The sequence below is a fragment of the Huintestinicola butyrica genome (assembly GCF_025567215.1).
In the GTDB taxonomy this organism is placed as follows: domain Bacteria; phylum Bacillota; class Clostridia; order Oscillospirales; family Ruminococcaceae; genus Huintestinicola; species Huintestinicola butyrica.
Genome location: NZ_JAOQKB010000002.1, coordinates 328,831 through 386,501, shown reverse-complemented (window position 1 = coordinate 386,501; position 57,671 = coordinate 328,831). Strand labels below are relative to the sequence as shown.

General features: G+C 46.6%; 55 protein-coding genes, 1 tRNA gene, 1 other RNA gene, 1 pseudogene and 1 riboswitch (2 of these 59 only partly in view). Of the genes and pseudogenes, 37 read left to right on the top strand and 21 right to left on the bottom strand.

The window, feature by feature from the left end:
• From OCV68_RS04000 to OCV68_RS03980, 5 genes are all read right to left on the bottom strand, one after another.
• Positions 1-59 carry the 5' end (the start) of an ATP-binding protein gene (locus tag OCV68_RS04000; RefSeq protein ID WP_022474887.1) on the bottom strand. The gene continues 1,072 nt to the left of window position 1, outside the view, so only the first 59 of its 1,131 coding nucleotides appear in the window; it begins with the start codon at positions 57-59; the stop codon falls past the left edge of the window.
• Between the two features lie 112 nt (positions 60-171).
• The gene (locus OCV68_RS03995) at positions 172-2,409 is read right to left on the bottom strand and encodes a DNA gyrase/topoisomerase IV subunit A (RefSeq protein ID WP_262570893.1); all 2,238 of its coding nucleotides are present in this window, start codon (positions 2,407-2,409) and stop codon (positions 172-174) included.
• A gap of 19 nt (positions 2,410-2,428) precedes the next feature.
• On the bottom strand, positions 2,429-3,805 hold the full coding sequence (gene scfB, locus OCV68_RS03990) for a thioether cross-link-forming SCIFF peptide maturase (RefSeq protein ID WP_022474885.1): 1,377 nt from the start codon (positions 3,803-3,805) through the stop codon (positions 2,429-2,431).
• 126 nt (positions 3,806-3,931) lie between these two features.
• On the bottom strand, positions 3,932-4,075 hold the full coding sequence (gene scfA, locus OCV68_RS03985) for a six-cysteine ranthipeptide SCIFF (protein WP_022474884.1): 144 nt from the start codon (positions 4,073-4,075) through the stop codon (positions 3,932-3,934).
• Positions 4,076-4,199: 124 nt separating this feature from the next.
• Positions 4,200-4,604 (bottom strand): TIGR04086 family membrane protein, encoded by a 405-nt coding sequence (locus OCV68_RS03980; protein ID WP_022474883.1) that lies wholly within the window; start codon positions 4,602-4,604, stop codon positions 4,200-4,202.
• Between the two features lie 159 nt (positions 4,605-4,763).
• Between OCV68_RS03980 and OCV68_RS03975 the strand changes: the two genes are divergently transcribed.
• The 6 genes from OCV68_RS03975 (at position 4,764) to OCV68_RS03950 (ending at position 10,715) form a co-directional block, all read left to right on the top strand.
• Positions 4,764-4,848, top strand: a tRNA-Leu gene (locus OCV68_RS03975).
• A gap of 425 nt (positions 4,849-5,273) precedes the next feature.
• A complete protein-coding gene (locus OCV68_RS03970) occupies positions 5,274-5,651 on the top strand; it encodes a hypothetical protein (RefSeq protein ID WP_262570889.1) in 378 nt (125 codons plus the stop codon).
• A 101-nt stretch (positions 5,652-5,752) separates the two neighbouring features.
• Positions 5,753-6,700: an ADP-ribosylglycohydrolase family protein gene (locus tag OCV68_RS03965; RefSeq protein WP_022474881.1), complete on the top strand. Its 948-nt coding sequence runs from the start codon at positions 5,753-5,755 to the stop codon at positions 6,698-6,700.
• 104 nt (positions 6,701-6,804) lie between these two features.
• Positions 6,805-7,587, top strand: coding sequence for an RNA polymerase sporulation sigma factor SigG (gene sigG / locus OCV68_RS03960; RefSeq protein WP_022474880.1), 783 nt, complete (start codon positions 6,805-6,807; stop codon positions 7,585-7,587).
• 303 nt (positions 7,588-7,890) lie between these two features.
• On the top strand, positions 7,891-9,075 hold the full coding sequence (locus tag OCV68_RS03955) for an iron-containing alcohol dehydrogenase (RefSeq protein ID WP_262570887.1): 1,185 nt from the start codon (positions 7,891-7,893) through the stop codon (positions 9,073-9,075).
• 374 nt (positions 9,076-9,449) lie between these two features.
• Positions 9,450-10,715, top strand: coding sequence for a hemolysin family protein (locus OCV68_RS03950; protein ID WP_022474878.1), 1,266 nt, complete (start codon positions 9,450-9,452; stop codon positions 10,713-10,715).
• A gap of 43 nt (positions 10,716-10,758) precedes the next feature.
• Here the strand turns inward: OCV68_RS03950 and OCV68_RS03945 are convergent, their stop codons facing one another.
• A complete protein-coding gene (locus OCV68_RS03945; protein WP_262570884.1) occupies positions 10,759-11,088 on the bottom strand; it encodes a hypothetical protein in 330 nt (109 codons plus the stop codon).
• A 58-nt stretch (positions 11,089-11,146) separates the two neighbouring features.
• A complete protein-coding gene (locus tag OCV68_RS14675) occupies positions 11,147-11,620 on the bottom strand; it encodes a prepilin-type N-terminal cleavage/methylation domain-containing protein (protein WP_317259198.1) in 474 nt (157 codons plus the stop codon).
• 333 nt (positions 11,621-11,953) lie between these two features.
• On the opposite strand from OCV68_RS14675, the gene OCV68_RS03935 reads away from it, so the two are divergent.
• The 14 genes and pseudogenes from OCV68_RS03935 (at position 11,954) to rnpB (ending at position 21,871) form a co-directional block, all read left to right on the top strand.
• Entirely contained in the window at positions 11,954-13,240 is a 1,287-nt protein-coding gene (locus OCV68_RS03935) for a GDSL-type esterase/lipase family protein (RefSeq protein WP_262570882.1), read from the top strand.
• A 23-nt stretch (positions 13,241-13,263) separates the two neighbouring features.
• Positions 13,264-13,899 (top strand): epoxyqueuosine reductase QueH, encoded by a 636-nt coding sequence (locus OCV68_RS03930; RefSeq protein ID WP_147621092.1) that lies wholly within the window; start codon positions 13,264-13,266, stop codon positions 13,897-13,899.
• The gene (locus tag OCV68_RS14725) at positions 13,884-14,060 is read left to right on the top strand and encodes a GNAT family N-acetyltransferase (RefSeq protein WP_394803494.1); all 177 of its coding nucleotides are present in this window, start codon (positions 13,884-13,886) and stop codon (positions 14,058-14,060) included. Before OCV68_RS03930 ends, OCV68_RS14725 begins: the two co-directional genes overlap by 16 nt.
• An 18-nt stretch (positions 14,061-14,078) precedes the next feature.
• A pseudogene (locus tag OCV68_RS14720) lies at positions 14,079-14,420 on the top strand (GNAT family N-acetyltransferase); the annotation flags it as partial.
• 4 nt (positions 14,421-14,424) lie between these two features.
• Complete coding sequence (gene yhbY, locus OCV68_RS03920; RefSeq protein WP_147621094.1) at positions 14,425-14,733, top strand: ribosome assembly RNA-binding protein YhbY; 309 nt, start codon at positions 14,425-14,427, stop codon at positions 14,731-14,733.
• Positions 14,730-15,368 carry a nicotinate (nicotinamide) nucleotide adenylyltransferase gene (nadD, locus tag OCV68_RS03915; RefSeq protein ID WP_022474871.1) on the top strand — a complete coding sequence of 213 codons (639 nt, stop codon included), beginning with the start codon at positions 14,730-14,732 and terminating at the stop codon, positions 15,366-15,368. Before yhbY ends, nadD begins: the two co-directional genes overlap by 4 nt.
• Positions 15,355-15,939 carry a bis(5'-nucleosyl)-tetraphosphatase (symmetrical) YqeK gene (gene yqeK, locus OCV68_RS03910; protein WP_262570879.1) on the top strand — a complete coding sequence of 195 codons (585 nt, stop codon included), beginning with the start codon at positions 15,355-15,357 and terminating at the stop codon, positions 15,937-15,939. The genes nadD and yqeK overlap by 14 nt, the downstream gene beginning before the upstream one ends.
• A gap of 14 nt (positions 15,940-15,953) precedes the next feature.
• Positions 15,954-16,307, top strand: coding sequence for a ribosome silencing factor (rsfS, locus tag OCV68_RS03905; RefSeq protein ID WP_022474869.1), 354 nt, complete (start codon positions 15,954-15,956; stop codon positions 16,305-16,307).
• 18 nt (positions 16,308-16,325) lie between these two features.
• Positions 16,326-16,859, top strand: a complete 534-nt coding sequence (locus tag OCV68_RS03900; RefSeq protein ID WP_262570877.1) for a hypothetical protein — start codon at positions 16,326-16,328, stop codon at positions 16,857-16,859.
• A gap of 14 nt (positions 16,860-16,873) precedes the next feature.
• Positions 16,874-17,875 carry a hypothetical protein gene (locus tag OCV68_RS03895; RefSeq protein WP_147621097.1) on the top strand — a complete coding sequence of 334 codons (1,002 nt, stop codon included), beginning with the start codon at positions 16,874-16,876 and terminating at the stop codon, positions 17,873-17,875.
• Between the two features lie 5 nt (positions 17,876-17,880).
• Positions 17,881-18,627 carry a hypothetical protein gene (locus tag OCV68_RS03890; RefSeq protein WP_262570875.1) on the top strand — a complete coding sequence of 249 codons (747 nt, stop codon included), beginning with the start codon at positions 17,881-17,883 and terminating at the stop codon, positions 18,625-18,627.
• Between the two features lie 49 nt (positions 18,628-18,676).
• A complete protein-coding gene (gene leuS / locus OCV68_RS03885; RefSeq protein ID WP_147621099.1) occupies positions 18,677-21,115 on the top strand; it encodes a leucine--tRNA ligase in 2,439 nt (812 codons plus the stop codon).
• A gap of 139 nt (positions 21,116-21,254) precedes the next feature.
• A complete protein-coding gene (rpsU, locus tag OCV68_RS03880) occupies positions 21,255-21,428 on the top strand; it encodes a 30S ribosomal protein S21 (protein WP_022474864.1) in 174 nt (57 codons plus the stop codon).
• A gap of 104 nt (positions 21,429-21,532) precedes the next feature.
• Positions 21,533-21,871, top strand: an RNA gene (gene rnpB, locus OCV68_RS03875) — RNase P RNA component class A.
• Positions 21,872-21,943: 72 nt separating this feature from the next.
• Here rnpB and hcp read toward each other — a convergent pair.
• Complete coding sequence (hcp, locus tag OCV68_RS03870; protein ID WP_262570873.1) at positions 21,944-23,509, bottom strand: hydroxylamine reductase; 1,566 nt, start codon at positions 23,507-23,509, stop codon at positions 21,944-21,946.
• Between the two features lie 203 nt (positions 23,510-23,712).
• Here hcp and OCV68_RS03865 point away from each other — a divergent pair, with 203 nt between their 5' ends.
• From OCV68_RS03865 to yajC, 6 genes are all read left to right on the top strand, one after another.
• Positions 23,713-24,615 carry a carbohydrate ABC transporter permease gene (locus tag OCV68_RS03865; RefSeq protein ID WP_147621101.1) on the top strand — a complete coding sequence of 301 codons (903 nt, stop codon included), beginning with the start codon at positions 23,713-23,715 and terminating at the stop codon, positions 24,613-24,615.
• A complete protein-coding gene (locus OCV68_RS03860) occupies positions 24,612-25,520 on the top strand; it encodes a carbohydrate ABC transporter permease (protein WP_022474861.1) in 909 nt (302 codons plus the stop codon). The genes OCV68_RS03865 and OCV68_RS03860 overlap by 4 nt, the downstream gene beginning before the upstream one ends.
• A 29-nt stretch (positions 25,521-25,549) precedes the next feature.
• A complete protein-coding gene (locus OCV68_RS03855) occupies positions 25,550-27,484 on the top strand; it encodes a biotin/lipoyl-binding protein (protein ID WP_262570870.1) in 1,935 nt (644 codons plus the stop codon).
• A 14-nt stretch (positions 27,485-27,498) separates the two neighbouring features.
• The gene (locus tag OCV68_RS03850; protein WP_262570868.1) at positions 27,499-28,575 is read left to right on the top strand and encodes an ABC transporter permease; all 1,077 of its coding nucleotides are present in this window, start codon (positions 27,499-27,501) and stop codon (positions 28,573-28,575) included.
• Between the two features lie 10 nt (positions 28,576-28,585).
• Entirely contained in the window at positions 28,586-29,308 is a 723-nt protein-coding gene (locus OCV68_RS03845) for a phage Gp37/Gp68 family protein (protein ID WP_262570866.1), read from the top strand.
• 110 nt (positions 29,309-29,418) lie between these two features.
• Positions 29,419-29,787 carry a preprotein translocase subunit YajC gene (gene yajC, locus OCV68_RS03840; protein WP_022474857.1) on the top strand — a complete coding sequence of 123 codons (369 nt, stop codon included), beginning with the start codon at positions 29,419-29,421 and terminating at the stop codon, positions 29,785-29,787.
• A gap of 141 nt (positions 29,788-29,928) precedes the next feature.
• On the opposite strand, the gene OCV68_RS03835 is transcribed toward yajC, so the two are convergent.
• Positions 29,929-30,885 (bottom strand): NAD-dependent epimerase/dehydratase family protein, encoded by a 957-nt coding sequence (locus OCV68_RS03835; RefSeq protein ID WP_022474856.1) that lies wholly within the window; start codon positions 30,883-30,885, stop codon positions 29,929-29,931.
• Between the two features lie 292 nt (positions 30,886-31,177).
• On the opposite strand from OCV68_RS03835, the gene OCV68_RS03830 reads away from it, so the two are divergent.
• From OCV68_RS03830 to OCV68_RS03800, 7 genes are all read left to right on the top strand, one after another.
• Positions 31,178-32,119: a TIGR01212 family radical SAM protein gene (locus OCV68_RS03830; RefSeq protein ID WP_262570863.1), complete on the top strand. Its 942-nt coding sequence runs from the start codon at positions 31,178-31,180 to the stop codon at positions 32,117-32,119.
• An 86-nt stretch (positions 32,120-32,205) separates the two neighbouring features.
• Entirely contained in the window at positions 32,206-32,313 is a 108-nt protein-coding gene (locus OCV68_RS03825) for a MerR family DNA-binding transcriptional regulator (RefSeq protein ID WP_262570861.1), read from the top strand.
• A gap of 198 nt (positions 32,314-32,511) precedes the next feature.
• The gene (locus tag OCV68_RS03820) at positions 32,512-33,054 is read left to right on the top strand and encodes an RNA polymerase sigma factor (RefSeq protein WP_262570858.1); all 543 of its coding nucleotides are present in this window, start codon (positions 32,512-32,514) and stop codon (positions 33,052-33,054) included.
• Positions 33,044-33,742, top strand: coding sequence for a DUF4367 domain-containing protein (locus OCV68_RS03815; RefSeq protein WP_147621106.1), 699 nt, complete (start codon positions 33,044-33,046; stop codon positions 33,740-33,742). The genes OCV68_RS03820 and OCV68_RS03815 overlap by 11 nt, the downstream gene beginning before the upstream one ends.
• 73 nt (positions 33,743-33,815) lie before the next feature.
• The gene (locus OCV68_RS03810; protein ID WP_147621107.1) at positions 33,816-34,217 is read left to right on the top strand and encodes a hypothetical protein; all 402 of its coding nucleotides are present in this window, start codon (positions 33,816-33,818) and stop codon (positions 34,215-34,217) included.
• A gap of 241 nt (positions 34,218-34,458) precedes the next feature.
• On the top strand, positions 34,459-35,304 hold the full coding sequence (locus OCV68_RS03805) for a M23 family metallopeptidase (protein WP_147621108.1): 846 nt from the start codon (positions 34,459-34,461) through the stop codon (positions 35,302-35,304).
• 25 nt (positions 35,305-35,329) lie between these two features.
• Positions 35,330-36,235: a hypothetical protein gene (locus tag OCV68_RS03800; RefSeq protein WP_262570855.1), complete on the top strand. Its 906-nt coding sequence runs from the start codon at positions 35,330-35,332 to the stop codon at positions 36,233-36,235.
• A 94-nt stretch (positions 36,236-36,329) separates the two neighbouring features.
• Here OCV68_RS03800 and OCV68_RS03795 read toward each other — a convergent pair whose 3' ends face one another.
• From OCV68_RS03795 to OCV68_RS03785, 3 genes are all read right to left on the bottom strand, one after another.
• A complete protein-coding gene (locus tag OCV68_RS03795; RefSeq protein ID WP_262570853.1) occupies positions 36,330-38,051 on the bottom strand; it encodes a sensor histidine kinase in 1,722 nt (573 codons plus the stop codon).
• A gap of 18 nt (positions 38,052-38,069) precedes the next feature.
• Positions 38,070-38,753, bottom strand: a complete 684-nt coding sequence (locus tag OCV68_RS03790) for a winged helix-turn-helix domain-containing protein (RefSeq protein ID WP_022474851.1) — start codon at positions 38,751-38,753, stop codon at positions 38,070-38,072.
• A gap of 132 nt (positions 38,754-38,885) precedes the next feature.
• Positions 38,886-40,655: a Na/Pi cotransporter family protein gene (locus OCV68_RS03785; protein ID WP_262570848.1), complete on the bottom strand. Its 1,770-nt coding sequence runs from the start codon at positions 40,653-40,655 to the stop codon at positions 38,886-38,888.
• 390 nt (positions 40,656-41,045) lie between these two features.
• Between OCV68_RS03785 and OCV68_RS03780 the strand changes: the two genes are divergently transcribed.
• From OCV68_RS03780 to OCV68_RS03770, 3 genes are all read left to right on the top strand, one after another.
• The gene (locus OCV68_RS03780) at positions 41,046-43,400 is read left to right on the top strand and encodes a glycogen/starch/alpha-glucan phosphorylase (protein WP_262570847.1); all 2,355 of its coding nucleotides are present in this window, start codon (positions 41,046-41,048) and stop codon (positions 43,398-43,400) included.
• Positions 43,401-43,487: 87 nt separating this feature from the next.
• The gene (locus OCV68_RS03775) at positions 43,488-44,189 is read left to right on the top strand and encodes an AzlC family ABC transporter permease (RefSeq protein ID WP_022474848.1); all 702 of its coding nucleotides are present in this window, start codon (positions 43,488-43,490) and stop codon (positions 44,187-44,189) included.
• Positions 44,186-44,491 (top strand): AzlD domain-containing protein, encoded by a 306-nt coding sequence (locus OCV68_RS03770; protein WP_022474847.1) that lies wholly within the window; start codon positions 44,186-44,188, stop codon positions 44,489-44,491. The genes OCV68_RS03775 and OCV68_RS03770 overlap by 4 nt, the downstream gene beginning before the upstream one ends.
• A gap of 247 nt (positions 44,492-44,738) precedes the next feature.
• Here the strand turns inward: OCV68_RS03770 and OCV68_RS03765 are convergent, their stop codons facing one another.
• The 3 genes from OCV68_RS03765 to OCV68_RS03755 all read right to left on the bottom strand — a co-directional run bounded on the left by OCV68_RS03765 (position 44,739) and on the right by OCV68_RS03755 (position 52,275).
• Positions 44,739-46,703, bottom strand: a complete 1,965-nt coding sequence (locus OCV68_RS03765) for a protein kinase domain-containing protein (protein WP_262570842.1) — start codon at positions 46,701-46,703, stop codon at positions 44,739-44,741.
• 276 nt (positions 46,704-46,979) lie between these two features.
• On the bottom strand, positions 46,980-50,048 hold the full coding sequence (locus OCV68_RS03760; RefSeq protein ID WP_262570839.1) for a VWA domain-containing protein: 3,069 nt from the start codon (positions 50,046-50,048) through the stop codon (positions 46,980-46,982).
• A 199-nt stretch (positions 50,049-50,247) separates the two neighbouring features.
• Positions 50,248-52,275 carry a methionine--tRNA ligase gene (locus OCV68_RS03755; RefSeq protein ID WP_262570837.1) on the bottom strand — a complete coding sequence of 676 codons (2,028 nt, stop codon included), beginning with the start codon at positions 52,273-52,275 and terminating at the stop codon, positions 50,248-50,250.
• A gap of 291 nt (positions 52,276-52,566) precedes the next feature.
• Here OCV68_RS03755 and OCV68_RS03750 point away from each other — a divergent pair, with 291 nt between their 5' ends.
• Positions 52,567-53,610: a DUF4349 domain-containing protein gene (locus OCV68_RS03750; protein WP_262570835.1), complete on the top strand. Its 1,044-nt coding sequence runs from the start codon at positions 52,567-52,569 to the stop codon at positions 53,608-53,610.
• A gap of 58 nt (positions 53,611-53,668) precedes the next feature.
• Here OCV68_RS03750 and OCV68_RS03745 read toward each other — a convergent pair whose 3' ends face one another.
• The 6 genes from OCV68_RS03745 to OCV68_RS03720 all read right to left on the bottom strand — a co-directional run.
• Positions 53,669-54,310: an ECF transporter S component gene (locus tag OCV68_RS03745; RefSeq protein WP_022474841.1), complete on the bottom strand. Its 642-nt coding sequence runs from the start codon at positions 54,308-54,310 to the stop codon at positions 53,669-53,671.
• Between the two features lie 116 nt (positions 54,311-54,426).
• A riboswitch (FMN riboswitch) is annotated at positions 54,427-54,574 on the bottom strand.
• Positions 54,575-54,602: 28 nt separating this feature from the next.
• The gene (locus OCV68_RS03740; RefSeq protein WP_262570832.1) at positions 54,603-55,070 is read right to left on the bottom strand and encodes a CD1247 N-terminal domain-containing protein; all 468 of its coding nucleotides are present in this window, start codon (positions 55,068-55,070) and stop codon (positions 54,603-54,605) included.
• A gap of 51 nt (positions 55,071-55,121) precedes the next feature.
• Positions 55,122-55,679 (bottom strand): elongation factor P, encoded by a 558-nt coding sequence (gene efp, locus OCV68_RS03735; RefSeq protein WP_022474839.1) that lies wholly within the window; start codon positions 55,677-55,679, stop codon positions 55,122-55,124.
• Positions 55,680-55,788: 109 nt separating this feature from the next.
• Positions 55,789-56,856, bottom strand: coding sequence for an aminopeptidase P family protein (locus OCV68_RS03730; protein WP_262570829.1), 1,068 nt, complete (start codon positions 56,854-56,856; stop codon positions 55,789-55,791).
• The gene (gene aroQ, locus OCV68_RS03725) at positions 56,843-57,298 is read right to left on the bottom strand and encodes a type II 3-dehydroquinate dehydratase (RefSeq protein WP_262570826.1); all 456 of its coding nucleotides are present in this window, start codon (positions 57,296-57,298) and stop codon (positions 56,843-56,845) included. Before aroQ ends, OCV68_RS03730 begins: the two co-directional genes overlap by 14 nt.
• A 68-nt stretch (positions 57,299-57,366) precedes the next feature.
• Positions 57,367-57,671 carry the 3' portion of a TIM barrel protein gene (locus OCV68_RS03720; protein WP_262570824.1) on the bottom strand. 556 nt of this gene lie beyond the right edge of the window, so 305 of the gene's 861 nt are visible here — the last part of the coding sequence; its start codon lies off the right edge, out of view — the gene reads right to left on this strand; it ends in the stop codon at positions 57,367-57,369.

Sequence of the window (57,671 nt, the reverse complement as noted above, 5' to 3'; positions counted from 1 at the left end):
AGAAGATATGTATTTTTATCAAGCTTGCCCAGCTCCCGGGCAGTAATATCGGCGTTCATAATGATCCTCCTCACGGAACCGCTTGTTTGTACTAAGTTATAATACCATATGTGGAGCCTAAAGTCAAGGCGGACAACAAAAACCGCCTCCGAAACGGAGACGGCTGTTATGTTATAAAGTAAGCTGGTCGGGGTCGGTGATGTCCTTTGCCAGGCACCCTGCGGCGGGTATGGATTTCATCACGTACTTTTTAAGCTCTGCAAGCTTTTCGGGGGAGACTATGCAGGCATTGTCCGCATGAGCGTTGGTTTTCAGTGTCATTACCTGAACGCCGATAGTGTCACGGGTGGTCTTGGGAAGCACCAGCGCCGTGTTGAATATGATAGCCCTGCCCTTGTCGGAGGTTATCATTATATCCGCATTGTCCTCGATGAAGAACATCTTTACGAGCCGTGACTTGTCGGAGAACGCCTTGGTGAGCTTCTTTCTGTTGGTCTTTGTCTCAAATGCGGAGAGGGGCACCTTTGCCGCCTTGCCGTTTTCAAAAACCATGAACAGGAAGCCTGTGTAATCGGTGGTGGGTATCATGGAGATAACATTCTCGTCAGCATCAAAGCCCAGCTTTACGGGAACATATTCGCCCATTGCCGAAGCCTTTGTGTCCGCAAAGTCGGAGGAACGGGACTTATACACCTGGCATTTGTCGGTAAAGAACAGCAGCTCGGTGCGGTTGGTGGCTTCAAAGGAAGCGTCCATCTCGTCGCCGTCCTTGAACTTGTGCTCGGAGGACATTCTCAGCGACTGGGGAGTTATCTTCTTGAAATATCCGCCCCTTGTGATAAAGAGGTTTACGGGATAATCGGGAATATCCTCCTCAGGCTCTGCCTCTTCGTTTTCGTCGGGATAGCAGAACAGAGTGCGGCGGGGCTGACCGTATTTCTTGATAACGTCTTTCAGCTCGGAGATGATGATATCAAGTATCTTTTTATCGTCCGCAAGAATGCCTTCCATTTCGGCAATGTCCTTTTCCAGCTGGTCAACGTCGGAAATGCGGTTCAGGATATATTCCTTGTTGAGATGACGGAGCTTTATCTCGGCAACGTATTCCGCCTGCTTTTCGTCAATGCCGAAGCCTATCATCAGGTTGGGAACTACCTCCGATTCCTCTTCCGTCTCACGGATTATCTTTATAGCCTTGTCGATGTCAAGGAGAATTTTCCGCAGACCGTAAAGAAGATGGAGCCTGTCCTTTTTCTTGTTAAGGTCAAAGTAAACTCTGCGCTTTACGCAGTCTTTTCTGAACGCCGTCCACTCGGTAAGTATCTCATAAACGCCCATTACCTTGGGATATCCGCCGACGAGAATGTTAAAGTTGCAGGAATAGGTGTCCTGCAGCGATGTCATTCTGTAGAGCTTTTTCATGAGAGCGTCGGGGTCAGTGTTCTTTTTGATGTCTATGGCGATCTTCAGACCGTTCAGGTCGGATTCGTCACGAATATAGGTTATCTCTCTTATCTTGCCCGTTTTGGCAAGGTCAACTATCTTATCCTTTATCTGCTCGATAGTGGTGGTGGGAGGTATCTCGGTTATCTCGATGCAGTTGGAATCGGGGTCAAAGTTGTACTTTGAGCGGATTTTCACCGAGCCTCTGCCTGTGCGGTATATCTTTTCCAGCTCAGGCTCGTCGTATATCATATATCCGCCGCCGGGGAAATCGGGGCCCTTGAGGACGGAAAGCAGATTAAAATCGGGATTTTTAATAAGACCGATGGTCGCTTCGCATATTTCGGTAAGATTAAAGGAGCATACCGCACTTGCCATTGATACCGCAATTCCCACATTGGAATTTACCAGAATGGAGGGAAAGCTTGCGGGCAGCAGGGTAGGCTCAACGGTCTCATTGTCGTAGTTGGGGACAAAATCCACCGTATCTTTGTCGATATCCCTGAAAAGCTCGGCGCAGATAGGTGCAAGCTTTGCCTCGGTGTATCGGGGAGCGGCATATGCCATATCCCTTGAATAAGCCTTGCCGAAGTTTCCCTTGCTGTCAACATACGGGTGAAGAAGGGCTTCGTTTCCCTTTGCCATACGCACCATTGTTTCGTAGATGGCAGCGTCGCCGTGGGGATTGAGCTTCATTGTCTGACCGACTATGTTTGCGGACTTTGTTTTGTTGCCTTCCAGCAGACCCATTTTATACATGGTATAAAGCAGCTTTCGGTGAGAGGGCTTGAAGCCGTCTATCTCGGGCAGTGCACGGGAAACGATAACGCTCATGGCATAGGGCATATAGTTTTTTTCGAGGGTGTCGGTTATCCTCTCCTCAACCACCTCGCCGCTGCCTGCGATATATGCGTTTATCTTAGGCTGTGCCTTCGTGGTGCTTTTGGGTTCCTTTTTTCTTGCCATGAGGTCAATACTCCTTTAATTATTCTTCTTCCGCAGCCTCTTCAGCGTGGGCTGCCTTTATCATTATGGCACATTCAAGACGCTTTTTCATCATTTCGCAGGACATCTTGTAGGGGCTGAGAATGCTGCCTGCATACAGATAGTTGTTTGCGTTGCATCCGCCTGAGCAGTAGAACTTTGCCCAGCACTTCTTGCACTCTTCCTTGGTGTAGATGTGAGCGGAAGCAAACTGCTTCTTCATATCCATATTGAACTCGCCTGTGTGGATATTGCCCATTTTGAACTCGGTTATACCTGCAAACTGGTGGCAGGGGTAAATATCGCCCTCGGTGGTGATGGCAACGTACTCATTTCCCGAGCCGCAGCCTCTGAGTCTCTTGATAGCGCAGGGACCCTGATCCAGATCAAGCATAAAGTGGAAGAAATTAAAGTGCTTGCCCTTCTTTTCATTTATCAGCATAAGCTCCGCCAGTCTTTCGTATTCGCTGAAAATAGCGGGCAGCTCCTTTTCGGTGAGGGCATACTTTTCGTTATGGTCGCATACAACAGGCTCAACGGATATCTGGTCAAAGCCTAAGTCATAAAGATGGAACACATCGTTGGAGAAATCAAGATTGTACTTGGTGAAAGTACCTCTTACATAATAATTCTGGTAATGGCGCTTCTCGGCAAGACGCTTGTAGCGCTCAACTATCCTGTCATAGCAGCCTGTGCCGTCAACACGCTTGCGGACACGGTCGTTGACTTCCTTTCTGCCGTCGATGGACATAACGACGTTGGACATTTCCTTGTTTATAAAGTCCATTTTTTCGTCGTCCAGGAGCATGCCGTTGGTGGTGATGGTGAAGCGGAACTTCTTGCCGTACTCGGCTTCCTTGGAGCGGCCGTATTCAACCAGCTGCTTTACAACTTCCCAGTTCATGAGAGGTTCGCCGCCGAAGAAATCCACCTCAAGATTTTCCCTGTTGCCGGAGTTTTCAAGCAGGAAATCCAGTGCTTTCTTACCTGTTTCAAAGCTCATGACATTTCTGCCCATGCAGTAGTCGCCTGTGCCTGCAAAGCAATATTCGCAGCGCAGGTTGCAGTCCATAGCGACCAGCAGGCACATTGCCTTTACGGGGGAGGCAACGGAGTATTTCGCAAACTTCTCGTAATCGTCCTCGGAGAACAGAATGTTTTCCTTGTGAAGCTCCTTTACCTCCTCATAGCAGGAGATGATCTCTTCCCTGTCATAGAATCTGGACAGCTTCTCGATAACATTCTCGGGACATACCTCGGCAAAGGGAGGATGTACATTATCGAGCATATCATATGTAAGCTCGTCCACTATATGCACGCCGCCGCTGTGAACGTCGAGCACAATATTATAACCGCCCAGCTTGTATTTATGGATCATTTTACAAATTCCTTTCAGATCATCGGATAGAAGATTGAGGGTCACAGACCCTTAAATAGCAGTTAGAGGACAGAGGCCGGAAATTTCAGACCTCTATCCTCTATACCGAACCCTATGCGGATAAAATTACTTCTCGCACTCGCACTTCTGATTAGCAACAGTACATGAAGTCTTGCAAGCAGACTGGCAGGAAGCCTGGCATCTGCCGCAGCCGCCCTTAGTAGCAGTCTGCTTAAGGTTAGCCTTATTGATGGTCTTGATGTGCTTCATCTTAAATTTCCTCCCGAAAAAATAATTTAAACTAATTATATCACAGTTTTCCTGCAATTTCAATATCAAACGCAATATTCGTCATTTTTCACAGTTTTTTCTTGCAATATTTTTGTAAGCATTGCTAATCACCGAAAACAGGGCGGGTATTTACGCCTTTAAGACCGCCCAGAGCCGATGCGGAAAGGACTATCAGCAGCTTGCAGAAAAATCCTCCTGCGGAGAATATGCGGACGGTGAATGCGCCTATTATAAGCGTCAGGCAGAACACGGCTGCGCCGCAGATAAGCCCCGAGAGAAGTCCTTTCCTGCGCCTGCGGTTGGCGGATACGAAGGAGCAGGCAAAGCAGCCTGCGGCAAGGGCAGCCCCTGACATTGCCTTTACCGTGCCTGCGCTCATATCGCCCCAAGCGGCAAAGAATGAAAGAAAGACGGAAGCCAGAGCCAGCGCCCCGACCCCTGCAAATATTGATATAACAGCCGTGACCAGACGTTCACGTCGGGCGGCTGACCGCTGTGACAAGCGCATATAAGCCCTCCTTTGTACTGATTTGCACTGAATAGTACATTTTATGCAGCTGTGGGAGGGGATATGAGTAAAAGTGGAGCGGTTTGGCACAAAGGTTTGTTAAAAATGCTTGACAAGAATGAAAAATTACGGTATAATATTAAAGTATCATTACCACACGCCGGTGTGATGGAATTGGCAGACGTAGCGGACTCAAAATCCGCCGGGGCGACCCGTACCGGTTCAAGCCCGGTCACCGGCACCATGACCCTCAGGCAGCAATGCTGTCTGGGGGATTTTTGTTTCGTTAAAAAGCAAATATTTGAATTAAAATATAATTGTTTGTTGCAATTCGTATAGATATGTGATGTTTTGTGCCAATTCAAATAAACTTGCATATCAAATGCGATCAATGAGCATATTGTACTTCTGTCAATATGCTCATTGGCGTTTCCATACATTTCCCCGACTTTTTTTGATTTTGCTATTGACATTGGCTTATTCTCCTGTTATATCTGTACTATTATATAAGTATGACACATATCAGGGCGGTGAAATACATCTGCATAAGGCTCACGGAAACGTAAACATCTATTTTGCCTTGACCTTGACAATCAACAATGCAGAGAGTATAATTATACCTATATTGTATAATAAATATTTGCCAAGGAGAAATATACCATAGTTTTGTTGGCTACGCCTATCAAAGATGTTGAGGAGCGCAAACTTAAAATCGGGGAATTCTATTCAGGAATGACACCATATGCTTCCTGGCAGACCAATTACACATATACCGAAAATAATACGCAGGGGTCTTCTGCGACAGTTGGCATAAATGTCGGGGCAAGTGCAGGAGTACAAAATGGACAGAATATGTCGGTAACTGATTTTACTGCTGATACGGAAAATTCATCTGTAACAGAAACAGAATCACAGTCAGATTCTCTGTCAAGCAGTGAAGCAACGGCAAAGTCAAACAGTAAGTCACATACTGATGGAACCAATAGCAGTAAAACAGAAAATCAAAGTACTTCTCATACGGAAGGAACAAATAAAACTAAATGCTGAAAGTATTATTTGCTTATACAGTGTTGGATATTTACTGGGCGGATTTTGGAACAGGTCATGTGCTATTATAAAAGTGATAATAATAGTTCTGAGGTGATGTTATGAATAGGAATGCTTATATTGACGGAATGATGGGCTTAGTTGTGGGCGATGCTCTCGGAGTTCCTTATGAATTTCGTTCAAGAGAACAAATGAAAGCAGAGTCTGCGACAGATATGATCGGATATGGTACATATAACGTGCCTGCAGGTACCTGGTCAGATGACAGCAGTATGGCTCTCGCCACGCTTGACGCTCTGAGAAATGGCTGCGATTTGGAAGCGATAATGAGAAATTTCGCAGATTGGCTTTATAACCGAAACTACACGCCTTACGGAGAGGTATTCGATATCGGTTTTACCTGTCGGACTGCTATTTCAAATTATGTTAAAAGCGGTAACATCAATACCTGCGGCTGCGGCGGAGAATATGAGAACGGCAATGGTTCTCTTATGCGTATTCTTCCTGCATGTATCTATTTCTGCAATGAAGAGGTCAGCGGCAGGTCATCGGCAAATGAGATAATAAAAAATATTCATGCTGTTTCGGCTCTTACTCATTCGCATCTGAGGAGTATGATAGCCTGCGGATTATATTATTTCCTTGTAAAGGAAATAATAGTCGGTAGCGGAAGTATTTCCGAAAGGCTGCAGAAAGGCTTTAACAGCGGCTTTGCTTTTTATGAGGCTGATCCTGCAAATTTAACGGAACTTGCATATTACGAATCAATGAGGAGCATGGCGGAGTTTGCAAAACTGACTGACAGCGATATCAAAAGCTCGGGTTATGTTGTGTCTTCTCTGGAGGCTGCGGTGTGGTGTGCAGCAAATACATCTGATTACCGCAGCTGCGTTCTGAAAGCGGTCAATCTGGGGAGTGACACTGATACTGTTGCGGCGATAGCAGGAGGGATCGCCGGGCTGTATTACGGTTATGATGATATTCCCGAAAAGTGGAAGTCACTGATCGCCAAGCGTGAATGGATAGAGCGGTTATGCCGTGAAATGTGATCAAAGGCTTCAATATCTTTCCAGATTTTCCCCCTGCCCATAAATGAATAACCCGCCCTTGCAATGGCAATAATTTTAGCAGATCATTGCAAAGGCGGGATCATATGTATTACAACAAAGTTGATATCAGCGGAGTTGACACATCATCTTTGACAGTGCTGAAAGAGCAGGAGAAAATGAAGCTGCTGAAAGAATACCGTGCAGGTGACAAAAGTGCCCGTGACAAGCTGATAAAAGGAAATCTTCGCCTTGTGCTCAGCGTGATACAGAAGTTCACAGGCAGGGGAGAAAATCCCGACGACCTTTTTCAGGTGGGGTGCATAGGTCTTATCAAGGCGATTGATAACTTCAACACCGAGCTTGATGTGCGGTTTTCGACTTATGCGGTGCCGATGATAAGCGGAGAGCTGCGGAGATACCTGCGGGACAACACTCCCATACGTATATCAAGGAGCCTGAGAGATCTTGCCTACCGTGCAATGCAGGCAAAGGAGGAGCTGACGGGAAAGCTTCACCGTGAGCCTGATATAACCGAGATAGCCGAGGCTGTGGGCTGCCCGAAGGCCGACGTGGTAATTGCGCTGGAAAGCATATCCGACCCTGTTTCGCTGTACGAGCCTATCTATTCCGACACAGGCGACACCCTTTATGTCCTTGACCAGATAGGCGACGACAGCAGCTGTGCAGGCTGGATAGACGAGCTTGCTCTTAAAGATGCGCTGTCATCGCTGAACGAGCGTGAAAAGAAGATACTTTACCTGCGTTTCCTCATGGGACACACTCAGGTGGAGGTGGCAAAGGAGATAGGCATTTCCCAGGCGCAGGTCTCCCGCCTGGAAAAAAACACCCTTGACAAAATAAAGGGCAGTGACAACAAGTATCAGTGAAATAACAGCGGCATTCTTTTGGCTAAAGAGTGCCGCTGTTATTTTATACTAAGCACCAATTAAAAACTATACAAAAAATTGAGCATAATCTTGCGTATATGGATTATGCGATGATTTTTTGTCTATAGTTTTATTGGTGATTAGTATTATGTATCTGCCGTGTTCATCGGAAAATTGCCGCAATGCGTAAAATTGCCGTAAAACCTTGCATAAAATGCGCAAATCACTTGAAAAAGTGAAAAAAGTGTGATATTATAATCTGTAAAGTCATATTTATAATGGAAATTTTCGGAGGAATGTTTCTTGAACGACTATATTTATCACAATACCACAAAGATAATATTCGGCAGGTCAGCCGAAAAATATATCGGAAGCGAATGCAAGGCTCTGGCTGACGGTGGAAAGATCCTGCTGCTGCTCGGCGGCGGAAGCGCCAAAAAGTCAGGGCTTTATGACAAGGTCGTTGCTTCGCTGAATGAAGGCGGCGTTGAGTTCACGGAGCTGTGGGGCGTTCAGCCCAATCCACGCATTGATAAGGTGCGTGAGGCTGCCATGACCGCAAAGCGTGAGAATGTCTCACTTATCCTTGCTGTGGGCGGCGGAAGCGTTATCGACACGGCAAAGGCTGCTGCGGCAGGCGCTCTTTATGACGGCGACCCATGGGATTTCTACAGCGGCGCTGCAAAGCCTGTCAAGGCTCTTCCGCTGGGCGTGGTGCTTACCATTCCTGCGGCAGGCTCTGAAAGCTCCATGGCTTCGGTCATCTCAAATCCCGAGACCAACGAGAAGATAGGCTGCTCGGCTGAGTGCTATCTGCCGAGGTTTGCGGTGATGAACCCCGAGAACACCTACACTCTTCCCCCTTACCAGACTGCCTGCGGTGCGTCCGATATGCTGGCGCATCTTATGGAAAGATATTTCGTCAACGCCAAGTGCTGCGACCTTACCGACAGGCTCATTGAGGGAGCGGCTCAGACGGTCATTAGGTTTGCTCCTCTTGCACTGGAGTCTCCCGAGGATTATGATATCCGTGCGGAGCTTATGCAGACAGGCTGCATTGCTCACAACAATCTGCTTGACTGCGGCAGGGGAGAGGATATCGGCAGAGGCGGCGACTGGGCTTCCCATCAGCTGGAGCATCAGCTTTCCGCATACTATGACATTGCCCACGGCGCAGGACTGGCTATAATCTTCCCGGCATGGATGAAGTTTGTGAGAAAGTCAAATCCCGCAAAGCTGGAGCAGTTCGGCAGAAGAGTTTTTCATCTTGAGGGAAGCGGCGATGAGGTCATCGACATGATGATATCCGAGCTTGAAAAATTTTTCCGTTCTATAGGAATGCCCACACGTCTGTCCGACATAAACATAGGATGTGAGCATTTCAGGGAAATGGCGGAGAATGCGGTAAGGATAAAGCACAATAAGCTTGGCTCATACGTCCGTCTCACAGTAGATGACGCAGAGGAGATATACAGGCTCGCACAGTAAAAAAATAAGGCAATATAACGGCTTCATAAAGGCAAAGATTATGAGGATATGTGAAAAATGTCGAAAAAAGTGTTTCATTTTACTTTCAGTCAGCTTTCACATAATTTACACAATGGCAGGGTATTATATAACTGTACTCAAAAAGAGTACGGAATTTCATTTCAAGCTTTTATAAAGATTGTGTTTACCCCGCACGGTCTTATAAAAGAACCCCAAATTTGCTCTGCGGGGTTTTACCCCTACCTCGCAGAGAATCCCCCATAATCCTATATCATGATCTTGCCCTCGGAGCCTTGCTTCGGGGGTGCCTTTTTTATTAGGCTTTTTTAAACATATTATCAATACATTTGACTTAAAAAGGATGGTTTTATTTTATGGAATATGCCGCGATAATTTTGCTGATAATCATGTCAGCATTCTTTTCGGCGACCGAAACAGCATTTTCATCGGTAAACAAAATTCGTCTCAAGCATGAGGCATCAAACGGCAATAAAAAAGCAACAAGGGCGCTGAAGATTGCTGAAAATTTCGACAAGACCCTTACCACTATCCTGGTAGGAAACAATATCGTAAATATCCTCTCCACATCGCTGGGCACTGTGATATGTACAGAGCTTTTCGGCGCAAAGGGCGTGGGAATCGCAACAGCGGCAATGACAGTTCTTATACTCATCTTCGGCGAGATAATGCCCAAGAGCCTTGCAAAGGAAAATGCGGAGAAATTCGCACTTTCGTTCGGCGGACTGCTTAATGTGTTCATTGTGGTGCTGACACCTGTCACATTCATTTTCAGAGGACTGAAAAATCTGGTGTCAAAGCTCTTTAAATCAGGCAGCGACGCTCCCTCTGTAACCGAGGACGAGCTGAAATATATCATCGACGAGATCGAGGAAGAGGGCGTTCTGGAGGAGCAGGAAAGCGACCTTGTGCGCTCCGCTCTGGAGTTTGATGACAAGAACGTTTCCGAGGTGCTTATCCCCCGTGTGCGCATAACTGCCGTGGAGAAGAACGACAGCTTGGAGCATATAAGAGAGTTGTTTTTCACCGAACAGTATTCCCGTATGCCCGTGTATGAGAAAAATATCGACAACATAATCGGATTTATCCACGAGCGTGATTTCTTCAAGCTCACAGTAAGCGACGAGCACGCCGATGGCATCGAGTCGATCATCCATGAGGTGATCTATATCACCGAGTTCCAGACAGTATCGGAAGTCCTTGCAAGAATGCAGAAGGAAAAGATACATATGGCGATAATCAAGGACCAGTACGGCGGAACCTACGGCATGGTAACAATGGAGGACCTTATTGAAGAGCTTCTGGGTGAGATATACGACGAGACAGACGAGGAGGATCACTCCTTTATCAAGATAAGCGACAATGAGTATGACGCAGCAGCAGACTTTAACCTGAGAGAGTTTGAAGAAAAGCTGGGACTTCCCGAGGATACCATCAAGAGCGAGAGCTATACTCTTGGCGGCTGGGCGCTGGAGCTTTTCGGACGTATCCCACAGGCCGGGGACGAGGTAAAGGACGGCGTCTTTACACTAAAAGTCCTTGAAGCGGAGGAAAACAGGATAATCAGGCTGAAAATAACAGTTGATAAGCCTGATGAAAGTGAAAATAAGGATAGCGAATAAATCAAAACGGGTCGGTACAAAATGTATCGACCCGTTTTGATTTTCAGAAAAATATTATATTGCAGGCAGAGGCTCCGCCGAATTTTGTCACTGCCCATACGACAAGGAGAGCTATCCCCACAGAAAGCACCGCTGCCGCAAGCTTTGCAAGAACTCCGCATATGCCCTTGTACCTTGGAGGAGCAAAGATAAATCCGCCTGCCGTTATAAGCCCGGCTATCCATGCGGTTATGAGAAGTATCGTCTGCGCCGCATAGAAATGCTCGCTGAATGTTTCCATGCCCGCAATACAGCGCACTCGCATCAGTATGTATGAAGCTGCCAATGAAAATATCATCAGCCGCAGTCCAAGCCGTACTGCACCGTTTGACATAAAAGCTCCGCCCTTCGCAAGTATTTGTTTTTACGAAGTCCTTTGCTTTTTTTGTTCCTTACTCCACAGGGCAGCTGCCGATGCACTGGCTTTTTGCGCTGGCAAGTATCTGGTCTTCCGTGTAAATGCCCACCTGAGTTGCATTTATGGGCTTGCTGCTCCAGACAGCGTATTCCACGGAATTTCCGTCAGCGGATATCTTGAAGCCGTAGTAGCCCGAAAAATCCTCACCCATGAATTTGCTTATGTCTATCTGAGTTCCGCTTGATGTCTGTGCAACAGTGCTGTTTGCCCCCATGAAAACATCGCTGTCGCCTGCCGACATGACCTCTTCGTCATTGGTGTGCATATCGAGAAGAGCCAGCGCCGCACCGCTGTAAACGTTCTTTGCATTGGCAATGGCAGTCTGCGCTCTCGCCTGACGGGTGTAGCCTATCATCATCGGGATAAGTATTGCGGCAAGCGCTGCAACGATGGCAAGAACCACTATCAGCTCGATAAGCGTGAAGCCCCTTAATTTCTTTTTGTTCATATTCCCCGTCCTCCTGAAATTGCAATTTTTTTACTAATTTTATTATACTTATTTTACATAGCTATAGATGAAATTTGCGTTAAAACTTATAGTATAAACTGTTAATATTAGTATATGCGGCAGATTTTGAAAAGGTTCGTCATATTTACGAAAATCTTTGCCCTGTGTTTTCGGCGTTTTATCAAAAATCATAGAAAATTACCGAAAAATTAGCACCATTTTCTGTATCAATGACAGTTTTACTTTTGCCAAATATATGTTATAATATCTTTGTACGTGAGAATCTATTTGCTTTACATATAATATTTCTGAGAAACAGAGAGGAATACAGAAATGTCCGATAACTTCAACGACGGAGCGTGTGCGATATCCCCGAAGAGAATGCTGGCTCTTGCGGCTGCCGTTCTGTCCGTTTTAATGCTGGCAGGCTGCGCAGGCAAAAATGAGACGGCTGACTTTGATGAGGCTGTGGATTATGAATATTATTCCGAGGAAGAGGCTGAGACTGAGCCTACTCTCGGTTCTTCCGAGACCATGACGGAGGCTGTCACAGAAATTTTGGAAGATGAGACTGTTGACTCCGAAACAGTGTCGGCGGAAAAGGCAGCCAGCTCCCAGACTGAGGCTGTGACCGAGATATCTGCCGAGACCACGGTTTCAACTGCTCCCGCAGTGACCGAGACTTCTCCTCAGATCCCTGCTGAGACTACCGTTCCCGCAACTACAGCTGCTCACGCATCTGAGGTCGTTACCGACTGCTCGGTACCAATGGCAGAGGTGCCCGTTACAACAGCTGCGCCTACGGACTATGACAGTGAGTTCTTCTCGGAAGATCTGTTCATCGGCGACTCTATTTCTACAGGCTATTCCCTTTACGGCTTTTTGAATGACAGGAACGTTTTTGCAAAGGTGGGTCTTAACCCCTCAACAGTGCTTACAAAAACAGTTTCCACCTGCTTCGGCGACATCGGCATTTCAGATATGCTTACATATACCACACCAAAGCGTGTGTATATAATGCTTGGCTCCAACGGTATCCAGTGGCTTTCTGTGGATAATATGCTCAAATCCACCGATACTCTGGTAACGCTCATAAAGACCGCCTGCCCCGATACAGAGGTCATGATAATCAGCGTGCCTCCCGTTACTCCAGAGTATGCCGCTACCGTCAAGGATATTGACGTTATGGCAAAGATAAACGAGTATAACGACAGCCTTAGCGACTACTGCACAGAAAAGGATATGCTTTTTGTTGATGCGGCTTCCGTGCTGAAAAGCTCCACGGGATATTTCAATTATTCCTATGCCGAGTCGGACGGAATGCACTTCAAGTCCTCTGCATACAGAACACTGCTTTCAAAGATCCAGGCAGATGTGACCGCATTTGAGGAAACCAAGGCTGAGGAAGCCGAGAAAGAGGCTGAGACCGCCGTTTCCGATGAAGCTGAGGTAACAACCGCTCCCGAAGAGACTGAGGAGACTTCCGCAGCTGCAGAAGAGACTACAAGCACTTCTGCCGATGAAAAGAAACCTGCCGCAAGCTCGAAGAAGAGTGCTTCCGACAGCAAAACAGGCGGAAAGACCTCGGATACCAAAACATCTGAGACCAAAAAGAAGTAATTACCCATTGAGGAATTTTTTAAATGACAGATAATATAAACTATCAGGCTATGCTTGAGAGAACGATCGCAGCCCGTGACGGAACGCCGTCCCTGCTGCTCCACAGCTGCTGCGCTCCCTGCTCAAGCTATGTTCTGGAGTATCTTTCCCGTTATTTCCAAATAACGGTTTTTTATTATAACCCCAATATTTACCCACCCGAGGAGTTTTTCAAGCGCCGCACGGAGCAGGAGAGATTCATCTCGCTGATGCCTGCGGAAAATCCCATAAGCTTCATCGGTGCGGAATATGAAAGCGAGAGCTTTTATGAAACGGTAAAGGGGCTTGAAAAAATACCCGAGGGCGGCGAAAGATGCTTTGCCTGCTACAGACTGCGCCTTGAAAAAACGGCAAAGCTTGCAGCGGAAAAGGGTTTTGACTACTTTACCACCACGCTTTCCATAAGTCCTCACAAGAACGCCGGGAAGCTCAATGAGATAGGCGGGGAGCTGGCGGAGAAATACGGCGTAAGCTATCTTTTCTCCGATTTCAAGAAGAAAAACGGCTACAAGCGTTCAACAGAGCTGTCAAAAATATACGGCATTTACAGGCAGAATTACTGCGGCTGTGTCTTTTCCATGAGAGAAACGGAGGAAAGAAACAAATGCAGGGAGCAGTGATCGTTACGCCCCGTCTTTATTTGAGAAGAATGGGCAATGAGGATATTGCGCCGCTCAGTGCCATTTTGCAGGATAAGGACGTTATGTACGCTTATGAGCTCGCTTTTTCGGACGGAGAGGTAAAGCAGTGGCTTGACCGCCAGATGAAGCGGTATGAATAATACGACTTCGGGCAGTGGGCTGTCATTCTCAGAGAGAATGAATGTATGATAGGTCAGTGCGGCATTACGATGCAGGAAGTTCCCGAGGAGCTTGTCAGCGGGGGAATGGTGCCCGAGATAGGCTATCTTTTCCGAAAGGACTGCCGGCATAAGGGATATGCTGCCGAGGCGGCTTCTGCCTGCAGAGAATATGCTTTCAATGTGCCGGGCTTCAATAAGATATACTCTATCATAAGAGACAACAATATACCGTCACAGAATGTGGCAAAAAGGAACGGAATGACCCCTGCGGGTACTTTCGTGAAGCATTATTACGGCATGGATATGCCGCATATATTATACAAGGCTGAAAGGAAATGAAATTATGCTTACAAGCAAACAAAGAGCTTATTTAAGAGGAATTGCCGCTAAGGAAGACACCATTTTTCAGGTGGGCAAGGGCGGTATCGGCGAAAATCTCATCGACCAGGTAAGAGATGCTCTCAAGGCAAGAGAGATCGTTAAAATAAAGGTATTGGACGCTGCAATGCTTTCCGCTGCGGAGGCTGCTGAAGCTCTGGCAGAGGGCACAAAGTCCGAGGTAGTGCAGGTAATAGGCAACAAGCTCACACTCTTCAAGAGAAATCCCCAGGAGCCTAAGATTGAGCTTCCTTCCTCAAACAAGAAAAAGTGATAACAGCACTTTTCGGCGGCAGCTTTGACCCTGTTCACAAGGGGCACGTCAATGCCGTAAGGTCGCTGCTGGATACTATCCCGCAGATTGACAGAGTTATCATTATGCCTGCGTTCCTGAACCCCTTCAAGGCAAATGCCATGTCTCCCGCTGACGGTAAAGACCGTATGGAGATGTGCAGGCTTGCTTTCGGGAGCATACCTGTTTGTGAGGTATCCGACTACGAGATAAGCAAGGGCGGAGTAAGCTACACGGCGGTAACGCTGGAGCATCTGCGTGAGATATATCCGGGTGACAGGCTGATACTTACAGTTGGAAGCGATTCGCTGGAGTCGCTCCCCAGATGGCACAGGGCAGGGGATATCATAAAGATGGCTGAGATCGCTGCGGCTGCACGCTCCGATGAGGATATGGGCAGGATAAACGGCTATGCGGACAATATCAGGCGGCTGGGCGGCGTGGTGCATATCATCAAGACCCGACCCTTTGACATCTCGTCAACCGAAATTCGTGAAAAAATTTTAAACAATCAGGATATATCTTGCTATATTGAGGAAGATGTAGTAAAATATATAGTGTGTAATAAAATTTACAGAAACGGTGATAGTTTTGGATGCTCAGATGTGCAGTGTTAATATAAACGAATTAAGGGATATCCTTAAAATAAGGCTTTCCAAGAAAAGATACACCCACAGCCTTAATGTGGCTGACGCCGCACTGAAGCTGGCGGAGAAATACGGCGCTGATATCGAAAAGGCTTACCTTGCGGGACTGGTGCATGATATCTGCAAGGAAGTTCCCACCGATGAACAGCTTGCCATGGCTCAAAAGTGCCATCAGGGCATTGATGAAACGGAGCAGAAGATACCTGCCCTTTATCATGCGGCGGCAGGCTCATGGTACGGCGAGAATGTGCTCCATATCCATGATGAGGATATTCTCAATGCCGTCCGCTACCATACCACAGGCAGAGCAGGAATGTCACGCCTGGAGGAATGTGTGTATCTTGCCGACCTTATTTCCGAGGACAGGACATATAAGGACGTGGGAAGAATGAGGCGGCTTGCTTTTGAGGATATAAACGGCGCAATGCTGGAAGCCGCAAGGTTTACTCTCAGCGACGTTATCGCCAAAGGCTCGTTTATCCCCGAAAATTCCATGCAGACATACAATTATTATACAGCACTCATTAAACAGGACAAGTGAAAGGAGTAATGCAGATGACGCAGAATGAAGCTCTGGAGCTTATCGTAAAAACTCTTGACAGCAAAAAAGCCGAGGATATCAAGGTAATAAAGATAAAGGAGCTTTCCGTACTTGCGGATTATTTCGTAATAGCCGATGGTACGTCAAGCACCCAGACCAGGGCGCTGGCGGACGAGGTCGAGTTCAGGCTAAAGGAAGCGGGACTTGCACCAAATCAGATACAGGGCAACAACGGTTCCAACTGGATAGTTCTTGACTACGGTGATATCATCGTGCACGTTTTCTCAAGAGACCAGAGGGATTTTTACAATCTGGAGCGCCTCTGGAGAGACGGCGAGGAGATAGACATTTCATCTATGATAGACTGATTGACATAAGGGGTAAATATGGACAACAATAACAACAGCTATGCTAATCTTTACGGCGACGAAAATCCAAAGGGCGATGTTGTTCCTCCGGGAGTGCTTCCGCCTGAGGCTGAGGAGGTCATATACACCTATGACCCGCAGCTTATAAAAAAGGGAATGATAAAGACAAGGGTAATCGGCGTGATACTTACCGCTCCTGCGGTGGTGGCATTTTTCGCAATGCTGATGCTGAGCTTTACAACATCAGGCTCGGTGGAAACGGTCATAGCGCTTTTATTGCTTATACCTATTGCGCTGTATATGGTGCTGACAGTCACATATATGCTGGGCAGCAACGTATCGAGGATCATTATCGGCGTGCTGGCGGCAGTGGACTTCGGACTTCAGGTACTTGGCTTTTTTGGTGCGTTAATTGTGGCAGCGGGCAATGCCCATAACGGCGTCAGCTCGTATATCGCAGTTGAGCTTATTGTGACAGCGATAAGCTTCGTTCCCTTGTGGTTTACTTTGATTGACAAAAGTGTAAGAGCATATTTTAACAGCAATAAATGAAAAGGGGTATAATAATGGACGAACTTAATATGGATTCTCTTGATCTTCCCGAGATGGAACATGACTACAGCGACGTTCCCGACGCATCTGAGGGGCTTGACGAGCCTGCACGCACATCGCCTGCCTTTGGCGCAGGGGAGGACCTTTCTGATATAGAAATGCCTGTCCTCAGCGAGATGGACGGCTCTGCTCCCGTTCAGCCCGTAAAGGCTGAGCCTCAGAAGCAGGCGCCTGTACAGGCATCTGTGCAGACATCTGCTCAGATATCCGAAATGGGAGGCGTTTCTCCTATGGGCGGAATTTCTGAAATGGGTGCTTCGTCAAACAATACTTCCGCAACCGGAAGTCCTGCCGCAAACAGCATGACAGGCACAGCTTCCGTGAGCGGCATTTCCGAAATGGGCGCATCTTCATACAGCGCACCAAAAAGAAATGTTCAGCCTGCGGCTCCCGTATCGGGCGGATATACTCCCGTTTCGGGCGGCACTGCAAGCACAGGCACTCAGAACAACGGCGCAGCAAGCTACAGCAGTGTTTACAACAGGAACGATCAGGGTTCGGCTCAGAGAACAAACGACTTTTTTGCCGCAACCGAGCAGATGAATGCCGAAAAATATGAAAGAGGTCACGGCAAGGCAAATGTGCTGGGCATCATTTCCATTGTCCTTGGTGCATTTACCATTCTCGGACACCTGGAGGTAAGCTTAGTCGGACTTCTGGGCATTGTACTGGGCGGACTTATCATCTACCATGCCCTGAAATTCATGAAGCAGAGCGAAAAATCACGCCGCATACTGGCATGGCTCTATGTGTGGGATCTTATTGATTGCATACGTGGAATTATAATGCTTGCAAACGCAAATCAGCTCTTAGATGATATGGGAATTGAAGCGTCCTCGTTAATAGGCGTGACAAGATTCATATATATCCTTGGCATTATCTTCAACGGCGTAATGACATATTTCTTTATGTTCAATTCCGCTGTTCATGACTATACCATTGATGACAGCCGATGAATGATATGAACGACGACTTTGAGCTTCCGCCTCTTCCGAAGGAAACGGTGTTTTCCTCCGAGGTGGGGGATATTGACGAGGAAAATGACAGAGCCGCAGCCGATGATCTGACTGAAGCTGTGGCAGCGCCAAGCATGACCGATATGGACGGCAATCCTGCCGAGCCGCCTCCTGCGGAGGATTACAAGAGCGCCAACCGCCGTGAGACCGTTATCAGGGAAATGGTGGAGCTTCCGCCTCAGAAAAGCGCTGCCGAAAGGCGGCAGGAGTACCTTGATGAGCTGAAAAAGGAACGTGAACAGCTGCAGGCCTTCAAAAAGGACGCAGTAATGTTCTTTGGCTGCTTTACCGCACTTGCGCTCATATATCTGGCAGCAGACCCAACGCCTCTGCCTATGTGCATTGCTCTTGTTGAGGCAGGAATTGCATGGCTCATAGTAAGGGGCAGCCAGATAGCACGGCTCATGCTGCTGATAATGCTGCCCATAAATTCTGCGCTGGGAGCTGCAGGCTTCGGCGGAGCGTTTGACAGGTTTGCGTGGTTCATGACAGAGATACACATAAGGGGATTTCTTCCCGACAACTTCAAGAAAACAGCATACCTCATAATGGCGGTAGTGTCAGCGGGACTGTTCGTTTTCCTGCTCTTCAACAGGAGGATAAGCACCTACTGCTCCGATCCCGAAAACGAGATAGACGATATTCTGAGCCACGGCGTAAAGATAGGCAGGCGCAGAAGACGCTTCAAATAATGTTATACCTGCGGTTTTCCGCATCAAATAAAGCAAAGGAATGATTATTTTGGAAAGATACGATTTTGCCTCGGTTGAACCCAAATGGCAGAAATACTGGGAGGAGCATGAGACATTCAAAACAGATGTCTGGGACTTTTCCAAGCCCAAGTTCTATGCCCTCGATATGTTTCCCTATCCTTCGGGAGTAGGTCTCCATGCGGGACACCCTGAGGGCTACACAGCAACCGACATAGTATCAAGAATGAAGAGAATGCAGGGCTACAATGTCCTTCACCCTATGGGATATGACTCTTTCGGTCTGCCCGCTGAGCAGTATGCCGTAACTACAGGTCATCACCCCAACGGATTTACTCAGAAGAATATCGAGACATTCTCAAAGCAGCTCAAGGAGCTGGGCTTTGACTATGACTGGTCAAAGATGATCGCTACCTCTGACCCCAAGTTCTACAAGTGGACCCAGTGGATATTCAAGCAGCTTTATCTTGACGGCTATGCAAAGTATGTTGATATGCCCGTAAACTGGTGCGAAGAGCTGGGTACTGTTCTTTCCAATGATGAGGTCATTGACGGAAAATCAGAGCGCGGCGGATTCCCTGTTGTAAGAAAGAACATGAAGCAGTGGGTAATAGATCAGCCTGCTTTTGCGGAAAAGCTTCTTGAAGGTCTGGACGAGATAGACTGGCCCGAATCCACCAAGGCTATCCAGAGAAACTGGATCGGCAAATCCACAGGTGTTGAGGTAAAATTCAACATCGTCGGCGGCGGAGAGTTCAGCATCTACACCACCTGTATCGAAACTATTTACGGTATCACCTTTATGGTGCTTGCTCCTGACGGACAGATCGTCAAGGACCTTATGCCCCGTATCGAGAACAAGGAAGAGGTTCAGGCATATATCGACGAAACTCTCAAAAAGAACGATATGGATCGCACCGAGCTCAACAAGACCAAGTCAGGCTGCGAGCTTAAGGGCGTTACCTGCATAAATCCCGTAAACGGCAAGGAAGTAAGAATGTTCATCGGTGACTTCGTTCTTGCAAGCTACGGCACAGGTGCGGTAATGGCAGTACCTTCCCATGACCAGAGAGACTTTGAGTACGCTGTTGCTCACAATATCGACATGATACAGGTAATCGACGGCGATGAAAAGCTGGGACACGTTGATGTTTCCGAAAAGGCTTTTGAAAAGGGCGATTACCTCGGAAAGGGCTACAGACTTATCAACTCCGAGGAGTTCACAGGTCTTACCGTTGAAGAGGCTAAGGAAGCCATCACTGTAAAGCTTGAAAAGATGGGCGTTGCCAAGAGGACAACAAACTACCATTTCAGAGAGTGGATATTCGCACGTCAGCGCTACTGGGGCGAGCCTGTTCCTGTAGTTCACACCGAGGACGGCGGAATACACGTACTTGATGATGATGAGCTTCCTCTTATCCTTCCCGAGCTTGAGGATTACAAGGGCAAGAACGGAAAGGCTCCCCTTGAAAATGCCACTGAGTGGAAGAAGTATGACCACAACGGCATAAAGGGTACAAGAGAAACATCTACCATGCCCGGAAGCGCAGGCTCCAGCTGGTATTATTTCAGATACATTGATCCGGATAATGACAAGGAATTTGCAAATCAGGAGCTTTTAAAGCACTGGATGCCCGTTGACCTTTACATCGGCGGCCCTGAGCACGCTGTGGGTCATCTGATGTATTCAAGAATATGGAACAGATATCTGTACGATAAGGGCCTTGCTCCTACAAAGGAACCCTTCAAGAAGCTGGTTCACCAGGGTATGATCCTGGGCGAGAACGGCATCAAAATGGGCAAGAGATATCCCGAGTTCGTTATCAACCCCAGCGATATCGTAAGAGACTACGGCGCTGATACTCTCCGTCTTTACGAGATGTTCATGGGCCCTCTGGAGGTTTCCAAGCCCTGGAGCAGCGCAGGCGTTGAGGGTGCAAAGAGATTTATCGTAAGAGTATGGAACTTCTTTACCGAGCCTGCTAATCTGACCGATGATAATGACGGTGCTCTCACCAAGATATATCATCAGACAGTGAAGAAGGTCACCGATGATTTCGAGGCTCTCGCATTCAATACCGCTATCAGCCAGCTCATGATTTTCATGAACGCTGCATACAAGGCAGGCAAGTGCCCCAAGGAATATGCCGAGGGCATTATCAAGATGATGTCCTGCATAACTCCTCACGTATGCGAGGAAATGTGGCAGAAGCTGGGTCATAATGATACCATCGCTTACGAGCCATGGCCTGTTTATGACGAGAAGGAGCTTGTTGTTGATACCATTGAAATTGCTGTTCAGATAAACGGCAAGGTAAGAGGCAAGATCAACGTAGGCGTTGACGAGGATCAGGATTCCGCTATTGCCAAGGCAAAGGCAAATCCCGATGTCGCAGCAGCGATCGAGGGCAAGAATATCGTCAAGGAGATCTACGTAAAGGGTCGAATTGTAAATATTGTTGCAAAGTAATCAATTTGCACAAAAAAGCACCTGAAAATTCTGCGTTCTTTTTAATGCAGACACTTGACAAAATGGCTTGATATATTGTATAATGTAAAAGTTATATCGTATATAATCCTCTGCCGCAGGGCAAAGGGAGGGAACAAAGTTGGCAGAAATTCATGTTGGAAAGAACGAGACTCTGGAAACCGCTCTTAAGCGCTTCAAGAGAAGCTGCGCTAAGGACGGCGTAATCGCTGAGGTTCGTAAAAGAGAACACTATGAGAAGCCTTCGGTTAAGCGCAAGAAGAAGTCCGAAGCTGCTCGTAAGCGTAAATATTGATATTTTATATCGTATCGCTTGAGTTCAAGGCGGCGGCAGTTTATCTGCCGCCGTTTTTATCTTTCACTTGACAAATCACCGTGCAAACGGTATAATAGTAAATGCGAGTAAGCTATGCGGTTGAACGCTTTTTGCGTTAGGAAAGTCCGGGCATCACAGAGCAGGGTAGCTGCTAACGGCAGCCGAGGGTGACCTTAGGGAAAGTGCAACAGAGATATACCGCTGATTTTTTCAGTAAGGGTGGAAAGGCGAGGTAAGAGCTCACCGGGGCAGCGGAGACGCTGCTGCCATGTAAACCCTATCCGATGCAACGTCTATTGGTACGTGTACGTCAATGTCTGCTCGGCAGGCGTACCGTAAAGACGGCTAAAGCGTTTCGGCGACGATCCGCTCAGATAGATTTCCGCACACGACAAAACCCGGCTTATCGGCTTAGTCGCATTTATATGTAAATTTCGGAGCTGTTTCAGTTATGCTGCAACAGCTCCGATTTTTTTATTATATTATTATAATTTTCAGCTGCCGAGAATTTTTTTCAGATCGTCGGCAGGCTCGCTTGTGGGTGTGATGTTATAAAGCTCCACAAGCTTTGAAAGCACATTGTCCGATACAAAGGCGGGGATAGTGGGGCCAAGGTAAATGTTCTTTATGCCGAGCCACAAAAGGGTCAGCAGAATGCAGACCGCCTTCTGCTCGTACCATGACAGCACAAGGGTGAGGGGCAGGTCATTCACGCCGCAGCCGAATGCGTCCGCAAGGGCAAGGGCTATCTTGATGGCGCTGTATGCGTCGTTGCACTGACCGCAGTCAAGTATTCTGGGGATACCCTCGATATCGCCCAGGTCAAGGTCGTTAATGCGGTATTTTCCGCAGGCAAGGGTTAGGATAAGAGTGTCTGGCGGTGTGAGCTTTGCAAAATCGGTGTAATAGCTTCTGCTGGGAGATGCGCCGTCGCAGCCGCCGATAAGGAAAAAGTGCTTTATCTTTCCTGCCTTTACAAGCTCGATTATCTTTTCTGCGTGGAAAAGCACGGCATTTCTGGCAAAGCCCGTGATGACTGTGCTTCCGCCGTTCATGCCTGTCATGTGCTTGTCCTCGTCATAGCCTCCGCACTCTATCGCCTTTTCGATAACGGGGGTGAAGTCCTTGTCATCGCCGATGTGGCACAGCTCGGGATATGACACGATGGACGTAGTGAACACCCTGTCGCAGTAGCTCTGGCGCACGGGCATGATGCAGTTTGTGGTGAAAAGGACAGGCGCAGGAATGTTGTGGAACTCAGACTGCTGGTTCTGCCAGCCTGTGCCGAAGTTGCCTTTAAGGTGAGGATATTTTTTCAGCTCCGGATAGCCGTGGGCAGGGAGCATCTCGCTGTGGGTGTAGATGTTTATACCCTTGCCCTGTGTCTGCTCCAGAAGAAGCTTCATATCGTGGAGGTCATGACCGCTGACAACGATAAAGGGACCTTTTTCAATGGTCAGGGGAACTTCTGTGGGCACAGGCTGACCGTAGGCTTCGGTGTTGGCAGCGTCAAGCATTTCCATGCACTTGAAATTCACTTCGCCCGTTTTGAGTACCAGCTTCAGCAGGTCATCGGGGGATTTATCCTCGCCAAGAGCGTAAAGAGCCTCGTACAGAAAATCGGTCACAGTCCTGTCTGTCTTTCCCAGCGCATAGGCGTGATATGCGTATGCCGCCATACCCTTTATTCCGAAAAGGATAAGGGATTTAAGGGAGCGTATGTCCTCGTGTGCGTCCCATATCATATTCATGTCATAGTCCTCGAACTTTTCGGCGTTCACACGGCCCTTTTCCTGCTCGACCTCTGTTTTCATCTTTTTAATAGTAACATCGTTGAAATTAACGTTGGTGATGGTGGTAAAAAGCCCTTTGAGAATAAGAACATCTGTCTTATCGGTGGGATTGCCCGACTTTGATGCCCTTGCAAGCCCTATGAGAGCGCCTGTAAGCTCGTCCTGAAAATTTGCAGTGTCCGACTTTTTGCCGCACACGCCAACCTTGCCGTCACAGGCGACGTTGTGAGCTGTCTGCTGGCACTGGAAGCAAAACATTTCTTTCATTTTCTTTCCTCATTTCCGTTGTTATTGTGACGTTCGCTGTAACTATTATCTGCATAATTTACGTATTGATACCCATGGATATTATATTCGGTTAATAATTGATTACAGTTTGGTACAGGTGTAGCAATTTTACAAAACACATTGTATAATTGAATGTAGAATAAAACGGGATATTTATCCCGCTGTCATTTTGGAGGCTTTTTATGAAACAGGACAGAAAAAAGCGCTCTCGTGTATCAAAGCTCACCGACACAAATACGCCATTTGCACGGCTGTTGTTAGTTCCGAGCCTGGCGGGAGTTCTTGTATTCTTTATCATTCCGTTTATGATCGTTATCTGGTATTCATTCCTCGATAATCCCATAAATAAAGACTTTGTTTTCCTGAGAAATTATCAGGTGCTTTTCAAAAACAACGCCTTTATCACTGCGGCAAAAAACACACTGATACTTTCGGCGGTGGCAGTTCCGCTGGCTGTGGTGCTGTCGCTGGGTCTGGCAAGCCTGCTGGATTCCAAGATACCGGGAAAAAGTATGTTCCGAACATTTTTCCTCTGCCCCATGATGGTTCCCGTGGCTTCCGTCGTGCTGATATGGCAGGTAGTGTTTGACTATAACGGTACCCTCAATGCGGTGCTTGGCGAATGGTTCCAGGCACAGCCGGTTGACTGGATGAAATCCAGCAAGTGCCTTATGGTGGTCGTTCTGCTGTTTTTGTGGAAAAATCTGGGCTACAACATGATACTTTTCCTTGCGGCGCTGAACAATATCCCCCGTGACTGCCTTGAGGTTGCGGAGCTGGAGGGCGCAGGCCCCTTGTACAGGCTTCTGCACATAAAGCTCAGGTATCTTTCGCCGACTATCCTTTTTGTAACTATCCTCTCGCTGATAAACTCCTTCAAGCTTTTCCGAGAGGTGTATCTGCTGACAGGCGATTATCCCTTTGAGGATCTTTACCTGCTGCAGCACTTTATGAACAACACCTTCAAGTCGCTGGATTATCAGAAGCTTTCTGCGGCGGCTATGATAATGTCACTGGTAATGGTGGTAATTATCGGAGCGCTGTTCATCATCGACAATAAATTCGGAGAGGATGTGGAAGAATGACAAAAAAGAAGAAGCCTTCTCCCCAGAAAATACTCAGGCAGATATTGCTGGTGCTCATGACCATATTTGCCGCTGTTGCCGCAGTGATATTTTTGCTGCCCACTGTGCTTACCATCACAAACTCATTTATGTCCCAGACGGAGATAAACGCAAACTACGGCGTTGTCTTTAACTCCGTTACCGACAGCAAGACCTTTATCTCAAAGACCGTCAATCTGAAATTTATTCCCGACATAGTAAGCTTCAGCCAGTATTTCTCGGTGCTGTTCAAGACTCCCGATTATCTGCTGAAATTCTGGAACTCAGCAATACTTACAGTGCCTATCGTAATATTCCAGACGGTGGTGGCGCTCTTTGCTTCCTACGGCTTTTCAAGGCTCACGGGAAAGCTTAAAGAGATAATATTCTTTGTCTATATCATACTTATGCTCATGCCCTATCAGGTAACGCTGGTTCCAAACTATCTTGTGTCCGAAAAGCTGGGCATTCTCGATACCAGATGGGCGATAATCCTCCCCGGAATTTTCTCGCCCTTTGCGGTGTTCCTGCTAACAAAGGCAATGAAGCGTATCCCAAAGACATATTTTGAAGCAGCTATGCTGGACGGAGCCAACGAGTTCCAGATATTCACGAGCATCTGCTACCCCATGGTAAGAAGCGCAGTTTTCTCCGTGCTCATGCTGGTGTTCATTGACTACTGGAACATGGTCGAGCAGCCTCTTATACTGCTCTCGGACGAAAGTATGCACCCGCTGTCGGTTTTCCTGTCAAAGATAAACTCAGGCGATACGGGACTTGCATTTGCGGTGGCAGTTATCTACATGATGCCGTCGCTGCTCATGTTCCTGTACGGTGAGGATTACCTGGTTGAGGGAATCACCTACTCAGGCGGAATTAAGGGCTGATCTATTACACGAAAGGAATGATCATAAAGATGAATAATGAAAACAGATCTCCGAGAAAGGAAGTCATCAAGAACATTGCCATTGTTTTTCTGGCAGTTCTGCTGGTGCTTACATTCTTCTCAAATACTTTTATGAATTACACTCTGCCGCAGGTATCTGCCGTTTATGTCAGTCAGGGTACTATCTCCGAGCAGATAAGAGGCAGCGGAACTGTTGAGGCTGCCGAGAGCTACGAGGTAAAATTCGACCAGACAAGAACTATCAAGAGCGTTGCCGTAAAGACAGGTCAGACCATAAATGCAGGCGATACCCTGTTTGAGCTGGAGGACTCCGACTCCGACGAGCTTACTCAGGCCCAGAAGGATCTGGAGGACAAGGAGCTTGACTACAAAAAGGCAGTTCTTGCCCAGTCCGACAGCTCCAAGTATCAGTCCGATTATCTGGAGATACAGAAAGCCGAAAAGGAGCTTTCCGAGCTTCAGGCAAAGTATCAGGCTGCCCTTGCAGGCACTGACCCTCTTTCCTCCGCACTCAACGATTATAATTCCCTGAAAAGCAGATCGGATAAGCTTACCAAGGAAAAGGAAGACCTTAACAATCAGCTCAGCGCCGTAAATGCGGATACATCCGATGATATGATAAACCTTACAGGTGCGTATTACGACACCCTCAGAGCTGACAAGGACCGTGTTACCGAGCTTGAAAAAAAGGTCGAGACAGCTCAGTCCGATTATGACGAGCTGAGCAAGGACGTTGGCGCAGATACCGACTATGCTTCCAAGATCGAGGAGACAAGAAAGTCTATCGAGTCCGCAACAGTTGAGCTTAATCAGCTTTATATCTCCCTGTACAACGCAAAGGCTGATGATGATACCACATCTATCTCAGCTTCCATCGCAACAAAGTCGCTGGAGATAGACCAGCTCCAGAGAGACCTTTCCAATTATCTTGCAAAATCCACTACCAGCGGAGTTCTCAAAACAAAGCTGAAAAATGCTGAAAGCACACTCAATAAGGCAAAGAAGAACCTGAACAGCGCCAAGGACACCCTGAGCAACGATGTTCGTTCCATAAAGCTTGAAATAAAGGCAAAGCTCGACAAGGTAACAGCAGAGCTGGACGATGTTACATTAAAGCTCACCAACGCAGGCACTGCAAAGGACGATGCCACCGCAGCAGGATATCTTTCCGCTTCACAGCTGGAGCTTAAAATATCCGAGCAGAAGGACACCGTTGATAACCTTTATGCAGCACTTGAAATAAAGAAGCAGACCGACAGCGTTACCAACGAAAGCAATCAGCTTGACCTTGAAGCAAAGAAAAAGGACATCGAAAGACAGAAGGAAAAGGTCGAAAAGCTTAAGAGCGAGGCATTTGACGCAGTCGTTACCGCAAAAATGGGCGGTACTGTTGAAAGCGTTTCCGTTACAGCAGGCAGCGAGGTTGCTGCGGGCACAGTGGCAGCAGTAATCAGCGTGTCCGACCTTGGCTACACCGTTTCCTTCTCCGTAAAGAATGACCAGGCTAAGAAGGTCAAGGTTGGCGACAAGGCAGAGATAACAAGCTGGTACTGGGGCGACAGCTTCTCCGCAACACTCAGCGAGGTAAAGACCGACACTGCAAATCCCCAGACACAGAAAACTCTCGTATTCAACGTTACAGGCTCCGATATCTCCACAGGTCAGACCATTACCCTTTCCATGGGCAGCAAGGGTCAGCCTTATTCCGCAGTTGTTCCCAACGCAGCGGTAAGAGAGGACTCTAACGGAAAGTTCGTCCTCGTTATGGAAGCAAAGAGCAGCCCTCTCGGCAACCGCTACAAGGCTGTGAGATATGATATCGAAGTCCTTGCAAAGGACGACAACAACACCGCTGTAAACGGTCTTATGGGAAGCGAGTACGTTATCACCACATCTACCAAGCCCATTCAGGCAGGCGATCAGGTTCGTCCCGCCGAGAGCTGATCGGGGTGACGTGAATGAGCAGACTGAAAAAATTCAATATAATTCTGCTGATAATAAACGCCGTTCTTCTGTCGGTATTCGGGATAATTTACCTGCGGATATCATCGCTTTCAAGGGATTATTCATCTGACAAGGCAAAGGAAATGTGGGATAACGACAAGTATAAATACTCCCAGATATCACTTTATGTGTCTCCCTCCAATGGATTTGACATGATGGGGATATACTCCATGAGGAAAAGTGTCGAGGAAAAGCTGAAAGAAAGCTCCGTCCTTGATGCGGAGGATAATCCCGAGGGCAGGCTTTGGATAGACTGTGCCTCAGGCGATTCCACACTTTCCATTGCAGGAAAAATGGGCAGCTGCGATGTTGCCGTAACAGGCACGGTGGGGGACTACTTCATCTTCCACCCGGAGGACATAATGTACGGCAGCTATTACACATCGGAGGACATCAACCTTGACAGGATAATCCTTGATAAGCAGTGCTCATGGCAGCTGTTCGGCTCCATGGACACCGTGGGAATGCCGCTGGAAATAAACAACAAGGTGTTTTACGTGGCGGCTGTTGTGGAGTCACCCGATAATGAGGTTGATAAGACCGCATACGGCACAAAGCCTAGAGTGTATATGCCCTATGAATCGTTAAAGCAGCTGAACGACAGCTTTGTGCTCACATCATATGAGGTGTGCCTGCCAAATATCGTCAAGGATTACGCTTACGGGGTCATGAAGGATATAAACACCGTCCCCGAGGATTCAAGCGTTCTCATCGACCAGACTGGCAGATTCGGTCTCCTGAAGCTTTTCACAGGCTTCAGGGAGATACGTGAGAGCGTTATGGTAACGACAAATATCAGCTATCCATGGTACGAGAACCGCACACGCAGCGCCGAGATAATCGGCAAGATACTTGCAGGTCCTTCGGTATATCTGCTGATAATCCCCGCAATATCGCTGGTTTACGGACTGTTTATGCTGGCAAAGCTGGCAGGCAGGGGTGGCAGAGCTGTCAAGGAGCACATTGACGCACGTTATCAGAAGAAGATATCGGAGGAGTATTACAAAAAGCACCCCGATGAAAAGCCATAAAGGAGCAGATATGGACGTTTCATGGAACCCATGGCACGGCTGCAAAAAGATAAGCGAGGGCTGCCGCCACTGCTACGTGTATCGCACAGACGAGAAACACGGCAGGGACGGCAGCCTGCTGTCATATAACAAGGATTTTGACCTGCCCGTGCGCAGGAAAAAGAACGGTGAATATAAGGTGCACTCGGGAGCAGTGCTTTTCACCTGCTTTACCTCCGACTTCCTCCTTGACGAGGCGGACGAAAGGCGGGGAGAAGCATGGCAGTTTATGCGTGAACGCAGCGACGTGGACTTTATATTTTTCACCAAGCGTATAACCCGTCTGGCGCAGTGTTTGCCCGAGGACTGGGGAGAGGGCTACGACAATGTTATCATCGGCTGCACCTGCGAAAATCAGAAGCGTGCCGATGAACGGCTGCCGGTGTTCCTGAGCCTGCCAATAAAGCACAGGCTCATAGTATGCGAACCTCTGCTGGAGAGCATAGACCTGAGCACATACCTCGACCCAAAACGGATAGAAAGCGTGTCCGCAGGCGGAGAATCTGGCAATGAAGCAAGGATATGTAGCTATGACTGGATACTTTCATTGCGCTGCCAGTGCGTTGACGCAGGGGTCAGCTTCACATTCCACCAGACAGGGGCAAGATTCCTCAAAGACGGCAGACTTTACCGCATCAAGCGCCCTTATCAGAAATCGCAGGCAAGAAAAGCGGATATTGACTATACGCCGTGACATTTTAAATCTTAAATTTCTGTAAAAGCTATTGCATTTTCAGTTGGAATTGGTATAATAAATAGTATATAGTTTTATTCTGGTAAAATAAGAAAGGAAAGATAACTTTAATGCTCAACACATATTTTTCAGTTCTGGCAGCTGCAACAGCAAATACAGCTGATTCACAGGCAGCAGCAACTTCTCAGCTGGTATCCTCCATTGTAATGCTCGTCGTTATCATGGCGATCTTCTACTTTATGCTTATCCGTCCCCAGAAGAAGAAGGACAAGGAGCAGAAGCAGATGAGAGATTCTCTCCAGGTGGGAGATCAGGTAACAACCATCGGCGGCATAGTTGGATTTATCGTTCGTAAGAATGACGATACCGTTGTTATCGAAACAGGCGGCGACAGAAGCAAGATCATCGTTAAGACATGGGCTATCTCCGAGAATCAGACCCAGCACGATGAGCAGGACGAGCTTGGAAAGAAAAAGTAAGAGTAAAAAAGCAGCGTTTGAGCGCTGCTTTTTTTGTGCGGGTACGGACAAATTAACCGTTCACTTTCATATCCCCAAACCTCAATATAATAATAAAAAATGTCCTGCAGAAAATCCGCAGGACATTTAAATTTATACGTGTTACTTAGTGTTTGAAAGCTTCCAGCGGAATGTGGCGATTCGCTGTGCCTTGGTGTTATCGTAGGAAATGTTGCTGCACGCAACGCTCAGATCATTGTACCTGTAATCGGTACGTGATTCCTTTGAGCCGAATATTGCGGTAACTCCGCCCTTGGCAGCATCACTTCCGTAGTTTCTGGACATTACTGCACCGATCTTGTGATCGTTTCTCAGCAGCTCAATGATGTCCTTTGCAGCAATGGGCTTGGTGTCGCATACGTTGTAAATACCCTGATATGTAATAGTGTCGGGGCAGGTAAGTATGCCGTATATGAAATCCACAAGATTGTAAAGACAGGTGAAAGTGTATCCGTAATCGCCGTAGCCGCCGTAAACGAACGCACAGCCGGTCTTTGCATCATATACCTTTGCTTTCAGATTTTCGGTGAAATCCTTGGTGTAAATGGGGCATATGCGCATGATAACGCCCTTTGTGCCAGTGGATTTCTTGAGAGCATTTACAAGAGCCTTTTCAGAGTCGGCCTTGAGCTTTGCATATATGGAGGACGGCCTTTCGGCAGCTGCCTCACGTATAGGCTCTCTTGTACGCTGAGGCGCATAGATCTGGTGTGTGCTGAGCATAAGTATGTCAGCCACTCCAGCAGCTTCTGCAGCCTTGTAAAGATATTTATCCACAGCGGCGCTGGTTTTTTCCTCATCGGAGGACAGAACGTCCGGGAAGTCGTTATCAACTGTGCATGCAAGGTGGATAAGCATATCTATCTTGCTGCCGTTCAGAACGCCTGTTATTTTTTCCTTGTCGGTAATATTGCACTGAACGAAGCTGAAATTGTCATTATCTTCAAAAGGAGCGGGAGCTGTATCGGTTCCTATAACGTTATAGCCTTTCTGCAGGAGCATTTCCACAACAGCCTTTCCTATCATTCCCGCAGCGCCGGTTACAAATATAGTTTTCATAAAATCTCTCCCTTCCGATAAAATGCCGATAAATAGTATATATTTATCTCATTTATTATATTATACCATCTGTATCAGAAAAATCAATAAGATTTTGGTTTGTATTTCTTAAATTTATTGGAACATAGCATAAATATTGAGCAATTTCTCTTGAAGAAATTGTAAAAAAGTGATATACTGAATGTTATCACAGCTTGAAGCAATATGGCGCAATAACTTTCACCAATAAAGTTAATCTGCGTACAATATGAGATTAAAAGCTTATTTATAAATGCAGCATAGGAGTGTTTTTATGCAAAGCCCTTTTAAATATTCTGACACAAATAAGCGCTACCGAACCCAAAGCAGCTACCTTAAACAGAGGTTCGGCTGCAAGGTGATGAAAATATCCCTCAACTGCGGCTTTACCTGCCCGAATATCGACGGCACAAAGGGCGTTGGCGGCTGCACATACTGCTCTGCGGGCAGCGGGGAATTTGCGGGGGACTGTGCACTTTCGGTCACAGAGCAGTTTGAACAGGTCAGGGCGAAAATGAACATGAAATGGCACGAGGGGCTGTATATCCCGTACTTTCAGGCAAACACCAACACCTATGGCCCTCTTGAAAAGATAAGGGCCATGGTGGAGGAGGCGCTGACCCTTGAAAATGTCTGCGGCATTGCCATTTCCACCCGTCCCGACTGCATTTCGGACGATGTTCTGGGCTATCTTGCCGATGTTAGCAGGCGGACATATCTTACAGTCGAACTTGGTTTGCAGACTGTTCACGATAAAACTGCCGAAAGAATAAACCGCTGTCACACATATTATGACTTTTTGGAATGCTATAAGCGCCTGCGGGACAAGGACATAAACGTCTGCGTGCATCTTATAAACGGCCTCCCCGGGGAAAACCGTGAGATGATGCTCGAATCGGCTTACGAGATGTCAAAGCTGGAGCTTCACAGCATAAAGCTCCACCTGCTGCACATCATCAGGGGCACTGCCATGGCGGAGGAATATCTGAGAGGGGAGTTTGCCGCCCTGACGCTGGAGGAATATGTGGAAATCATCTGCGCCCAGCTGGAGCTTTTGCCCCCTGAGCTTATTATCCAGCGTGTTACGGGTGATGGCGCAAGGGACACTCTGATAGCCCCGCTGTGGAGCCTTAAAAAGTTTGTGGTCATGAACGAGATTGACAAAAAACTTGCCCGTGACGATACCATGCAGGGCAGCAAATACTGCGGAAAATGAACTGAAAAAAATTTTTCAAAACCCCTTGACACTGACGCTGCGTCATAGTATATACTGAGTTTACGGAGACAGGAAAGGAGATACTCATGTATAAGATCAGTGAATTTGCAAGGCTTACAGGTGTCAGTGTGCGCACACTGCATTATTATGATGAAATAGGGCTGCTAAGCAGAACAATTCTTGCGGAACATTAAAAATATAATAAAACAAGCCGCAATGGATTGAACAAATACGAATATAATATTTATATTTGAATTTATATTCGACAATATCTGATTTACATTTTTTATAGCAGGAGCATCACTTTTTATGGTGGTGCTCTTGCTTTTTATAAACAAATATAGTATATTATATATAAAGATTATCAAAAAGTAATATTGGATGTGATGACTATGTTAGGCTTTTATCTTGCACTAATAGACCAACCAAATGATAAAGAAAAATTTACGGAAATATACAAAACATACCGTATTCTAATGTACAAAACAGCTATGTCTATAACGCATAATGAAGCGCTTGCCAATGAAACGGTTCAGGACTGCCTTTTTAAAATTGCTAAGATTATTGCAGATTTTCCTGCTGTAAGAACGAAAAAGGCAAAAGCACTTGTTATAATTATGGTAAGGAATAAAGCTTTGGATAATCTTAAGGTGGAGCATATAGATAAGATTGAACCCATAGATGAACAAGAGCCAGTTTCAGATGATATTATAGGTAAGATTCTATCGGATATAGGATATAATAGGCTTGTGCAGGAAATATTAAGTCTTGATGTTATATATCGTGATGTGTTGACATTAAAGCTTATATACGAATATAGTATTGATGAAATTTGCTCGTGGCTTAATATATCTGAAAATACGGCAAAATCACGCATCTATCGTGGAAGAAAAATGCTGAGGGAACGTTTGGGGGGATTTTATAATGAAAAGTGAAACTAAAGAAAAAATATTTGACTTGATTTTAACTGATGCTCTTATGACTTGTTGGAATATGGAAATACAGGCGCTTGATAACTACCACGAATATGATGACTATAAATTTTCTGCCGAATTCGAAAGGAAAAATAAGAAAACGGCAAATTCTATAGGCAGAAGTGATAGAATAAAAAAATGCACATATATTTTTGTAAAATTAGTTGTGACCACTGCAGCAATAATGGGAGCTGTTTTTGGTGGACTTCTTACTCAGCCTGCTGTTTATGCTGCCGTTCAAAATGTTATACAAACAGTTTTTAAAAATTATGACAAATATGATTTTGGGGGTGATGAATTGACAGTTGATAATTTTAATAACAACATTCGTTTAGGATATTTTCCTGAAGGGTATTATTTGACCAATGGTGAATACTCAAGAATTTCTGTATCCCTTACCTATATAGATCAAAATGATAATAAAATAATGTTTGATTATGGTATAGCTGATGGGTCAAGCACTATCTATGATAACGAGCATAATTCATACAGTAAATTTATAGTGAATGATATAGAGTATCATTATTATGAGAGTAAAGATAACGATTTTTATAATACTCTTGTATGGTATAAGGATGGATACTCATTTAGCGTACTTGCACATTTGCCTAAAGAAGAATTAGTAAAAATCGCCAAAAATGTAAAATAAACAATTTTTTTTGCAGCCTTTTTTATTTTTAAACCGTCTTTTAATATAGAGACAGGTAAAAAGGAGGATTTTTATGCAAAAAGAAGTCAAAAGTTTTATTTCGATTTTTGCGGTTCTTATTATAATGTTTTGTACGGTGACAACTGCTTCGGCTGCTGAAACTCGATTATCTAATACTAGCAGTGTTTCGGTTTGGCTGGCTTTTAGCGGTACAACTGCCTATTGCGATGCTAAAGTCACAGGTGCAAATGGAACAACAAGTATTACAAATGGATATCTTATATTAACAGACAGCCAGGGAACAGTTGTAGCTAATTGGAGCAATCTATCATCTAATAGTGATAAACTTACTGTTTCTAAATCCACTACTGGTCTAAAAAAAGGTGAAACATATACTCTAACTTTTTCTGCCAAAGTTAATAAAAATAACAGGGCAGAAGATGTTAGTAATTATGTTTCTAAAACTTGCAAATAAATAATAAATTTATATACTGTCTCTAAAATAAATAATTATAAAAATCAATGCTGTTTTATTGCAGAAAGGAGAAGTGACTTCTAAGACATATTAATTAAGTGACTTATGTTATTTTTGCTGAGTAAAAGTTGGTATTTAATCTATTCGGAAAATATTTGAAGTTATAAGTGTATCATCTATAATATGGAGGAAAATTTATTGTGAAAATTAAAATTAATATTAAACAGGAGGAATTTATAAAATGTCAATTTTAAATGTTAATGTCAAAAAAGTCGTGTCAATCATTCTTGCTCTAATTTTGGTTTTGTCAAACTTTGGAATAATTGTAAATGCACAGGTTTCCTGCACTATTCCTTATGTTGCTGCAGTAAATAACAAACAGATTTCAGCAAATACATATGTTAGATACAGCAATGAACTATATCTTTATCCAGGCGATATTGTGTATTTGAATTTTACTTACACACCAAGTAATGCAAGTGTTTGGTTTGGACTTTCAACTCCATCTAACCAATTTCGATATGCTTCAGGGGTATCTGGAAAACTTCAGAGGAGTTTTATTATAAAAGAAGAGGGAATTCACAAAGTTAAAATTCAAAACAACTCATCAGCTTCAATTATTATAAATGGAAAATTTTCGACAGGTTGTTCCTATCCGTTTAGAGGTACAAATGTCCCCACTGCTTTGTCAAGAGGATACAGTGCGAGTCATTATGGACTAGATATTATTGATACTTATCCTAATTCTATTAATGGAAGAGAGATTTATTCAATTGGAAGTGGAACAGTATTATTTGAAGGTCCTTCCCAGTCGGCGGGAAACTATATCGCAATTTTGTATGACGGAGGTTATACAGCAAGATATTTGCATATGCAGAGTAGATCTACACTAAAAAAAGATGATGTTGTAACTTATGAAACATTTATTGGTTATGTCGGTAATACTGGAGAATCATCTGGTCCGCACTTGCATCTGGATGTTAATACAGTAAATGCGACATCAGGAGGAAGCGGAAATAATGCAGTTAATAGTAGTACAACAATAGATCCCAAAAAACTTTTTCCGCAAATTGGCTTTTCACAATAATTAAAACTATAGAGAGGGAAACATTATGAAACAAATAAATAAAAAAATATGGGCTTTTGCAATATTATCGGTGCTTGTATTTACAGCGTGCGATAAAGCAAATGAAACAACTGTCGCTGAAACATCACAGGAAAATACTCAATCTTCCGTTATGGAAAATTACGAAGCATCATCAGCCGATATTGTTCAATCGTATGCTCAGGAGGCGGCTGATAACAATGATCAGCTTGATGAAAACAATGAGCAAATGCCTGAGCCTTTTGATAATAACGGCGATTCAGGGGGCGATATGAATTCTGATTTTTATCAGCCGTGTATATCACAATTCGATAGTGTTCCCGGTTCATTGCTTGATATAAGACCGTCGGGCGAAGTGGACGAATGGCTTAATAATTATTTTTCGAGAAAAGGTGCGGTATCGAGTATCAAAGATTATCTGAATGTGTATTCATTTATTACTGACTTTAGTGTAACCAAGGAAGAAGCGGCATCTGCACTTGAAGATTACATTGATTCAGAATATGAAAGTGTAAGAATAACTCAGGATCAATTTAATATATTATTTTCCGGCAATATTGAATTGATTACAAAAACATTTGCGTCGAAGTATTCTATAGTGCATGGTGATAACATCTACAGTCCTGAATGGATCTATACGCATTCACAAAGCGATTATGAAGCCGCAGGTATAAATGCGGAAGACCTTGCAGAAAAAGTACCGATGTACGCAAATTTAAACTTAACGGAAGCGGCAAGAACTGCTTTTTCAGATAAGCTGTCAAGTTATACAGGTGTTGCCATAAATATAGAACCCGTTCAAATATATTCAGAAACGTCATCAAGCGTTATTACCGATGATATTGGCATAGTTGAGTCAGAGGATACCGTTAACAGCGATGACGAAATACCTGTAAATATTGATGATGAATAATTGTTGGGGCAAGATATAATGCTGCATCTGAAGTAAAAACAGGTGCGTAATTTATAAACAGCTCCCGCACTGCTGCGGGAGCTGTTTTGCTGTATTACTGAACGGGTGCCATTGCCGTCTGCTGGGTCATGGGGAGCATTACCGTAAATACGGTTCCCTTGCCGTCCTCGCTGTCAACGGAAATGCTTCCGTGGTGGAGGGCTGCGATGTGCTTTACGATAGAAAGTCCCAGTCCCGTGCCGCCTGTCTGCTTGGAATGGCTCTTGTCAACACGGTAGAAACGCTCAAAAATGCGTCCCTGATGCTCCTTTGGTATGCCTATGCCGTTGTCTGCCACGGTTATAACAGCCTTGTCACCTGCACGGCTCACATCTACAAGCACCTTTCCGCCTGGGCGGTTATATTTCACGGCGTTTTCGGTAAGGTTGTATATCATTTCGTAGATGTAGCCGCCGTTTGCCTGAACTGTAACGTCGCTGCCACTGACAGAAAGGTCTATTTCCAGACGCTTTGCCTTTTCGGCGAGATTTTCGGCGACCTCCTTTGCAACAGCTGAAAGGTTGGTCTCGGTGAAAATTTCCGAGTGATTTTCCTCTATCTCCGACAGCCTGATGATGTCGTTTATAACGTTCAGTAGGCGGTTGGCCTCGTCATATATGCGCTTGCCGTATCTGCGGATATCGTCGCCGTCGGTTATCATTCCGCCGCCCAGCATTTCCGCAAAGCCCCTTATGGTGGTAAGGGGAGTTTTCAGCTCATGGGAAACATTTGCGGAGAAATCACGGCGCATTTCCTCTGCCAGATGTATCTCCGTTTCATCGACGATGATTATAACAGCGCCCGAAAGCTTATCCTCGGAGCTTATGCGGCTGATGAACGCCCTGAGGAAACGTCCCTCGGAGGAAAATGTGCCAGTAACGCTGGCAGCGCACTTTGACTGCTCGATAAGCTCCATGAAATCGGTGTTTCGGCAGAATTCAATGATGTTCCGTCCGCTTTCCGCAGGGAAAACGGGGTTTACCAGATCGCAGGCGCTGCGGTTGATGGAGATGATATCATCGTTGCGGTCAATGAGTATCATGCCCTCGGTCATGTTTGCGGTTATGAGACCAATGGTGTTCTTTTCGGCGGAAAGCGAGGCGATGTAGTCCTTTATCTCACGCTTCATGCGGGCCACAAGCTTTACCATGGGGAGCAGCTCCTCATACTCGCCGTAATCGGCGATGCTTTCCTCAATGGTGTCATCAAAAACGTCCATGGACTTAATCATTTTGCGTATAGGGGTGACGATGTTTTCCGAAAGCTTCATGGAAACCACCACAGCCACCACCATTACCAGACCCCATGCCGCAAGGAAAATGGGTATCGCACCAAGGAAAATGGCGGAAATTCCCTGAGTATTGCAGGAGAAACGGATTATTCCCCCGTCAGTTTTTACGGCATAGTAGTAGGTGCGCCTTGAAAGGGTGTTTGAGTAACGCTCGGCAGTGCCGCTGCCGTTTTCTATTGCCTGCCGCACCTCGGGACGGTCAAGGTGATTTTCGCTGAGAGCTGCGGGAGAAGTGCTGTCGTAAAGAACATTTCCGTCGTTATCTATCATAGTCACACGGACGTCGAAGCTGACGGCGTTTTTCATTACGTCGTATATTTCCTCGGGCTTGTCTGTGAAGCTCAGGGCTGTGTCTGCGGAGGACATAAGAGCGTCCCTTGCTTCTTTTGAATAAAGCTCGTAGCCGATAAGCATGAACAGTATTCCCAGTACAAGCACGGCGGTCATCACAATAGTGCTTATGGCTTTACAAATTCGGTTCTGCATTTGCTTTTCCTTTCAGGGTCATAAGCTGATCTTGTAGCCTACGCCACGGACGGTATGGATAATGTTTGCGCAGCCTGCCTGCTCCAGCTTCTGGCGGAGAGTTTTTACATGAGCGTCAACAGTGCGGGATTCTCCTGCGAACTGATAGCCCCATACACGCTCCATGAGCTGTTCTCTGGTGAGAACAATGTCCCTGTTCTGGAGCATGCACAGCAGCAGCTCGAACTCCTTGTATGTAAGCTCCACGTCCTTTTCGCCCACAGTCACCTTGTGCTTGGGAGCGTCAAGAACGAGATTTGCCACTATGTACTGTTCAGCCGCAGCGGAGCCTGTGCCGCCTGCTCTTCTGAGGACTGCCTTCACACGGGAGAGCAGCTCCATTATGCCGAAAGGCTTTGTAATGTAATCGTCCGCACCTGCTTCAAGGCCGTTTACCTTGTCAAGCTCGGTGGAGCGGGCTGTGAGCATTATTACGGGGATATCTGCATACATACCTGCTTTCAGCTCGCTGAGTATCTTGAGGCCGTCTTTTCCGGGAAGCATTATATCAAGCAGGATAAGGGAGGGGATCTTTCTTCTCAGACCCTCTTCAAAGGACTTTGCCTCTGCAAATGAGCTTACCTCGTAGCCGCCTGTTTTAAGGGCGCAGGTTATAAGCTCTCTGATGCCGTCGTCATCTTCAACACAATAAATGGTTGCCATATGAATTTCTCCTTTTCATTACACGGATTTTACACAGGAAATTAAAAAGCGCATCGGATTTGCCGATACGCTTTCTGTTACTATTATTACTTACTCGCATATCGTGCAGGCGTTATAGCCTCAGCGAGTTATTTATTTTTCTGCTGCCTTGGGCAGAACATACTTTATGGAATATTCCTTGTACTGCTTGATGAAATCCTCATTGCCCTCGCTCTTCAGCTCGTTAAGGTACTGGTGATTATCAAAGCTGTTGTCGTTTATCTGGATAAGATTTACAGCAACATTTGAGCAGTGGTCGGAAACTCTTTCAAGATCGGTGAGAAGGTCGGTAAAGATGAAGCCCTGTTCAATGGTGCATATCTTTTCCTGAAGTCTCTCAACGTGTCGTGTTTTCATTTCGTTTCGCAGGGTATCGACAACCTCTTCAAGAGGCTCAACACGCCTTGCAAGGGAGATGTCCTTTGCTTCAAAGGCTCTTACCGTAAGATCAAGTATATCTTCAATAGCCTTGAACATTACCTGAAGCTCACGTTTTGCCATGTCGGAGAACTCAACATTCTTTTCGTGTATCTCCTTGGCGGTGTCAAGAATGTTCACCGCATGGTCGGATATTCTTTCAAAATCGCCTATGGAGTGGAGCAGACATGATACCGTTCTGCTGTCGTCCATTGTCATGCTTCTGCCCGAAAGCTTTACAAGGTATGTGCCTGTAATATCCTCGTACTTATCTATGCTGTCCTCGTTGTCAATTATCATCTGGGCCTTGTCCTCATCGTAGTGCTTCAGGACATCGAATGCGATGAGTATAGTATCCTTTGCGAGGGAAGCCATTCTGTTGGTAACGTTTCTGCACTGCTCGATAGCAACGCCGGGAGTGCTGAGGAAACGGTCGTCCAGAAGAACGGGGGATTCGCTGTCGTCCTTCACCTCGTCACGGATAGTGAGGTATGCAAGCTTTTCAAGCAGGTTTGTGAAGGGGAGCAGCAGCAGGGTGGTGCAGATATTGAATATTGTATGCACCAGTGCGATTGAGAAACCTGTTACAGCGGAATCCTTGAAAGAAAAATCAATGAAATAATCAAGTGTGTAATAAACAGTCAGCGCCAGCACTGTTCCGATTATGTTGAAGTAAAGATGAACTGCTGCAACACGCTTGGCGTTCTTGTTTGCGCCCGCCGAGGAAAGAATTGCGGTGATGCAGGTACCGATATTCTGACCGAGGATAATGGGGAATGCGGTGCCGAATGTTATCTTTCCGCTCTGGGAAAGGGACTGGAGCATACCCACGGAAGCGGCGGAGGACTGAATGATAGCTGTAAGCAGAGCGCCAACCATTACGCCGAGTAGGGGGTTTTTGAAAAGTGTCAGGAGAGACTCAAAGGATTCGGAGTCTTTAAGGGGAGCCATGGAGTTGCCCATGGTGTCCATACCTATCATCAGCAGGGCAAATCCAACGAGAATGCCGCCGATGTCCTTTTTCCTGCCGTTCTTTGTAGTCATTCGCATGACCACGCCGATAAGTGCGAGTACGGGAGCAAAGTTTTCGGGCTTGCACAGCTGAATGGCGATGGTGTCGCCCTCCAGACCCGAGAGGCTCAGGAGCCATGTGGTGACTGTGGTTCCGATGTTTGCGCCCATTATAATGGATATCGCCTGTGAGAGGCGCATGATGCCTGAGTTTACGAAGCCTACCAGCATTACTGTGGTCGCTGATGATGACTGTACAACAGCCGTTACCAGAACACCCAGCAGAAGGCCTTTAAAGCGGTTTGAGGTTAGCTTTTCGAAGATTTGCTCCAGCTTTCCGCCTGCGAGTTTTTCAAGCTTGTCGCTCATAAGGCTCATTCCGTAGAGGAACATTGCGAGACCGCCGAAAAGCTGAATGACATTGAACACTGACATTTAATGCTCATCCTTTCATTGTACCGTTGCGCCTGACTGCGTATCCTAGCGGTTTCCCAAACCGCACGGTACTTTTCATCAAAAAAACACATTTTCTCACACGCAGTTATTGTAACACAAATAAGTGAATTTCAAATAGTCCTATTGTAAAATTTACGTAAAATATGATAAATCTGTTTAAAAATATGTACAGCAGCCTTTACAGACTTTTCGTGGAACGCATTTAAGCGGCATATATCTGTATAGATTTCTTTACGAAATGTGAAAAAAATTATTTTGTTAAATCCGTTATTGATTTTATTTGCAGAATGTGGTACACTATATTTATTGATTTGTTTTACAGTTCTTTCGCCGCAGGTGCGGCAAAATATATTCGGGAGGATTATTCAGATGGATAAATCACAGTTTACCTCAAAGATCAATGAAAATCTTATGATCGACGGAAGAACAGACATAAGCCACGCAACTCCCCGCCAGCTTCACAACGCTGTTGCAAGGGCTGTTATGAGCGACATTATCCCTCTCTGGAATGAAACAGAGGAAAGACATAATTCCAAGCGCAGAGCATATTACCTCTCCGCTGAGTTCCTTATGGGAAGAGCAGTGTTCAACAACCTTTACTGCGCAGGTCTTCTTGATGAGGCAAAGCAGATATTCTCCGACAACGGCATTGACATTGCCTGCCTGGAGGAAATAGAGGACGCTTCCCTGGGCAACGGCGGTCTCGGCAGACTTGCAGCCTGCTTCCTTGACTCAGCAGCTGCCTGCGATATACCCCTCAACGGCTACGGTATCAGATATAAGTACGGACTTTTCAAGCAGTCTATCGAAAACGGCTTCCAGAGAGAGTCTGCCGATCCCTGGCTGGATTACGGCGACGCATGGAGCGTAAGATGCGACAAGGACGCTGTTATAGTTGAATTTGCAGATCAGACCGTAAAGGCTGTTCCTTACGATACACCTATCATCGGCTACGACAGAAAGGCTGTAAATACTCTCCGTCTCTGGCAGGCTGAGAGCATCAAGGGCTTTGATTTCTGGAAGTTCGATAACCAGGATTACATGGGCGCTTCCGAGAGCAACATCATGGCTGATGCCATAAACGATGTTCTTTACCCCAACGATAACACCGAAAAGGGCAGAAGACTGAGACTTAAGCAGCAGTATTTCTTCGTATCCGCTTCCGTTCAGGACGTTATCAGACGCTACAAGGCAAAGTACGGCGAGGATTTCTCCCACTTTGCAGAGTGCTACGCTCTTCAGCTCAACGATACTCACCCCACAGTTGCCATTGCTGAGCTCATCAGAATATTCATGTTCAAGGAAGGTCTTTCCTTCAAGGAAGCATTCGATATCGTTCAGAAGACCTGCAACTACACCAACCACACCGTTATGGGCGAGGCTCTGGAAAAGTGGAACATCGACCTGTTCAAGAGCGTTATCCCCACAGTTTATGAGATCATTCTCATGATAAACGACTACCTCAAAAAGTACCTTAAGTCTATCGGTCAGACCGAGGAGCAGATAAACTCCAAGCTCATTGTTGACGGCAGCGTTATCCACATGGCAAGAATGGCTATCTTCGCTTCCGCACACACCAACGGCGTTGCACAGCTCCACACAAATATCCTTATGCACGATGTTCTTAAGGACTGGTATGAGATATTCCCCGACCGCTTCCAGAACAAGACCAACGGTATTACCCCCAGAAGATGGCTGGGTCTATGCGATCCCGAGCTTTCCGCTCTTATCACCGAGAAGATAGGCGACGGCTGGCAGACTGACCTTGACAGACTGGCAGGTCTTAAAAAGTTCGTTGATGACGGCGACACCATCAACCGCTTCATGGCTATCAAGAGAACCAAGAAGGAGCAGCTCTGCGCTTACATCAAGGAGCATGAGGGCATTGACCTTTCTCCCGATTTTGCTTTTGATATCCAGGTAAAGCGTCTCCACGAGTACAAGAGACAGCTTCTCAATGCTTTCTCCATTATGGACCTTTACTTCCAGATAAAGGATCACAAGCTGCCCGATCTCCAGCCCACAGCGTTCATCTTCGGCGCAAAGGCTGCTCCCGCATACCGCAGAGCAAAGGGCATCATCAAGTATATCAATGAGGTGGCAAAGCTTGTTAACAACGACCCCGATACCAAGGATAAGCTGAAGGTCATCTTCGTTCAGAACTACAACGTTTCCTACGCTGAAAAGCTCATTCCCGCAGCAGATATCTCCGAGCAGATCTCTACAGCGGGTCTGGAGGCTTCAGGTACAGGCAACATGAAGTTTATGCTCAACGGCGCAGTTACTCTTGGAACCTATGACGGCGCTAACGTTGAGATCGTTGAGGAAGCAGGCTGGGAGAATGAGTATATCTTCGGCGCAAGAGTTGAGGAGATAGACGCTATCAAGGCAACTTACAAGCCCAAGGAGAAGATATACAACCGCAACGATCGTGTAAAGCGTGTTGTAAATACTTTGGTTGACGGCACATTCAACGACGGCGATACAGGAATGTTCGGCGAGCTGTTCAACTCCCTTATCAACGGCGCAAGCTGGCACAAGCCCGATAACTACTTCCTTCTCACCGATCTGGAGGGCTATGTTGACACCAAGCTACGTGCTCTCTACGATTACAAGAACAGAAACGTATTCAGCAAGAAGTGCTGGATGAACATTGCAAGCGCAGGCAAGTTCTCTTCCGACAGAACTGTAAGACAGTATGCCGAAGAGCTTTGGAAGCTTTGATATTTCCATAAACAGAAGGTCAAAGACGACTGAAATCAACAGCCGACCGCAAGTCGGCTGTTTTTCTGCGTTTGGAAAGGATTTTTTATGAGTTCGGATTTTTTTAAAGGAATGAGGCACGGCATACCAATAGCATTGGGATATCTTTCCGTGTCCTTCGGATTTGGCATACTTGCCGTTAATATGGGGCTTACAGTGGCTCAGGCAGTGGGCATATCGGTAACGAACCTTACCTCCGCAGGTCAGGTAATGGGCGTTACGGTCATAGCAGCAGGAGGCTCACTTTTTGAAATGGCGCTGACTCAGCTTGTCATCAACCTGAGATATGCACTTATGGGTCTGTCGCTGTCAAGAAAGCTGGACAGCAGCTTTAATACGCCGAGGAGAATGCTTGTATCCTACGGCATCACCGATGAGATATTCGCCGTGGCATCCGCACAGCCCAAAAAAGTATCTCCGCAATATATGTACGGGCTGATACTTGTATCGTTCCTTGGCTGGAGCATAGGCACGTTCATCGGCGCATTTTCGGGTCAGATACTTCCCCAGTCCATAATAAACGCCATGGGAATAGTGCTGTACGGAATGTTCATTGCAATAGTTATCCCCGTTGCGAAGCGCAAGAAGAGCGTGCTTTCCGTCGCCATATTTGCGGCAATACTGTCGCTGATGTTCAAATATGTGCTTACCATGGTAAGCAGCGGATTTGCTATCATAATCAGCGGTGCAGGCGCTTCCGCACTGGGAGCAATGCTCTTTAAGGACGAAGAGGGGGCTGAGGAAGAATGAGCATAGTCGCATACGTTGCGGTAATGGCAGGCGTTACATATCTTATAAGAATGCTGCCCCTCACCCTTTTCAGAAAAGAGATAAAGTCAAAGTTCTTCCGCAGATTTCTCTATTATATCCCTTATGCGGTGCTGAGCGCAATGACCATACCCGCAATTTTTTATTGTGTGGGCGATGAATTTACTGTTCAGGCAGTTATCGGAACGGCTGCGGCAGTGATACTTGCCCTGTTCGATATGCCGCTTATCGTGGTTGCTCTTGTGGCAGCCGCTGCGGTGTTTATTTCGGGATTGTTTTTATAATTTGACACTATAAAAGCCCGTACTCTTTGTGAGTGCGGGCTTTTGATTTGATAAAACGCTTTTTGAAAAAAATATTTTTGCTTCCCGTCGTAAGGTGCAGGTACGGACAAAATTCAAAATGTGCCCGCACAGCATTATAAATAAAACACAAAGCTCCGTCCCGTTATTTTTCTGTTACGGGACGGAGCTTCTATTTTTCCGTGTTGTTCCTTGTCTTTGTTCTTCACAAGCTTAATAGTTCATCACATCAGTAGTCGTATCTGATTGTGATATCGGGTTCATCCGTAAGGGCAGGAGTTGTCTCGAACTCTGTCCAGAGGGTGAAATCGGGGACGGAGGTAGTTACCCATGGAGTGCTTTCGGTAGTTGTCTCAGTTGTTGCCGAAGGCGATGTCTCCGTCTCGGAGGGGGCGGTGTTGTCAGGATTTACCGCAACGAATACGGAAAGCACTTCTCCTGCTTCTAGGTCGATGTACTCACCGGGTTCAATGCTTATCCATGCAACGTAGTCATTGAGGGTGTTGGTGGTCTCATACGCCTTTTCCTCGTACTTGATGCCTTCGCTGTTGAGGATAGCGAAATAATCCTTCTTGTTCAGTCCGTAGAAGTCTGGGACTACTACCTTTGCGGGGCCCATGCTTATTTTCAGCGTAAGCTCTGCGCCCTTTTCGTAGTTGGAGCCCTTTTCGATGGACTGCTCGAATATGATACCCTTTTTGTATTCATCTGTATAAACATACTCGGGTGTGATTGTAAGATTGTCCTTGATGGAGGTGTTCTTTACGGTATCGTAATTCTTGCCCACAAGGTCGTTCATGATGTAAACGGTAGCGCCTGCCTTGATAGTTGTCTGCGATTCATTTGCCGCAGGATTTGTATCCGAGTCGGAGACCGTTACTGACAGAGTGGGGATAGTTGAAACATTGGGGAGAGCCGAACCGTCAGGAGCGGAGGTCACACTGCCCGATGCTTCCGATTCGATATCGCCGATCTCAGGGATAGTTGCCTGGGGAGCAGTGGTTATTCCGTTTGCCACGGTTGAACTGTTGTCGTCAAGCACCATCATCATGATGCCCATTATAACGCACAGGAGAACCGCTGCGCACACGCCTACGATAACAAATATTCTGTGCTTGCTCATAGGCTTCTTTGCTGGCTTTTTCTCAGGTTCCTCAACGGGGCCTTTTGTGCTGTGCTGCTTGGGGATAGTTATGGTCTGGGTAGCAGATACAGTCCTTGTTTTATTGAACTCAGGCTCTTCAAAAAGCTGGGTCACAAGCTCGGTAACGGTCTGTATCCTCATTTCGCCCGAAAGCGCCATACCGTTCATAATGACCTTTGAAACGTTGACGGGGATATTGGGATTAAGTGACCTTGGCTCGGGGAGAGTGTCGTTTGTCATTCTCACCATAGCGTCCATCGGAGTAGTGCCTGTGAGCATTCTGTAGAGCAGTGCGCAGATACCGTAGATATCTGTCCATGTGCCCTGCCAGTTGCTTGAGCTGTACTGCTCGGGAGCCGCATAGCCGTGATATATCTCGGAAGCAAGCTCGGTGTTGGCAGTTCTTGCGTCAGCGATGCAGAAGCCTATGAGTTTAAGCTCGTTCTTTTCGCCGACGATTATATTATCGGGGGATATGCCCCTGTGGATAAGACCAGCGTTATGTACAAGGGAAAGTGTGGTGAAGATAGGCGGGAACATCCGCTTTACTTCCTCCCAGGTAAGCTCGCCTGCGTTTTCTTTCAGGTACTTAGCCAGGTTCATTCCCTCGATGTAGCGGAAAATAACATATCCTGTGTTATTCTCGCCGAACATATCAATAGGCGGATTTATGTGGTTAAGAGTCCGCATTTTTGCAAGCATCTTGTTAAGCTCAACAAATTCGGACATAAAGGCTTTATACTGGGCAACGCAGTTCTGCTTAACAGAAATTACCGTGCTGTCCTTATTTCTGCTGCAAAGTGTATCGGGCATATATTCCCTGATTGTGACCTTTGACATGGTAACGGTATCGAAGCCGATATACTCAGCGCCCTCGCCGTTATACCTCAGAAGCTTGCCGACGATGTACCTGTCATTGAGAATGGTTTTGGGAGGCAGATATGCCGGCAGATACGGAACATCGGGCGAGTAACCGCAAAGCGGGCAAGCGCCCTCGGTCTCCTTTGGCTCCATGCAGCCCATACACAGCTTATAATTCAGATCAGCCAAACTCGCATCTCCCTTCATAAACATCGTGCAAACATAAGTCTGCTATACTATAATACCAGTCAAAGCCCGATATGTCAATGACTTTTGCTGAATTGTCAGCCTTTTGTATTCATGCTTTAACATTTTTTACTGCTGTTGAAACCGTTTTGTTTTCATTCTGTAACCTGATAAAGTTGATGTGGTTTGAGATATTATATGCAGGGAGGGGTGAAAAAATATTGCAAAATATATACAAAAAAGCTCCTGCCGTTTCCGACAGGAGCCTGTAAGTTATTATTACTTTTCAACAATTATTCTCAGAGGCTCCGTTACCGATCCTCTGGAAGCGGAATACTGATATGTGGGAATGGTGTCGCCGTCATAAACGGGTGTTCTTCTGAGTGTTATTCTTGTGCTTCTTTCGGGGCTGTTGCTGTCGTATGCGTCAATAACGAACAGGTCGGGATTTTCCTCGTCACGGATTATCCTGATAGCGTTCATAGCGGAGCCGCCGTAGGTGATGAGCGCAGGAGTACCTGTGGTAAGCTCGTTGATAAGCTCGTCAAATGCCTCATCGCCATTGTATCCGAAGTCAAGTATATTGCACTTGTCAGCCGCATCGGGAATTGCGCAGTACCAGCGGAGCATATTCATTATCGCCAGATCGTCACCCTGGAGGTTCTTGCTGTCGATAAGAACGCACTCATAATCGGTAAAGTCCTTTATCTTGTTGAAGGTGATTGTACGCAGGAACTTCATAAATCCGCTCTGCTCGGGTGCGGAATAATCATAGTGAGAGGTTATTACCTTGAGGTTTGCCTCGTCAATGAATGCTCTGGTATCGTTTGTGTAGTGGAGAGTGCCGCCCTTTATGCTGCGGTAGTTCCACTTGTCGCTGCGCTGGATATACTCATTGTAGGAAGCAAGAGCGCCCAGCTCAACGCTGTTAAGGTCTGCCTTGCCGTCTGTGATGCCCGAAATGGAGCTGATGTCATAGCTGGGAACTGATGTGCCGTCATCGGTGGTGTAGCCCTCACGGGACATTTCAAGAGAGCCGGTGTAATAGTCACGGATAAGTCCTGCAATTCCCACGTCAGCGCCGTTGGGAGAAAAGTCGGAGCGGAAGTTGTTGTAGCCGATACCGTCCTTGAGAACGTTGAAGCCGGAATCAGCAACGATATAGCCCTTTGTGCCGCTTTCTTCCTCGAATGTTACCTGATTGTAGGACATAAAGCTCTGGATCTTTTCGTAGATGTTTTCCAGTGCGTCAGCGTTGGAAGCCTGGAAGAACTGACCGTTTGTCTGCTCGGCAATGCTGTAAAGGTACTCAGCGTCGATGTATTTTCCGAGACCGATAGTAAATATTGTGATATTTGCAGCCTTTGCAGCGTCGATGGCAGCCTTGTCCTTTGCGGCATTTGCAACGGAGGGCATACCGTCGGTCAGAAGGATTATGTAGTTCCTGTCAGCGCTTGATATTCCGCCGAATTCCTTGACCGCATTGGTGATAGCGCCTGCGATCTCGGTTCCCGAGAACACCTGATTTTTGTTTCTGATATCGGAAATCTTCTGCTTTACAGTGTTGACATCATTTGAAATGGGAGTGATATTTGCATATCCGCCCGAAAATTCGCCTGCGCCGTAATTTGCTTCAACGCCCAGCATATCAATAAGGTTTACGGCAAAGTCGAGGCGCTTGAACTCAACGTCATTTTCCTCGGAGTTAGCACAAAGCTCTTCGGGGTACATGGAGCCTGAGTTGTCGATGAGGAAGAACACGTTTGTGCTGCCCTTTTCCGAAAGAATGCTTGTGTCGCAGAGGGCATAGATTCCATTTTCGGTTATCTCGGCGGAAACGGTGTTTGCGTCAGAATTTACGGCACTGGTGAGCTGGTCGAAGCTCAGCTTGTCGGCATTGAAGCGGAAGATAGAAAGATTGCTTTCGTTCACGTTCTTGTTTTCCGCCTGGTTATCGGTGTAGCTGAAGGTCAGGGTGCAGGAATCAAAATTCTTGTCGGTATAGAACTCATAAGCATAGCCCACAAGTCCGGGAGTACCCTGGATACTGTTGTTATTCACCTTTGAAACGGTGGTATATGCAGTCTTGAGCTGTCCCTTTATCTCAGCCCTTACCTGCTCGGCGGCAACTGTGTTGTCACGGATAACTTCATTATCGGGAGTTGAGCCGTCGGATGTGGGATTAAGGGGATCAAGACCCGCTCTTATCTCACGTCCGTCCAGCAGACCGTCTCCGTCGGAGTCGGGATTTGCGGGATCGGTCTTGGATACGTTTATCTCGTAGTAATCGGTGAGACCGTCGCAGTCGGAATCCTCCAGACCCTCGTTAAGTCCCAGAGATGTCTTTTCCTCGGCGGAAAGGGGAGAGGTGTCAGGTATCTCGTACTGTATGCTTGAATCGGAAACCAGTCTGCTCTGACCTGTAAGCTTCTTTTCAAGGTCGGAGTAGATCTCCTCATTCTGGGAGTTTACATAGATGAATGCGCCGCCGTAAGCCAGCAGTACAACAACAAGTGCAACTGCCAGACCCTTTGCTGCGTTCATGGACATAAGGGTGCGGTTGAAGTATCTTGCAGTGGCGTTCTTTTTCTTGGTGCTTTTAGCAGGTGCGGGTGCAGCTGCGGGAGCTTCCGCCTTCTGCTGAGCTTCCTCGGCAGCCTTTGTTTCCTCACGCTTCTTAGCCGCTTCCATGGCGGATATCTGGCGCTGCTTTGCCTGTTCTGCCTTTGCAAGGCGCTCTTCTTCCTTTTTCAGCTCCATCTCACGCTGATGCTTGAGATATGCTTCTTCCTTGAGCTTCTGACGGCGGGCGTTTTCCAGGTCTCTGTCAAGAGCGTCCTCGGAAGCTGCTCGTCTTGCAGCCTCCTCCGCAGATATGGGAGGACCCGAAACGGGCTTAGTTTCTGTTTTAGGCTCTTCTGCCTTGGGAGCTTCAGCAGGCTTAGTCTCAGCCTTAGGCTGCTGGGGCTTTGCTTCTGCCTTGGGAGCTTCCGCAGGCTTAGCCTCAGTCTTGGGCTGCCGGGGCTTTGCTTCTGCCTTGGGAGCTTCCGCAGGCTTAGCCTCAGTCTTGGGCTGCTGGGGTTTTGCTTCTGCCTTGGGAGCCTCAGCAGGTTTAGCTTCTGCCTTTTCTTCGGGCTTCTTAGTGGGAACTATTATATCAATCTCATTTTCCTCGGCTTTATCAAGGTCGGCCTCCGCTTCGTGAGCAAACGCCAGCATCTCGCTGAGACTCTGGACAGGTATATTCTTTTCGTCAACCTCTTCCGTTGCTGCCTTGGGCTTCTGAGCCTGAGCAGATGTCTTTGGAGCCTGAGACTTCTTTTTCTTTTTATTATTCTTGCTGCTCAATCAAATTCACATCCGTATTAAAATTTTTGGCGCAGAATCCCTCAAACGAGAAATTCTGCGCTCGCTTTATTATATTATACTATAATTTTACAGCTGAAATCAATATAGTATCTGCATATAAAAACCTATAACAACTATTGAAATCTGCACAATAGCATAAATAATCCTGCATTATTTTTAGTAAAGATCGCTAAAAATGTCATTCAGCTTTGAACTGAGAAGGATGACGCTTGAAGAAATCCACCTTGGGTTCAAGGAATTTGAGCTTCCTGTCACCGCCGCAGATAGTCTGGAGAGTGTCAAAAATATGATCCCAGCTCCATACGGACTCGTCGAGGTTCATGTAATCCTTTACCATTTCTGTGCCTTTGGGAGCAAGAGGGTGAAGAAGAACAGCGGCGGTCTTTATCATATGGAATGTGTCGATAAGGTAACGGCGGCGGAGAGCATCATCATCGGACTTATCAGCCTCGGACTTTGCCTTTGCCATATATTTGCTTGCCTTTCTGATATAGGAGTCAAGAACATATGTTACCTGATGGAACTCGGTCTTGTACATAAATCTCTCGTATTCGAGGATAGCCTTTTCGGAGTCGGCAATAACGCTTTCGGATACCTCGCCCACGGGCATTACGCCGTCATAATACTTCTGAACATCGTAGAAGCAGGTGCGGATAACTCTGTTGAATACGTTGGAGAGCAGGAAGCCTTCCTTTGTTACGGGATCGCTGTCCTCAGGCTTTGCATTGGGGTTAAGGGGCTTGGGCTGGAAGCTTACGCTTCTCATGCCGAGACCGAGACCCAGCCAGTGCATTCTCAGCTGTTCAGCGGTATAGTAGTCCAGCAGGTCGGCAGCCATAGGAGGCTTTACGGAGCCGCTGGAAGAAGCCTTCTTGTCAAGGAAGAGAATGTGGTGGTTAGCCACGGGAACGGGCATTGTAAGATGCCCCTTTGTATCAGTGGGGGACATATCCTCCAGCTTTTCGCCCTGGAAGGACATCCACATTGCGGTCTGAGCCACGCAGTAGAAATAGATATTGTCCTGACCGATGAACTGATATACCTTAGCATCGGGGTCGCACCAGTATTTTCTCCATTCCTCGGTGTCCCTGCCCTGAGAAGCAAGGTATGCCACGGTAAAGGAGATAGGAGCCCACAGTGATTCGGGCCATACCCATACTGTCAGACCCTTTTCGCCCTCAAGCTCGGGAGCGGGAACGCCCCACTCGATGTTTCCTGTAAGTCTGAAGGGAACAAGTGTCTTGCCCTCTCTGAAACGTACATGATGCTCGTTGAGCAGCTTGCAGGCATCATCTCTCTGGGAAAGCTCCTTGAAAACTATAGTAAAGGATGTTTTTTTAGGCTCAACGATAAGCTCATGCTCAGCCATCTGAGGAGCAAGCTCCTTGTAGGTGTCCATATAGTCGTTCATTATATAGATAACTGGAGGCTCAAGGAATTCCTTTACAGTCTTTGTGACAACGGGACGGATATTGTCCTGCTTCTCCATTTCGGAAGCCATTTCCTTGAGCAGATCGTTATAATCGGGAAGCTTGAAGTACCAGTTTACAACGTCCTTCATAACGGGAGTTTCACCTGTCAGTGTGCTCTTGGGGTCGATAAGGTTGATAGGATTGTACTGATGACCCAGATCGCACTCATCTGCATAGCCCTTTTCGGACTGGCAGCCCTGAACGGGGCACTTGCCGATGACCTGCCTGCCGTTGAGGAACATTCCAGCCTTTTCGTCATAGAACTGAGCGGTGGATATCTTTTTCAGATGACCCATCTCATAAAGCTTTCTGATAAAAGCGTCGGAGACCTTGTTGTGCCACTCTGCGGTGTCACCCAGAGCGGAAGCACCGAACAGGTCAAGGCTGATGTCATAATCATCGAGAGTTTTCTTCTGAGCGTCGTGATTTCTCTGAACATAGTCACGGATAGTTCCTGTGAAGCCCTGTTCAGCGCAGGCTTTTCTGTAGCCCTCGGCGATAGGGGAGCCGTAGCAGTCTGTTCCCGAAACGAAGATAACGTTCTCCTTGCCTATCCTGTCACGCAGGAAGCGTGCATATACATCGGCAAAAACGAACACTCCGCCCACATGACCGAAGTGGAGGGTCTTGTTTCCGTAAGGCATACCGCCTGTTATAACTGCTCTTTTGGGGAACTGAGGACGATTATTCTTATCTGCGGTTTTTTTCTTATACATCTCATTGCTTTCAGCCATGACATCTGCCTCCGAACATATAGTTTCATAGCTTATATTGTAACACATTACCAAATGAAATGCAATAAAAAAATTGAACATTAAAATAAATGAAAAAAAGCCGAATTTATTTAAAATAACGGTGCTGCCGCAGTTTCTTAGCGCTTTCTGAATGGATTGAAAAGGGTGGGCAGACAGCAAAATATAAAAGTTCAGCATATGTTAACATAAAAATAACAATTTCTGCCATAAATTCGGTTATCCTCATTCGTATATACATCAGTAAATATCATGCGAAGGGACGGTCATATTATGAAAAAGAGTTTAATTTTATCATCAGCGTTATGTATGCTTCTTCTCACAGCCTGCGGCAGTTCTCAGTCAGCATCTGATACGGCGCCCGCCATTGGATATGCAAACGGAATCAGCGAGTCAAGGTCATATTCAGAAGACTCAAACGGATATTATTCAGATGATTATTCCTATGCCTCCGATGAGTCATATGCGTCAGAGGATTACGATTCGGCAGATGTGCCCTCATATGACGCAGCTGCATCGGACAGCACCGCCGAACCAAATGCGGTATCAAAGGAAATGCTGGTTTATTCCTGCACAATGAGCGTTGATACGCTGAATTTTGAAACATCGCTGAGCGGTTTCAGGAACGCACTTGATACATACGGCGGATTTGTTGAGCAGGAGAATTTCAGCGACGGCGGCTCCGAGGGCAGATGGTACAGCAGCAGTGAGGAAAAGTGGAAATCCTATACTGCCACAGTAAGAATACCCAGCAAGGATTATGATAATTTCTGTAATGCGGCAGGGGGACTGGGTGATCTGCGCAGCAAGAACGCCAGCGTCACAAATATGAGCCAGGAATACAGCGACCTTTCCACCACTCTTGCCATATATGAGGCAAAGGAAGCACGCTACCTTGCGCTGCTTGCGGATATCACCGAGGACGAGTACGCCATTGCGGTCGAAAAAGAGCTTACCGACATTCAGATACAGATAGCAAACCTTAAAACCAGAATGAACACTATCGAGACAGATGTGGCATATTCTTACGTGTATTTCACTCTGAACGAGGTAAAGGAATATGAGGCAGAGCCTGTAAAGACCGATACATTTGCGGAAAGACTGAGCAGTACCCTCAGCAGCGCAGGCGAGGGCTTCCTGTCGTTCCTTGAATGGCTGCTGTTCGTTATCATCTACCTTGCGCCGTACCTTGTTTTCCTTGGAATAGTTGCGGCAGTGGTTATTTTCATTGCAAAGTCGGTTAAGAAGCATAAGATCGCCAAGGCTGAGAAAAATGCAGCCAAAGCAGATGAAGCTGCACAGTCGGAAGAAAAATAAATAATAAAAAAATAACGGAGCCGCAAAAACGGCTCCGTTTGCTTTTGTGTATATGTTATCAGCCTGCCTGCTTTGCTGACTTCTGCTTTGTGCCATGCTTGAGGATAGGGGAGATGTACTTGTAAACTGCCAGAGTTAACAGTGTGCTTGTCAGACCCTTGACAAAGGTAAAGGGCATATTGAACATAACAAGGGCATCAAGCAGAGTGTTTACCTTGGGGTTAAGTGCCTTGTACATTCCGATGATAGCGTCCATGGACATAAAGTTTGTGTAAATGGGATATACGATAAAGTAGTTTGATACCACGCTGAGAAGCGCCATGAACACAGAGCCTGAAAGGGCGCCGATTATTGCGGTGGTCTTGGTTTTCTTTGCCTTGTAGATAAGTCCTGCGGGAACTACGAAAGCGCAGCCGAGGATAAAGTTGGAAAGTTCACCGACTCCGCCAGTTGATGTGGAGAACAGGTTGATGATGTTCTTTATCAGGCACACGCAGGCACCGGAAAGAGGGCCTATTGCAAAGGAAGCGATAAGCGCAGGCAGCTCTGACAGGTCAAACTTTATAAAGCTTGGCATGAACATTGGCACGGGCAGCTGAATAAACATCAGCACCGCTGACATTGCGCCCATAAGGGCAGTTACGGTAAGCTGTCTTACCTTGGGTGTTTCGGTGTTGGGGCTGAAAATCTTGTTTTTCATACAGATTCCTCCATTAAAAAAATTGATATAATAAAAGCAATCTGTTCTGATAAAACAAACCGCCCGTGAAACATTAAAATGGATCACGGGCGGCGGGTTTACGCAGTGTAAAAAGCGCTGTGTTTCTTTCATCCGGACTTGTGACAAGCGTAAGCCTGACATTTACCGTCGGTTTCGGAGTTGCACCGAATCATGCTCTCCCTTTCGGAAAAGCTCGTGGACTATACCACCGGTGAGGAATTTCACCTCGCCCTGAAACAAATTGCATTTTATTCGGTTGTGGGTCTGAGGATTATTCCTCAGTGGGAGTGGGAGCCTCAGCGTCGTCTTCGTCATCGAGATCAAACTCGAGAAGCTCGCCGCAGTTGGGGCAGGTGATCGAACCGTCTTCGATCATTGCTTCATTCAGGCAGATAGTATCATGGCAGGTGGGGCAGGTAACTTCATAAAGCTCATCGTCATCATCGAAAAGCTCTTCGTCATCGTCCTCATCGTCGTCATCATCGCAGCAATCGTCATAATGGTGATGACCGCAGCCGCATTCGTCCTCGTCGATATCGTAGAAATCCTTTTCCAGCTCGCCGAGATCTTCATCAATGGTATCAACGACCTCGGAGATCTCCTCCATGTCGTCCTGCATACCCTGGATCTCACCTGCCATGTCGGACAGGATATCAGCGATCAGGCCGATAACCTTGTCATCGGTGTTGAGACCTTCCATAAGGCCTTTAAGATAAGCAACTTTTTCTGTAAGCGTCATAGGTTACAGCCTCCTTAAAAAATGAATGTTTACGATCCGCATGAAATGAGCTTATGCTCTTTCCATGTATTCGCCTGTACGTGTATCGATTCTGATCATGTCGCCCTCGTTGATGAAGAGGGGAACCTTGATCTCAGCGCCTGTTTCAAGAGTAGCAGGCTTGGTAGCGTTGGTAGCAGTATCGCCCTTGAAGCCGGGGTCGGTCTGTGTTACCTGGAGCTCAACAAAGTTGGGAGGCTCTACAGCGAAAACCTTGCCCTTGTAGGAACATACCTTGCACATCATCTGCTCCTTGACAAACTTGAAGTTGTCGGAAAGCTCAGCGGAGCTGATAGGCTGCTGCTCATAGGTCTCAGGGTCCATAAAGTAGTAAAGGTCGCCGTCGTTGTAGGAATATTCCATATCCCTTCTCTCAACATAAGCGGTGGGGAACTTAGCGGAAGGGTTGTAGCTCTTTTCAACTACGGAGCCTGTAATAACGTTCTTGATCTTGGTTCTTACGAAAGCAGCGCCCTTTCCGGGTTTTACATGCTGGAATTCAACGATCTGAAGAACGTTGCCGTCCTCCTCGAAAGTCATTCCGTTTCTGAAATCGCCGGCTGTGATCATATTTAACCTCCAAAAATTTGTTTAAGATTGAGAGCGAACGCTCCCTGCTGAATAAATATCATCAATTAAATATATGATACCACATTTTTTCGCTAATTGCAATAGCTTTTTATAATTTTATAAGTTTTTTGGGTGCATTTGTCAAATTGACGCAGGAATTTTGTTTTATTACTACAAAATCCTCAATGCGCACGCCGAATTTCTTGGGCAGATAGATGCCGGGTTCCACGGTAACTATCATATTTTCGGCAAATACGGTCTCGTCTCTGGTGTTGGCGCAGGGTGACTCGTGTATCTCCATGCCAACGCTGTGACCCAGTCCGTGGCCGAAGCAGCCCTCGTATCCGCAGGAATTTATATAGTCACGGGCGATCTTGTCAAGCTCAACTCCCGTGATGCCTGCCTTTGCGGCGGATATTGCTTTTTCCTGCGCTTCAAGGACGGTGTTATATACCTTTTCCATCTCTTCCGTAGGCTCGCCCAGAACTACTGTACGGGTCATGTCGCTGTGATAGCCGTTATATACCGCACCGAAGTCCATAAGGATAAACTCGCCCGATTTAAGGGGCTTATCCGAGGGAACGCCGTGGGGCATGGAGGTAGTCTCGCCGCAGAGGGCGATGGTCTCAAAGGAAAGGTCCTCCGCACCGTTTCTCAGCATATATTCGTTGAGGCTCAGGGCAATTTCTTTTTCGGTAACGCCCTCCTTAATGTAGTTCAGCGTGTTTTCAAGTGCAGCCTCCGCAATGCGCTGAGCCTTGGTCATCATGCTTATCTCTTCGGGAGTTTTTATTGCTCTCATATCGGTGATGATGCCGCTGAGAGTATCGCCCGAATCAATATCCACATCGGGGTCAATGCGGTCGTAAAGCCTGTCAAGGTCGGCAACGGTCATGGTCTCGTTCTCGATCATCAGGCTGTGAGCGTCATGCTTCTTGATAAGCTTGTTCAGCTGGTCATAAAGACGCTCCTGCAAAATTACCTCGCAGTTCTGCACGGTTTCCCTTGCTTTTTCAATGTATCTGAAATCAATGATAAGATACGCCTGCTCGGGAAAAACGATGATAGTTCCCGCAGAGGATTTCATTCCCGAAAAATACCGCCTGTTTACGTCTGACGTAATGAGCGCACAGCTTTTATTTGGTATCTGCTGCTGTAAAAGTTCAATCCTGTTCATATTCCTTTTCCTCCAGAATATTCTTCAGTGCGTGGAGACCCAGGATATAGCTTTCCTTGCCAAAGCCTGCTATCTGACCTGCGCAGACAGGGGAGATAACGGAATGATGCCTGAATTCCTCACGCTTGTGGATATTGGACATATGCACTTCGATAACGGGGATCTTCACTGCAGCAATGGCGTCCCTTATGGCATAGCTGTAGTGAGTATATGCGCCTGCGTTGATAACGATACCCGAAAAGTCAAGGCGTGCCTGATGGATACGGTCGATTATCTCGCCCTCGCTGTTGGACTGGAAGCACTCGCACTCGGAAAAGCCCAGCTCCTCTGCCTTTGCCCTGATAAGTGCGCAGATATTGTCATAGCTGTCGCTGCCGTATGTGCCGGGTTCACGCTCGCCCAGAAGATTAAGGTTAGGTCCGTTTATAATAAGTACGTTCATAGTAATTATCCTTTCAGAATAGCTTTAATAATATTATATAACCGCAGAGAGCAGATGTCAATCATGGCTTATTTGCCGAGATTTCTGTAATATTCCTGCATGGTCTGAGCGTCCTCAGTCTGAGTGCCTGCGCTCTCGCAGATGAATGTGGGTGACCAGCCCTTTGCGTAGATAAGCTCCAGCAGAGGCTCATAGTCGGGGCCGTAGCCCTGATTGTCGCCGAAGGTCAGGTGCATTTTCTCGCCGCCTTTTTCGGTGAACATTATCTTTGAAAAATGGCTGTGGAACACTTTTGCACGGTCAATTCCCAGACCGTTTTCCAGCTTGTCCAGCATATCCGCATAGTCCTGCTTGGTCTTGATGCCGCCGAAGG

Excerpts from the sequence above, each read along its gene's own strand:
- OCV68_RS03995 (WP_262570893.1), bottom strand. The coding sequence starts at position 2,409 with ATGGCAAGAAAAAAGGAACCCAAAAGCACCACGAAGGCACAGCCTAAG.
- scfB (WP_022474885.1), bottom strand. The coding sequence starts at position 3,805 with ATGATCCATAAATACAAGCTGGGCGGTTATAATATTGTGCTCGACGTT.
- scfA (WP_022474884.1), bottom strand. The coding sequence starts at position 4,075 with ATGAAGCACATCAAGACCATCAATAAGGCTAACCTTAAGCAGACTGCT.
- OCV68_RS03980 (WP_022474883.1), bottom strand. The coding sequence starts at position 4,604 with ATGCGCTTGTCACAGCGGTCAGCCGCCCGACGTGAACGTCTGGTCACG.
- OCV68_RS03965 (WP_022474881.1), top strand. The coding sequence starts at position 5,753 with ATGAATAGGAATGCTTATATTGACGGAATGATGGGCTTAGTTGTGGGC.
- sigG (WP_022474880.1), top strand. The coding sequence starts at position 6,805 with ATGTATTACAACAAAGTTGATATCAGCGGAGTTGACACATCATCTTTG.
- OCV68_RS03950 (WP_022474878.1), top strand. The coding sequence starts at position 9,450 with ATGGAATATGCCGCGATAATTTTGCTGATAATCATGTCAGCATTCTTT.
- OCV68_RS03945 (WP_262570884.1), bottom strand. The coding sequence starts at position 11,088 with ATGTCAAACGGTGCAGTACGGCTTGGACTGCGGCTGATGATATTTTCA.
- OCV68_RS14675 (WP_317259198.1), bottom strand. The coding sequence starts at position 11,620 with ATGAACAAAAAGAAATTAAGGGGCTTCACGCTTATCGAGCTGATAGTG.
- OCV68_RS03935 (WP_262570882.1), top strand. The coding sequence starts at position 11,954 with ATGTCCGATAACTTCAACGACGGAGCGTGTGCGATATCCCCGAAGAGA.
- OCV68_RS03930 (WP_147621092.1), top strand. The coding sequence starts at position 13,264 with ATGACAGATAATATAAACTATCAGGCTATGCTTGAGAGAACGATCGCA.
- OCV68_RS14725 (WP_394803494.1), top strand. The coding sequence starts at position 13,884 with ATGCAGGGAGCAGTGATCGTTACGCCCCGTCTTTATTTGAGAAGAATG.
- yhbY (WP_147621094.1), top strand. The coding sequence starts at position 14,425 with ATGCTTACAAGCAAACAAAGAGCTTATTTAAGAGGAATTGCCGCTAAG.
- yqeK (WP_262570879.1), top strand. The coding sequence starts at position 15,355 with ATGTGCAGTGTTAATATAAACGAATTAAGGGATATCCTTAAAATAAGG.
- rsfS (WP_022474869.1), top strand. The coding sequence starts at position 15,954 with ATGACGCAGAATGAAGCTCTGGAGCTTATCGTAAAAACTCTTGACAGC.
- OCV68_RS03900 (WP_262570877.1), top strand. The coding sequence starts at position 16,326 with ATGGACAACAATAACAACAGCTATGCTAATCTTTACGGCGACGAAAAT.
- OCV68_RS03895 (WP_147621097.1), top strand. The coding sequence starts at position 16,874 with ATGGACGAACTTAATATGGATTCTCTTGATCTTCCCGAGATGGAACAT.
- OCV68_RS03890 (WP_262570875.1), top strand. The coding sequence starts at position 17,881 with ATGAACGACGACTTTGAGCTTCCGCCTCTTCCGAAGGAAACGGTGTTT.
- hcp (WP_262570873.1), bottom strand. The coding sequence starts at position 23,509 with ATGAAAGAAATGTTTTGCTTCCAGTGCCAGCAGACAGCTCACAACGTC.
- OCV68_RS03865 (WP_147621101.1), top strand. The coding sequence starts at position 23,713 with ATGAAACAGGACAGAAAAAAGCGCTCTCGTGTATCAAAGCTCACCGAC.
- OCV68_RS03860 (WP_022474861.1), top strand. The coding sequence starts at position 24,612 with ATGACAAAAAAGAAGAAGCCTTCTCCCCAGAAAATACTCAGGCAGATA.
- OCV68_RS03855 (WP_262570870.1), top strand. The coding sequence starts at position 25,550 with ATGAATAATGAAAACAGATCTCCGAGAAAGGAAGTCATCAAGAACATT.
- OCV68_RS03850 (WP_262570868.1), top strand. The coding sequence starts at position 27,499 with ATGAGCAGACTGAAAAAATTCAATATAATTCTGCTGATAATAAACGCC.
- OCV68_RS03845 (WP_262570866.1), top strand. The coding sequence starts at position 28,586 with ATGGACGTTTCATGGAACCCATGGCACGGCTGCAAAAAGATAAGCGAG.
- yajC (WP_022474857.1), top strand. The coding sequence starts at position 29,419 with ATGCTCAACACATATTTTTCAGTTCTGGCAGCTGCAACAGCAAATACA.
- OCV68_RS03835 (WP_022474856.1), bottom strand. The coding sequence starts at position 30,885 with ATGAAAACTATATTTGTAACCGGCGCTGCGGGAATGATAGGAAAGGCT.
- OCV68_RS03830 (WP_262570863.1), top strand. The coding sequence starts at position 31,178 with ATGCAAAGCCCTTTTAAATATTCTGACACAAATAAGCGCTACCGAACC.
- OCV68_RS03825 (WP_262570861.1), top strand. The coding sequence starts at position 32,206 with ATGTATAAGATCAGTGAATTTGCAAGGCTTACAGGTGTCAGTGTGCGC.
- OCV68_RS03820 (WP_262570858.1), top strand. The coding sequence starts at position 32,512 with ATGTTAGGCTTTTATCTTGCACTAATAGACCAACCAAATGATAAAGAA.
- OCV68_RS03815 (WP_147621106.1), top strand. The coding sequence starts at position 33,044 with ATGAAAAGTGAAACTAAAGAAAAAATATTTGACTTGATTTTAACTGAT.
- OCV68_RS03810 (WP_147621107.1), top strand. The coding sequence starts at position 33,816 with ATGCAAAAAGAAGTCAAAAGTTTTATTTCGATTTTTGCGGTTCTTATT.
- OCV68_RS03805 (WP_147621108.1), top strand. The coding sequence starts at position 34,459 with ATGTCAATTTTAAATGTTAATGTCAAAAAAGTCGTGTCAATCATTCTT.
- OCV68_RS03800 (WP_262570855.1), top strand. The coding sequence starts at position 35,330 with ATGAAACAAATAAATAAAAAAATATGGGCTTTTGCAATATTATCGGTG.
- OCV68_RS03795 (WP_262570853.1), bottom strand. The coding sequence starts at position 38,051 with ATGCAGAACCGAATTTGTAAAGCCATAAGCACTATTGTGATGACCGCC.
- OCV68_RS03790 (WP_022474851.1), bottom strand. The coding sequence starts at position 38,753 with ATGGCAACCATTTATTGTGTTGAAGATGACGACGGCATCAGAGAGCTT.
- OCV68_RS03785 (WP_262570848.1), bottom strand. The coding sequence starts at position 40,655 with ATGTCAGTGTTCAATGTCATTCAGCTTTTCGGCGGTCTCGCAATGTTC.
- OCV68_RS03780 (WP_262570847.1), top strand. The coding sequence starts at position 41,046 with ATGGATAAATCACAGTTTACCTCAAAGATCAATGAAAATCTTATGATC.
- OCV68_RS03775 (WP_022474848.1), top strand. The coding sequence starts at position 43,488 with ATGAGTTCGGATTTTTTTAAAGGAATGAGGCACGGCATACCAATAGCA.
- OCV68_RS03770 (WP_022474847.1), top strand. The coding sequence starts at position 44,186 with ATGAGCATAGTCGCATACGTTGCGGTAATGGCAGGCGTTACATATCTT.
- OCV68_RS03755 (WP_262570837.1), bottom strand. The coding sequence starts at position 52,275 with ATGGCTGAAAGCAATGAGATGTATAAGAAAAAAACCGCAGATAAGAAT.
- OCV68_RS03750 (WP_262570835.1), top strand. The coding sequence starts at position 52,567 with ATGAAAAAGAGTTTAATTTTATCATCAGCGTTATGTATGCTTCTTCTC.
- OCV68_RS03745 (WP_022474841.1), bottom strand. The coding sequence starts at position 54,310 with ATGAAAAACAAGATTTTCAGCCCCAACACCGAAACACCCAAGGTAAGA.
- OCV68_RS03740 (WP_262570832.1), bottom strand. The coding sequence starts at position 55,070 with ATGACGCTTACAGAAAAAGTTGCTTATCTTAAAGGCCTTATGGAAGGT.
- efp (WP_022474839.1), bottom strand. The coding sequence starts at position 55,679 with ATGATCACAGCCGGCGATTTCAGAAACGGAATGACTTTCGAGGAGGAC.
- OCV68_RS03730 (WP_262570829.1), bottom strand. The coding sequence starts at position 56,856 with ATGAACAGGATTGAACTTTTACAGCAGCAGATACCAAATAAAAGCTGT.
- aroQ (WP_262570826.1), bottom strand. The coding sequence starts at position 57,298 with ATGAACGTACTTATTATAAACGGACCTAACCTTAATCTTCTGGGCGAG.